Raw genomic sequence first — 55,892 nt, forward strand, 5'->3', positions numbered from 1 at the left:
CGAGGGCCTCCTCGACGCTCGCCTCCTCGTAGATCACTGCCTCCAGGCCGTCCAGGAACGCCGCCGCGTTCTCGCGCTGCCAGACGTTCCGGCCGACCGCCAGCCCCACTGCGCCCGCGTCGACGGCGCCTTTCACCTGCGTGAGGAACTCGCGGTCGCTCGTCTTCGACCCGCCCGACATCACGACCCGCGTCCGGCCGGCCATGTCCACCGCGAACTCCATGTCCTCGGTGCTGCCCGGGTACTTCACCTTCGCGACGTCGGCGCCGAGCTCCAGCGCCTGCCGGGCCGCGTACGCGATGGTCGACGGCTTCCGGTCGTTCTTCAGTCCCTGGCCGCGCGGGTACGACCACAGCACCACGGGCAGGTCGTGGTCGCGGGCGGCCTCCTGGGCGTCCCGGAACTCCTCGGCCATCTCGATCTCGTTGTTCGACCCGCCGTACAGCGTGAATCCGACGGCGTCCGCGCCGACCTCCGCGGCGTAGTCGACCGACCAGTTCACGGCCGAGTCCGGCTCGCCCATCCAGAGGTTCGACGTGCCGTTCAGCTTCGCGAGGAGGTTCACGTCGTCCTCGTAGGACGGGTAGTACGCCTCCGCGATTCCCTTCTGGACCGCCATCGCGGAGACCGCGTCGTGAGTCGCGATGTCCCACACGACCTCGGGGTCCATCGTCTCCGGCACCGGGTCGAAGTCGACCGGGCCGTGCTCGAGGCCGTGGTCGTAGGCGAGAATCAGTACCTTCCCGTCGCGCGCGATCGGTGAGTCCTGGAAGGGTCGCATCACGAGAACGTGCGGCGACGACACATAAGTGTCTAACTGTCCACGAGCGGCGCCGAGGCCGCCGAATACGGGAATTTGAGTACAGTCCGAGTAACTACTCGCCGCGCTCGCGGGCGGCCCGCTTCCACGCCGCGACCGCGTCCTCGGGGACCCCCAGCGAGTCCGCGACGTGCTCGACGTGCGCCGTCGCGAGGCTCCGAACGGACGTCACGCCGGCGCGCGCCAGGAGCGCCGCGTCCGCCTCGTCGACCGCGTCGAGTTCGGTCACCGGCGTCGGCGTGGACCGCTCGCGCCACTCGCGCTCGCCGCGCTCCGGGTCCGCGTCCGCGTCGTCGCCGTTCGGCCACGACCGGTCGCGCCACGCGGACTCGGCGTCCTCGTCGCCCCCACCGTCCGCGGAGTCAGCCCCGGGCGCCGCGCTCGGCTGGTCGCGCCACGCGGCCTCCTCGGCGGTCGCGTCCCCGCTCCCGTCGGCCGTCGCGTCGTCCTCGCCGTAGCTCGCGGCCACCCACGCGCGCTCGTCGTCCTGCAGGCCGCGTACCTGCTCGGCGCGCCGGTCGAGGTCCTCGCCGCCCTCGAAGGACCACTGCAGCGAGTGCTCGCGGCGGATGCGCGCCGCCACCCCGGGGTTGACGCCGTACTCCACGAGCTGGGCGTGGGAGACGGCCTTCGCCGCGACGTCGTCGGCGTCGACGCCGGCGGCCGCCAGAACGTCGGCCGTCGCCGGACCGACGAACCGCAGCGACAGCAACGCATCCCGCGTGTCCTCGGGTGGCACGGTTGCTGGAGTGAAGTCCCTCCGGGTGCTTCAGTGTTTCCACGTTCCGGCACCCTTAGGTACTCGCCCGTCGCAGCCCCGGACATGCGAGACCTCGGAGACATCCAGACCGTCGGCGTCGTCGGCGCCGGCACCATGGGCGCCGGCATCGCGCAGGTCGCCGCGACGGCGGGCTACGACGTCGTGATGCGCGACGTCGAAACGGAGTTCGTCGAGGACGGCTTCGACCGCATCGAGGACTCCCTGGACCGCCTCGCGAGCAGGGACGAACTCGCGGACGACCCCGACGCAGTCGTCGACCGGATCACCGGCACCACCGAACTCGCGGACCTCGCGGCCGCCGACTTCGTCGTGGAGGCGGCCGTCGAGGACATGGCCGTCAAGCGGGACGTCTTCGCGGACCTCGACGACGCGGTGCCGGACGACGTCGCGCTGGCGACGAACACGTCGACGCTCTCGATCACGACCATCGCGGCGGCGACCGACCGCGAGGACCGCGTGGTCGGCCTCCACTTCATGAACCCCGTCCCCGTGATGAAGGGCGTGGAGGTCGTCGTCGGCGAGAAGACCAGCGAGGACGCCGTGGGGCTCGCCCACGACTTCGCCGCGGACCTCGGGAAGGAGACCTGGGAGTCCGACGACAAGCCGGGGTTCGTGACGAACCGCATCCTGATGCCGTGGATCAACGAGGGCGTCCGCGCGTACGACGAGGGCGTCGCGTCGAAGGCGGACGTCGACAAGGGGATGAAACTCGGCACGAACGTCCCCATGGGCCCCCTGGAGCTCGCCGACCACATCGGCCTCGACGTCTGCCTGGACGCCAGCGAGACGCTCCACGAGGAACTCGGCGACCGGTACAAGCCCGCGTACCTCCTCCGGCGGAAGGTCGACGCCGGCGACCTCGGGAAGAAGACCGGCGAGGGCTTCTACGAGTACGAGTAGCGCGCTCGCTGCCGCCGTGGGTCGACGACGGGTGGCGTGCAGGCGGCGGACCGCTCCCGGTGCGCGCTGCCGCCGTTCCGCGTCCGAGCGCACCGGGCGACTGCTAGGTCACGCGCCGCGTTGGTCCCGGCTTCCTACTTGAATCTACGCAGGCGAAGGCGCGTCTGCAAACCGAGACACCGACAGCCAGCATCCGCGGCCTGAGCGGTTCGACAGAACCCGAAGGCCGCGGTTCAGCGCGCGAACGCAGTGAGCGCGGGCGCGAGGACGACCGCAGGGAGGACGACGCGCTTCTGGCCGAGCGTTTACCGAGCGAGCGGCGCGGAGCGCCGCGAGCGCAGCGTAAAAGGCCGCTTAGAAGGAGTTCTTCAGTTTCTCGAAGAAGCCCTGGTCGACGTCGATGTCCTCGCCGCCGGCGTCGGCGAACTGTTCGAGGGCTTCGCGCTGTTCGTCGTTGAGCGACTCGGGCGTGACGACCTGGACGGTGACGTAGAGGTCGCCGCGGCCGCTCCGTCGGAGGCGCGGCATGCCCTTGCCCTTGAGGCGGAAGGTCTCGCCGCTCTGGGTTCCGGCGTCGAGGTCGAAGGTGGCGCCGCCGTCGAGCGTGGGGACTTCGACCTCGTCGCCGAAGACGGCCTGCGGGAAGGAGATGGCGTGGCGGTGGTGGAGGTCGGCGCCGTCGCGTTCGAAGTCCGGGTGGTCCTCGACCTCGACCTCGACGAGGAGGTCGCCGTTCCGGGCGCCGCGGTCGCCGGGCGCGCCCTCGCCGTCCATGCGGAGCGTCTGGCCGGACTGGATGCCGGCGGGGACGTCGACGGTGAGCGTGGCGCGTTCCCGGACCTGGCCCTGGCCGCTGCACGTCGAGCACGTCTCGGAGTGGAGTTCGCCGTCGCCGCCGCACCGCGAGCACTCCTGGGTCTGCTGGACGCGGCCCAGTGGGGTCTGGCGGACCTGGGTCACCTGCCCCTGGCCGTCGCACTGCGGGCACGTGCGGACGTCGGCGTCCTCGGGGTAGCCGGCGCCGTCGCAGTCCGGACAGCGCTCGGGGCGGCGGACGGCCACCTGTTTCTGGACGCCGTCGTGGGCTTCCTGCAGCGAGACGGAGAGGCGGGTGCGGAGGTCGCGGCCCTGCTGGGGGCCCTGGCGGCCGCGGCCGCCGCCGAAGAACTCCTCGAAGATGTCGCCCATGCTGCCGGCGCCGCCGCCCCCGAAGGGGTTGCCGCCCATCCCGCCGGCGCCGCCGCCAGCGCCCTCGGCGCCGCGCTTCTCGGCCTCCGTGTACCGCTCGTGGCCGAGCTGGTCGTAGCGCTGGCGCTGCTCCTCGTCGGTGAGGACGTCCTTGGCCTTCTGTATCTTCTTGAACTTCTGTTCGGCGTCGTCCTCGTCGCTGACGTCCGGGTGGTACTCCGAGACCTTCTCGCGGTACGCCCGCTTGATCTCGTCCTCGGAGGCGTCCCGGGAGACGCCGAGTACGTCGTAGAAGTCCTCGCTCATTCGTTGTGCGTACGTAACTCCGTTGAGCCACTTGAAACGACCGCTTGCGTCCGTTCCGGCGTCGACGCGGGGGAACTCCCGCCGTTCGGGACGACCGGTGGCCTACTCGCCGTCGCGGTCGACGAGTTCCCCGTGGTCGACGGCGTAGATCGTGACCGCGTCGTTCCGGTAGACCTCGTCGACGCCGGGGTCGTCGTCGAGCGCCGCGACCTCGTACTCCTCGCGCTCGAGCGGGCCGACCCAGACGTACTGGACGTCGTGCTTCCGGAGGAGGGCCGCCCGCGAGCGGTCGTCCTCGGTCTGGTAGACGATTTCGGCGTCGCTGACGCGCTGGTAGTAGGGGTCGTCGCCGCGGTAGCCGGTCTCGTGGAACCAGCCGGCGACCGTGGGGAGCCCCGACAGCGTCGAGACGGGGTTCTGCCAGCCGCGGCTCAGCCCGGGCTTCTCGAGGAACGTCGGGTTGCCGGTCTGGCGCTCCATCCAGAGGACGGACTGGCTGCCGCTCACTTCGTCCTCGAACCACCGGATCGCGGCGGTCTGTTCGGGGTGGGCCTCGCGGTGGCCCTCGTAGCCGTCCAGCGTGGGGTCCGCGCCGTCCTGGTAGGGTTCGACGACGTCCGTCGCGACGACGAGCGGCGCGAACATCGAGGACGCGGCGAGCACGACCGCGAACGCGACGGCCGCGAGCGTCGTCGCGGCGACCGGACCCGGAGTCCTGCGGAGCGAGGACAGCGAGAGCGAGCCGACGGCGTCCCGGAGGTCCGCGGCGAGGACGGCGGCGATGGGGCCGGCGGCGAGCCCGCAGAACACCCACGCCTGGATGGCGACTTTCAGCGTGGTGTTCCAGCGGTCGAGCTCGAAGGGGTGGACTCTGGCGTGCACGAGCTCCATCGAGAGGACGAGGCCGACGCCGGCGACGACGAGCGTCGTCTCGAAGCCGGCGTTCTCGCGCGTCCGCATCGCGACCCAGGCGGCGGCGACCACGGGCGACAGCACCGCGATGCCGCCGAGGTCGCCGAGCAGGACGGCGACGGCGAGCGCCGCGGCGAGCCCCAGCACGGCGAGCGCGACGCCGCGGCGGTCAGCGTCCTCGAGGGCGGTGTGCCGCGTGAACAGGTAGGTGACGAACAGCGCGAGCAGGCTGCCGTAGACGAGCAGCACGCCGACAGCCGTGGTGCGCGGCGGGAACAGCCCGACGCCCTCGTTCGGCGGGACGCTCGCGAGCAGGAACGGCGACGCCAGGAGGTAGCCGACGGCGCCGACGCCGACCGCGGCGACTGCCGCGAGGACGGTCCGCCAGGCCTCCGCGAGCGCCCGGGCCACCGGTGAGCGGTCGGGCGAGGGGGCGACGCCGCGGACGCGCTCGCCGAGCGAGTCGGGCAGCAGCGTCGCCGGGTGGGCGTCCGCGTACACGCAGCCGAGCCACGCCATGCCGACGGCGCTGGGCATCGACCACGTGTTCGTCACGCCGAAGTAGCCGGCGACCGCCGCCAGCCCCCCGAACAGCAGGCCGAGGCGGCGCGTCCGCTCGCCGGCGGGCGTCTGCACGTACGAGTACGCGAGCGCCGCCGAGAGCACGAGGAAGCCCGTGGTGACCGTGTGGCCGTGCATGTCGGCTTTCACGAACGAGTACAGCGGGAACTCCTGGAGCGTGCCCTCGACGACGTACCGCGTGTCCCACCACCCCCACGTCCGGAGCGTCGACTGCTCGAACAGCACCTGCGGATAGTCCGCGCGGTTCACGTTGAACGCCGCGCGCCCGTACTCGACCGCGAGGTCCCGCGGGAGCGCGCCGAGAGCGAACCGCACGAGCGTCACCGTGTTCCCGGCGAGCGCGACGAAGAACACGCCGAGGGCGCCGCCGAGCCGCCGCGAGTACCCGCGGTCGGCCGTGAGCCAGCCGGCCAGCGAGTACGAGGCGACGACGAGCGTCCCGAAGTAGCCGGCGAGCGCGACGTTGTGCACGTACTCGACGGACGTGTCCGTCAGCAGCGCGCCGACCGCGTTGAACACCGGGAGGCCGTAGTAGTACCGCACCGGTTCCCCCGCGTACCACATGTCCTCGGGCGGCAGCGCGCCCGCGCGGAGGACGGCGTTCAGCAGGCCCGTGTGCAGGAACTTCTCGCCGCCCCAGCCGCTCATCACGGGGTTCATCGCGCGGAACGACAGCACGAACAGGAACCCGGCCGCGAACACGCCGAAGACGCCCGCGACGCGGCGCCACTCGTAGTCGGCGAGGCCGCGCTCGCGCGCAGCGAGGTGGGCGGCGCCGCCCATCGCGGCGAGCGCGGCGACGCTCGCGAGCGCGGTCCACGGCCCGAACGAGAGCTGTCCGACGTAGAACGCGACCATCGTCACCACCACGGTCGCGACCGGGAGCGCGAACCCCGCGCCGTCGTCCGGCGCGGCCGGGAACAGCAGCCGGGCGACCGGCAGTCCGGCGACCAGGAGGCCGCCGTAGAAGACCAGCCAGCGGACGACGACGGCTGCGTCTGCCATGTCGCATTGGCGGGCGACGCCGCGCATAAGCCTTCTGCCATCGTCTCGCGGCGCCGCCGCGCCGCGATTCCGGGGCTACCCCGTCACCGCGAACAGAGCGGGGCCGGCCGTTCGTCGCCCGCGCTGGGGAAGGCGGCGAGTCGCGTTACTCGTCCTCGTCGCTGTCGTCCACGTCTTCGAAGTCGGCGTCGACGAACTCCTCGTCGTCGACGTCCGCACCGGCGGCGCCCGCGCCGGCGCCGCCCATGCCGCCCATGCCGCCAGCGCCTGCGCCGCCGGCGCCCGCCGCGCCGGCCTGCGCCTGCTGCTGGTAGGCCTGCTTGCCGATCTCCTGGAGGGTCTTGCTCAGGGACTCGGTCGCTCCCTCGAGTTCCTCCGGGTCGACGTCGTCCTCGTCGAGCAGCTCCTGGACGTGCTCGATCTCCTCGTTCACGTCGGCTTCGAGGTCGTCGTCGACGAGCTCCTCGTTCTCCTCGAGGAGGTTCTCGGCGCGCTGGATGGCGGTCTCGGCGTCGTTGCGCGCCTCGATGCGCTCGCGGCGCTGCTCGTCCTCCTCGGCGTGCTGTTCGGCCTCCTCCTGCATCTGCTCGATCTCCTCGTCGCTGAGGCCGACGCCGCCCTCGATGGTGATGGACTCGGCGTTCCCGGAGCCCTTGTCCTCGGCCTCGACGTTCACGATGCCGTCGGCGTCGATCTCGAAGGTCACCTCGATCTCGGGCGTCCCGGCGGGCGCCGGCGGGATGCCGGTGAGGTGGAAGTCGCCGAGCAGCTCGTTCTCCTCGGCGATCTCGCGCTCGCCCTGGAAGACGCGGATCTGGACGCTCGTCTGGTTGTCCGCGGCGGTCGTGAACACCTTCGACGCCGTGGTCGGGATGGCGGTGTTCTTCTCGATGAGGCGCTCGAAGAGCCCGCCCTTCACCTCGATGCCGAGGCTCAGGGGCGTGACGTCCACGAGCACGATGTCGTCGACCTCGCCGCTGAGCACGCCGCCCTGGACGGCGGCGCCGAGCGCGACGGCCTCGTCCGGGTTGACGTTCTTCTTCGGCTCCTGGCCGACGAGCTCCTCGACTTTCTCCTGGACCTGGGGCATGCGCGTGGAGCCGCCGACGAGGATGACCTCGTCGATGTCGTCCTCGCCGAGGCCGGCGTCCTCGAGGGCCTGCTCGGTCGGTCCGACCGTGCGCTCGATGAGGTCCTCGGTGAGGTTCTCGAACGTCGCGCGCGTGATGTCCTGTTCGAGGTGGACGGGCCCGGAGTCGGTCGCCGTGACGAACGGGAGGTTGACCGTCGTCTCCTTCCGACTGGACAGCTCGATCTTCGCCTCCTCGGCGGCCTCGGTGAGGCGCTGGAGCGCCTGCCGGTCGTCGCGGAGGTCGATGCCGTGCTCGTCCTCGAAGTTGTCCGCGAGGTAGTCGATGATTGCCTCGTCCCAGTCGTCGCCGCCGAGGTCGTTGTCGCCGTTCGTCGCGACGACCTCGTAGACGCCGGCGCCGAGGTCGAGGATGGAGACGTCGAACGTGCCGCCGCCGAGGTCGTAGACGAGCACCGTCTGGTCGCGGTCCTCGTCGAGGCCGTACGCCATCGACGCGGCCGTCGGCTCGTTGACGATGCGCTCGACCTCGAAGCCCGCGATCTCGCCGGCGTCCTTGGTCGCCTGCCGCTGCTTGTCGTTGAAGTACGCCGGGACCGTGATGACGGCCTTCTCGACGTCCTGGCCGAGGTACTCCTCGGCGTCCCGCTTGATCTTCTGGAGGATCATCGCCGAGACCTGCTCGGGCGTGTACTCCTCCCCGTCGAGTTCGACCGTGTAGTCCTCGCCCATGTGGCGCTTGATGGACTCGACGGTCTGGTCGGGGTTCTGGACGGCCTGGTTCTTCGCGGGTTTGCCGATGAGGCGCTCGCCGTCGTCGAACGCGACCACGGAGGGCGTGGTGCGGTCCCCCTCGCTGTTGACGATGATTTCGGGGTCGCCGCCCTCCATCACCGCGAACGCGCTGTTCGTGGTGCCGAGGTCGATGCCCAGAATCTTCTCGCTTGCCATCTTACCCGACTGTTAGCGTCGTTTTCCGTTTAAGCCTTGCTAGTGCGACCGACTGGCACGAATCCGGGGGTCGCCGCAGTCCTGCGGTTTCCCACATCGGGGCCCGGACGGGTCGGCGGATTTATGACGAACCGTCGTTCAGTCGCCGCGCCGGTCGCGGGTCGCCGTCGCCGCGTCGGGCGGTCGCGCGGACCCGAGAACGAGTAACCGCGCCGACGAGTCCGCCGGTCCGCTGGGAACAGCGCCGGCGAGTCCTCAGCGCTCGCCGTCCCCGTTCCCCTCGCTGACGGTGACCTGGGCGGCGCGCAACACCTTCCCGCCCATCTCGTAGCCCGACCGGTAGACCGCCGCGACCGTGCCCTCGGGCTGGTCGCTGTCCACGCGCATCATCACCTCGTGGCGCTGGGCGTCCACCTCGGCGCCGGGCTCCGGCGAGATCTCCGAGACGCCCTCGGCGTCGAGCACGCGGTCGAACTCCTTGCGCGTGAGCTTCACGCCCTCGCGGAGGCTGTCCACGTCGCCGGCGTCCTCGTCGAGCGCGCGGTCGAGGTTGTCCCGGACGTCCAGGAGGCGCTCGACGAGGTCCTCGGTGGCGCGCGCCTTGATGTCCTCCTGGCGCTGCTTCGCGCGCTGCTTGTAGTTCTGGAAGTCCGCCTGCTTGGCCTGCAGGCGCTCGGTGAGGTCCGCGACCTCCTCGCGGGCGTCCGCGAGTTCCCCCTCCAGTTCCGCGACGCGCTCCTCGAGGGCGGCGACCTCGTCGCCGAGGGCCTCGTCGTGGTCGCGCACGCGCTCCGCCAGCGGCTCCGCGTCCCCGGGGGCGTCCGCGGTCGTCGACTGCTCGGCCGTCTCCGCCTCGCCGGCCGTCGATTCGGCGTCGGCGCGCTCGTCCGCGTCCGCCGTCTGCTCGGCGTCGTTGCTCATGTGCGTGGGAAACGGGTACTCGCGTTTACGGATTTCGGGACGGCGCGCCGGCGAGACATGAGACATACGCGTCCGCTCGCTGTCGGCTTCGCCGAATGTCGGAACGCCAAGCCGACTTCGAGTTCAGTCCCGCCGGCCTCGGCCTGTCGGTGGCGCTGGCGGTGAGCGCCGCTCAGACCGACGACTAATTAGCGACGGGTCCGTACCCCGTGGCGTGACAGTCCGGCTGGCGTACGAGGACGGCACGCTCCGCGTCACGCACGACGGCGACGGCCCGCCCACGGACGGCGTCGCGAGCCTGCCGCACGTCGAGCGCGACGACCGGACGGACGCGGGCCGCGCGCCCGCGATGGCGTACGCCGCGCTCGCGGCGTACCTCGACTACCGCGAGATCCCCTACGAGGACGACGTCCTCCGCGCCGACGACCTCGCGGTGTCGTCGGCGTACGACCTCCGGGACTACCAGCAGGACGCCCTCGACGCGTGGCTCGCCGGGGACCGCGTCGACGGCGGCGCCGCCGGCCCGGAGCGCGAGCGCTGGCGCGTCTCCGGGAGCGAGGCGGCCGCGGGCTCGCAGCGGCAGCGGCGGTGGGGCGTCCTCGAACTCCCCACGGGCTCCGGGAAGACGGTCATCGGCCTGAAGGCCATCGAGGCGGTCGGGCGGAGCGCGCTCGTCGTCGTCCCGACCATCGACCTGCTGACCCAGTGGAAGCGCGAGCTCGGCCGCGAGTTCGACCGCGAGGTCGGCCAGCTCGGCGGCGGCGAGCAGGTCGTCCGCCCGGTCACGGTCGCCACGTACGACTCGGCGTACCTGCGCGCCGACGACCTCGGCGACCGGTTCGGGCTCGTCGTCTTCGACGAGGTCCACCACCTCGGCGGGGAGGGGTTCCGCGACGTCGCGCGCATGTTCGCCGCGCCCGCCCGCATGGGCCTCACGGCGACGTTCGAGCGCCCGGACAACGCCCACGAGGTCGTCGCGGAGCTGGTCGGCGGCGTCGCGTACCGGCTGTCCGCGGACGACCTCGCGGGCGACCACCTCGCGGACTACGACGTGAAGCGCGTCGAGGTGCCGCTCACGGCCGAGGAACGCGATCGATACGAGGACGCCCAGGGGACGTTCACCGACTACCTCCGGCAGTCGAGCGTCCAGTTGCGCTCGGGCAGCGACTACCAGGAGCTGGTGAAGCGCTCCGGGACGGACCCCCGGGCGAGAGAGGCGCTGCTCGCGAAGCAGCGCGCGCGCCGCATCGTCCGGGAGAGCGACGCGAAGGTCGACCGCCTCGAGGAGATCCTGGACCGCCACCGCCGCGACCGCGTCATCGTGTTCACGGCGTCGACGGACCTCGTCTACCGGCTCTCCGAGCGGTTCCTGCTGCCGGCCGTCACCCACGAGACGGCGGCGAGCGAGCGCCGCGAGGTCCTCGAGCGGTTCCGGCGCGGCGACTACTCCCGGGTGGTGACGGCGAACGTCCTCGACGAGGGCGTCGACGTGCCGGACGCGAACGTCGCGGTGGTGTTCGCGGGCAGCGGCAGCGAGCGCGAGTTCACGCAGCGACTCGGGCGCGTCCTCCGGCCGAAGGCCGACGGGGGGCGCGCGCTGCTGTACGAGCTCGTGAGCGCGGACACCGCCGAGGAGCGCGTCGCCGACAGGCGTCGATAACGCGAATACTGCCCGGGAGCGCGTCGCCGACAGGCGTCGATAACGCGAATACTGCCCGGGAGCGCGTCGCCGACAGGCGTCGATAACGCGAATACTGCCCGGGAGCGCGTCGCAGGCGGGCGCGGACGGGCGGTGGCGCGACCGGCAGTCAGTCCTCGGTGAGGTCGGTGTCGTAGCTGAACCCGGAGACGTTCTCGTAGGCGACGTCGTACTCGACGGTGACCACGGTCGTCGAGTGCGCGTCGAGTTCGACCTCGCGGACGCGAACGAACGACTCGTCGTTCAGCTCGCTGTTCACGTACAGCGTCCCGGACGCCGCGCGCTCGGAGGGGTTGCTGACGGTGACGACCACCGTGAGGTTGCCGGCCTCGTTCTCCTCGAAGTTCGAGTCGGCGACGGTGAGGACGTCCTCGTCGCCGCCGCGTCGCAGGCAGCCCGCGAGCGCGAGCGTCCCGCCCGCGGCGGCCGTCCGTCGGAGCAGCGTCCGCCGGTCCATACGTCTGGGTTCCGGGCGACCGGCAAGAATCTTCTGTATCCTTTTGTGACCGCGCCGCGTACGGCGGGTCGTGCTGACGAAGGACCTCCTGCGGGTGTCGCGGGCGGGCGGCGGCTACCAACCCCAGTTCGCGGACGGGGGCGACGAGCCGCTGGCGGCGCGCGTGCTCGGGACGTTCCAGGGGCACGTCGGCGAGGAGCGGTCGGCGCTCCGCGAGTCCCTGACGGACCTCGAGCGGGAGGCCGAGGACTTCAAGCTCGTCAGGGGCTTGGCGCACCTCGTGGAGCGCGACGCCGAGTTCGCCGTGGAGGCGGCCGTCGACCCCGAGTCCGCGCGCCGCGTCGCGTTCGCCGCCGCGGAGGACGTCGGCGTCGTCCACGGCGGCGAGCGCGAGCGCGCGCTCTCGCTGGCGGCCGAGCGCTTCCCGGGCGACGTCGGCGTCGACGACGTCGAGGCGTCGCTGTACGCGGACCGCGAGTCCCGGGAGGTCCTGCAGGCGGTCGCCGCGCGGTGGACGCCCGAGTCGCTGGTCGCGCAGTACAACCTCTCGCTCGCGCAGACCGCGCTGTTCGACGCCACGGAGATGCGCGTGCGGTCCTCGGACCCGAGGGGGCTCGTGTCGGCGGTGAAACGCCTCGGCCTGCTGTACGAGGTGGTCCCCCTCGATGACGGCGGCCGCGAGGTCGTGCTGACGGGCCCGGACGCGCTGTTCCGGCACACGCGCCGGTACGGCACGCGGTTCGCGCGCGTGCTGCGGACGGTCGCCGCGTCCGACGACTGGCGCGTCGAGGCCACGGTCGACGACCGCGGCACCGAGCGCCTGCTGGAACTCGGGCCGGCGGACGTGTCGGTTCCGGACGCCGACCCCGTCACGGAGGTCGACTTCGACAGCGGCGTCGAGCGGGAGTTCGCCGCGCGCTTCCAGTCGCTGGACCTCGACTGGACGCTGTCGCGGGAGCCGGACGTGCTCGCGGCGGGCGACCGCCTGATGGTGCCCGACTTCGCGTTCGACTACGACTACGGGAGCGAGCGCGTCTACTTCGAGATCGTGGGGTTCTGGACGCCCGAGTACGTCGAGAAGAAGCTCGCCCAGCTGGACGCGACCGACGAGGTGCTGCTCGTGGCGGTGGACCGCGACCTCGGCGTCGGCGAGGACGTCGCGGCGCGGGACCACCGCGTCGTTGAGTACGCCGGGAGCGTCCGCGTGAAGGACGTCGTGGACGCGCTCCGCGACCTCGAGGCGGACCTCGTCGCCGAGTCCGCCGCGGCCCTCCCGGACGAACTCGCGCCCGAGGCGGACGCCGTCACGCTCGAAGCGCTCGCCGAACGACGCGGCGTCAGCGAGGACGCCGTCGAGGCCGTCAGCTTCCCCGAGCACGAGGTCGTGGGCCGGACGCTCGTCCGGCCGGCCGTGCTGGACGCCATCGACGCGGACCTCGAAGCCGGGCTGTCGCGGTCCGAGGCCGAGGCGGTCGTCGCCGAGCACGGCGTCGGCGACGCGAGCGCGGTGTTCTCGCGGCTCGGCTACCGCGTCGAGTGGGACGGCCTCAGCGGCGGGACGCTCCGCGAGAAAGCCGAGTAGTGCTGCGGGCGCAGTCGCGGCCGGTCAGAGGTCGCGCTGGCGGCCCTTCGGCACCATCGACGTGAGGTCGCCGTACGTGTAGAGGCCGACGCCGATGGGTTCGACGCCGCCCGCGAGCTCGTGCGCGACGACGAGGTAGCCCCAGTCGCCGTCCCACTCGACCGGTTGGTCCTCGCCGGCGAGGAACCGCTTGGCGCGCTCGTCGTCCAGCACGAGCACGTTCCGCTCGGCCTCGCGCCCGAAGCGCTGGACGGCGTCCGTGGTGGGCTTCCAGTGCTCCTGTCGCGTGCGCAGGAGCTTCAGGCCGAGCGCCTCCACTGGCACCGGTCCCTGCAGGTCGTACGGGAGCGCCCAGACCTTCCCCTTGCCCTTCTCCCAGAGCGTGTAGCCGTCGAAGGTGTCCTCGGGGACGCCGAACCGGTCGACCCACCAGTCGACGACCGCTTCCCTGGAGGGGCGGCCGGCGACCTCGCGGTCGGCGTCCGTCTCCGGGAGGCGGGCGAACTGGCCGCTGACGTTCGCGCGGAGGTCGGGGTCGCCGCCGCCGTCACCGCGGTCGCCGCTCATGCGGTCACCTCCAGTTTCGCGGCGAAGAAGCCGCCGGTGTCGTTGTGGTGGGGGTAGTAGCGCCGCGCCTTCACGAGCGAGTCGTCGTAGGACTCGCCGTTCCACGCCGTGACGCCCGGCGCAGACTCGAGGCCGGTGTCGAACTCGACGAGCCGACAGCCGCCGTCCGCGAGCACGCCGTCGACGACGCCCTCGTTCTCCTCGGGCGCGAACGTGCACGTCGAGTAGACGACGGTGCCGCCCTCGCGGGTGAGTTCGACGGCGCGCGCGAGGATGTCCGACTGCAGCGCCGCGAGGTTGCGGCTGGCGGCCGCGCCCGCGCCCTCCAGGGCGTCCGGGTTCTTGCGAATCGTTCCCTCGCAGGTGCAGGGCGCGTCGACGAGCGCGCGGTCGAACGCGTCGACGTTCGGGACGGCGTCGAGGGTGGCGCGCCGGGCGTCCTCGTTCGTGACGGCCGCCGAGGTGACGCCGAGGCGGTCGCAGTTCCCGCGGAGCGCCGACAGGCGGCCGAGGTTGTCGTCGTTCGCGACGACGAGTCCGCGGTCGTCCAGTCCGCCGGCGAGCTGGGCGGTCTTCCCCCCGGGTGCGGCGCAGGCGTCCCACACCACATCGCCGGGCTGTGGGTCGAGGACGGCCGGCGGCACGACCGAGACCTCCTCCTGGCCGTGGATCCAGCCGTGGACGTACGGCCACGTGTTCCCGGGTTTGTCCGCGTCGACCTCGAGGACGCCGTCGTGCCAGTCGCGTCGCTCGACGCCGACGCCCTCGGCCTCCAGCGCCTCGACCGCCCGGTCCGGCGTCGCCTTGATGGGGTTGACGCGGACCGTCGTGGGCAGCGGGCGCTCGCAGGCGGCGAGGAAGGCGTCGAAGTCGTCGACGAGCGGTTCGTATCGCGAGAGCGCGTCCATTGCCGCGTCGTAGGCCGGACGGCCGCTTGTGGGTTACGCTCGCCGGCCGGGCCGGGCGCGGCGACGCCCCGGCCAAGGTTTATTGGTTGTACAGTGGAATTGGCGTCCGTGTTACCAATGGTAATCGAAGCCGCGTCGCGGAGGGAGCGATGACCGCCGACCGGTTCCGCGTCGCCGGGCAGACGGCGATCGTCACCGGCGCGTCCAGCGGCATCGGGCGCGCCATCGCCGAACAGTTCGCGTCCGAGGGCGCGGACGTCGTCGTCTGCTCGCGCGAACAGGACAACGTCGACCCCGTCGCGGCGGGCGTCAACGACGAGAGCGGCGGCGGCCGCGCGCTCGCCGTGGAGTGCGACGTCACCGACCGCGACGCCGTCGACGCGCTCGTGGAAGCGACCGTCGAGGAGTTCGGCGGCGTGGACTGCCTCGTGAACAACGCGGGCGCGTCGTTCATGGCGTCGTTCGACGACATCAGCGAGAACGGCTGGCAGACCGTCGTCGACATCAACCTCACCGGCACCTACCACTGCACGCAGGCGGCCGGCGAACACCTCAAGGACGGCGGCGGGACCGTCGTCAATCTCGCGAGCGTCGCCGGCCAGCAGGGCGCGCCGTACATGAGCCACTACGGCGCGGCGAAGGCCGCCGTCGTGAACCTCACGACGACGCTCGCCTACGAGTGGGCGAGCGAGGGCGTGCGCGTGAACTGCATCGCGCCCGGGTTCGTCGCGACGCCCGGCGTCGAAGCCCAGATGGGCGTCACCGCCGACGACGTCGACCGCGGCGAGGTCGAGCGGCGCGTCGGCACCAGCGAGGAGATCGCCGACCTCGCGCAGTTCCTCGCCAGCCCCGCGAGCTCGTACGTCGTCGGGGAGACCGTGACCGCCGCCGGCGTCCCGGACGTCCTGGAGTCCCCGGACGTATGAGCTTCAAGCTGACCGACGAGCAGCGCGCGATCAAGCGCGCCGTCCGGGAGTTCGGCGAGCACGAGATCGAGCCCGTCGCGCGCGAGCACGACGAGACCAGGGAGTACCCCAGCGACGTCGTCGCGGCCGCGGCGGACCTGGACCTCGTCGCGCCGACCATCCCCACGGAGTACGGCGGCGCGGGCATGGACGCCCTCGAGATGGCGCTCGTCACGGAGGAGCTGTGGCGCGCGGACCCCGGCATCGGCTCCGCGGTGAGCAGCCGCGGGTTCGGCGCGGAGCTGCTCCGCGAGTACGGCGACGAGTGGATGCGCGAGGCGTGGCTGCCGCGGATCGCGAGCGGCGAGTCGGCGTGCTGTAGCTGCATCTCGGAGCCGGCGCACGGGTCCGACGTGGCGGGCATCGAGACGCGCGCCGAACGCGAGGGCGACGAGTACGTCCTCGACGGCGACAAGATGTGGATCACGAACGGCACCGTCGCCGACGTCGCGGTGGTGCTGGCGAAGACCGACCCGGACGCCGACCCGCCGCACCGCGGCATCACGGCGTTCCTCGTGCCGACCGACACCGAGGGGTTCCGGCCGACGAAGATCGACAACAAGCTCGGCATCCACGCCTCCGACCTCGCGGAGGTCAAACTCGACGGCGTGCGCGTCCCCGCCGAGAACGTGATCGGGGCGGTCGGCGAGGGGTTCTACCAGCTGATGGACTTCTTCGCGACGGGGCGCGTGAGCGTCGCCGCGCAGGCGGTCGGCACCGCGCAGGCCGCCCTCGACGCCGCCGTCGAGTACGCGAACGAGCGCGAGCAGGGCGGCCGGCGCATCGAGGACTACCAGGCCGTCGCGCACATGATAGCGGAGATGGCGACCGCCGTGGAGGCCGCGCGCTCGCTGACGTACCGCGCGGCCACGCACGTCGAGGACGGCGACGACGACCTCGCGGCGACGTTCGCGAGCATGGCGAAGCTGTTCGCGAGCGAGCGCGCGGTCGAGGTCGCCGACGACGCCGTCCAGGTCCACGGCGGCGCCGGCTTCGTCACCGACCACCCCGTGGAGCGCTACTACCGGGACGCCCGCATCACGAAGATCTACGAGGGCACCAGCGAAATCCAGAAGAACATCGTCGCCGACCGCGTGCTCTGAGCGGTCGCGGGTGCGTTCAGTTCCCGTACTCGTAGAACCCCTCGCCGGCGTCCGCGCCGGTCTTCCCGTCCGCCACGAGCGAGACGAGGTAGTCGGCGGGCGCGAAGCGGTCGCTGCCCGTCGCTTCGCGGCAGTCGCGCAGCTTCTCGAGAACCCGGTCGAGGCCGAGTTCGTCGCCGCGCGCGCACGGCCCCTCGGGGAAGCCGGTGCCCAGACGCATTCCGGTGTCGACTTCCTCGGGGGTCGCCACGTCGCCGCCGACGAGCTCCGCGGCCTCGCTGACCATCCGGGCTTCGACGCGGAGCCAGTCGAAGCCCTCGCCGTCGCCCTCCTCGTAGGTCGCGCCGTCGCCGTTCTCGTAGTCGTAGTAGCCCGTCCCGGTCTTCCGGCCGAGGTCGCCGGCCTCGACCTGCTCGGCCATCGCGGGCGGAATCGGCAGGCCGGCCTCGTCGCGGACGTGGTACGCGACGTCGATGCCCGTGAGGTCCGAGAGCTCGAACGGGCCCATCGGGTAGCCGCGCTCGTGGACCATCGCCGCGTCCGCCTGCTCGACGGTCGCGTCCCCGTCGGAGACCATCCACGCCGGTTCCTCGACGTACGGGCCGAGCACGGAGTTCACGACGAAGCCGCGGACGTCCTTCCGGACGTGAATCGGCGTCTTCCCGAGCGACTCCGCGAACGCGTACGTCCGGTCGGCGGTCTCCTCGCTCGTCGCGTCGCCGTGCACCACCTCGACGAGGTCCATGCGGACGGGCGGATTGAAGAAGTGCAGGCCGACCACGCGCTCGGGCGCGCCGGTCGCCGCCGCGATCTCCGTGACCGACAGCGAGGACGTGTTCGTCGCGAGGACCGCGTCCTCGTCGGCCAGGTCGGCGAGGTCCGCGAAGAGCTCGCGTTTCAGGTCCAGTCGCTCGGGCGCCGCCTCGACGACCAGGTCCGCGTCCGCGACCGCGGCCCCGAGGTCTGTCGTCGTCTCGACGCGGTCCACGACGGCGTCGGGGTCGGCGTTCACCTCGCCCCTCTCGACGAGCTTCCGCACGCTCCACGCGAGCCGCTCGCGGCCGTCGGCGAGCGCGTCCGCGTCGACGTCCTGGAGCGCGACGGGGTAGCCCGCGAGCGCCGCCGCCTCCGCGATGCCGTGGCCCATGTTGCCCGCGCCGAGCACCGCGACGCGGTCGACTTCGTGGTCCATGCGCTCAGCGTCGGCGCGCACCCCCATCAAACCACGGACGCCGCGAAACGATGGAAACCGGAGGCGGCCCGATAACAGCAGCCGTAAATTCTACAGGGGCTCGTCGCCGTCGATGATGCGGCCGGCGCGCTCGGCGAGCGCCGGGACGCGGTCCTCCATCAGGGGGTACATCGGGTCGTCGGCGTTCCCCTCGAGGTGGCGCCGGAAGAACATCTCGCCGAGCGCCGCGAGCTTGTAGACGGCGAGCGACCGGTAGAACCGGTCGTCGGTGTACACGATGCCCGTCGCGGCCTCGTACCGCTCGACGAGGTCACGGCGGGAGGGGTAGCCGTCCCGTTCCACGAACCGGTTCGCGAGGTCCTCGACGACCGGGTCCGGGTCTTTCGGGTCGCGCCAGTAGCTCAGCATCCAGCCGAGGTCCGCGCGCGGGTCGCCCAGCGTCGCCATCTCCCAGTCGAGGACCGCCGCGAGTTCGGGCGGCGTCCCGGGCGCGAACACGACGTTGTCGAGCTTGTAGTCGCCGTGGACGAGCGTCTCCGGGTGCGTCTGGGGGACGTTGGCGGCGAGCCAGTCGCCGACGCGGTCGAGTTCGGGGACCTCGCGCTCGTCGCTCGTGACCTCGAACGCCCACTCGAGCTGCTGGCGCCACCGGTCGACCTGGCGCTGCGTGTACCCCTGCGGCCGCCCGAACTCCCCGAGGCCGACCGCCTCGTAGTCGAGGTCGTGGACGGCGGCGAGCGTGTCGACGAGCTCCTCGCCGACGCGCTCGCGGGCGCCGGGGTCGGCGAACCGCTCGGGCTCGTCGTCGCGGAGGACGTCGCCCGGGACGCGCGCCATCACGTAGAAGTCGCTGCCGACGACGTCGTGGTCCTCGCAGGCCGCCAGCGTCTCCGGCACCGGGACGGCCGTGTCCTGGAGGGCGTGCATCACACGGTACTCGCGGAGCACGTCGTGGGCGGTGTCGGCGGTCTCGCCGGGCGGCGGCCGGCGCACGACGAGGTCGCGGTCCCCCCACTCGACGAACAGCGTCTCGTTGGAGTGGCCCTCGCCGTGGCGTTCGACGGCGAACGAGTCGGCGGGCCCGAGTTCGGCTTCGAGGTACGCGCGCAGCGCGGCTTCGTCCACGAGTCGGTCGACGTACTCGTCGGCGCGGTCGGTCATGCAGTCGCGTTCGCGGTCGCCCTACGAAAAGGTATGGACGGAACTTACCGATGGTCGACGGTCGGCGCCGTTCGGTTTACAGTTCCGGTTCGAATCGCCGTGCCGGCCCCCTCACTCGCCGGGCGCCTGCTTCCGGACGCGCTTGCGGAGGCTGTCGTCGACGTACTCCTCGACCAGCGTCACCTTCGAGAACTTCCCCGTCGAGCCCTTCGGGATCTCGTCGATGAACCGGACCGCGTCCGGCGACCACCAGTCGGGGTACTCCTCGGTGACGTGCTCGCGGAGGGACGCGCGGAGCGCGTCCTCGTCCGCGTCGTCGTCCTCGGGGACGACGAACGCGGCGGGGCGCTCGTCCCACGTGGGGTGGTCGACCGGCACCACGGCGGCCTCGGCGACGTCCTCGTGGCCCATGATGCGGTTCTCCACCTCGACGCTGGAGATCCACTCGCCGCCGCTTTTCACGAGGTCGTCGACGCGGTCGACGACGTCCACGTAGCCGTCCTCGTCGACGCGGACGATGTCGCCCGTCCGCAGCCAGCCGTCCGGCGTCACGGACGCCTCGGTCTTCTCGGGCGCGTCGAAGTACTCCTGGGTGACCCACGGGCCCCGCATCAGGAGTTCGCCGAGCGACTCGCCGTCCCAGTCGACGTCCTCGCCGTCGTCGCCGACGACGCGCATCTCCACGCCGGGCGCGGGCAGGCCGGCGTGCGCGCGCAGGCCCACGAGGTCCTCGCCCTCGTATTCCCGGGTGTGGGGCTTGTGCTCGGCGACGTGGGTCACGGGCGTCGTCTCGGTCATGCCGTAGCCGCTGGCGATCTCGACGCCGAGTTCGTCGCGGTACGCGCGGATCAGTCCCTTCGGCGTCGCCGCGCCGCCCGAGAGCGCGAACTCCAGGGAGGACAGGTCGGGGTCTGCCTCGCGGGCGTACTGCAGCAGGCCGCGCCAGACCGTGGGGACGCCGGCGCTCTTCGTCACGCCCTCGTTCTCGATGAGCGCCGCGAGGTCCGCCGGCTCGGGGTTCGGTCCCGGCAGGACAGTCTTCGCGCCGGATGCGATGGTCGCGAACGGCCGCCCCCAGCCGGAGACGTGGAACATCGGCACGACGGTGAGTTCGACGTCCGCGTTCTTCAGGCCGAGTTCGCCCGTCAGCAGCGACATCGTGTGCGCCCAGTACATCTTGTGCGTGTACTCGACGCCCTTCGGGAGCCCCGTCGTCCCCGAGGTGTAGCACATGCCGGCCGGCTGGTCCTCGTCGACGTCCGGGAACTCGAAGTCGGGGTCGCCGGACGCGACGAACGACTCGTAGTCCGTGATGGGTTCGAGGCTCGTGTCGGGGACGTCCTCGCCCATCACGACGAACTGCTCGACGCTCTCGAAGGCCTCGGCGTCGTAGGCGGCCTCTAGCTTCTCGACCATCGTCGCGTCCACGAACACCAGTCTGTCCTCGGCGTCCGAGACGAGGTGCTGGACGTGCTTGTCCGGCAGCAGGATGTTGATCATGTGGAGCTGTGCGCCCAGGCACGGCACGCCGTAGTACGTCTCCAGGTGCCAGTGGTGGTTCCACGCGAACGTCGCGACGCGGTCGCCTCGCTCGACGCCGAACTCGTCGAGCGCGCTCGCGAGCCGACGCACGCGGTCGGCGTACTCGTCGTACGTGTACCGCTCGACGCCGCGGTGGGTCCGCGAGACCACCTCTCGGTCGCCGAAGACGTTCTCCGCGCGCCACAGGAACTGGTCGAGGGTCATGTCGGCTCCGCCTGGCATGGGTACACGTACCTTAACGAACGACAAGTAACTTCGCCCCGGCGCGACCGCTGGAAGCGGACAGTCGGCGACGACTACCAGCGCCGACGCTGGAACCGGGAACGGCCGAACACTGGAATCGCGCCGACCGAAACTACCACCACAGCGGCCGCGCAACACGGAGCCATGCCAGACACCCCCTCGTGGACGTTCAAGGAACGCGACGTCGTCATCCTGCAGGAACTCGCCGAGGACCCCCAGCGGTCCTCGCGGGACCTCGCGGAGATCCTCGAGCGCGACTACGGCATCGACGTCTCCCACGTCACCGTCAGCGAGAGCATCCGGAAGATGCGCGAGGACGACGTCTTCCGGGAGGCCATCGTCCCCAACGAGGAGTACTTCATGTTCAGCCTCCTGGAGTTCAAGTTCAACCCCGAGTACTTCGCCGACGAGTGGCGGGCCGCCATGGAGTACATCCGCGACAGCCGACACACGCTGTTCTACTTCCTCTCGGACGGCGAGTACCAGTGGAAGTCCGTGATGATGTTCCGGGGCCGCCGCCAGGAGTCGAAGTGGATCCACGACTTCTACAAGCACCACGGCCGCGTCGTCTCGAACGTCCGCAACTCCGTCGTCCACAACGTCCTGAAGTTCCGCACCGACCCCGAGCTGCTCGGCGAGCTCGCCGACGACCCCGGCGAGTAATCGCCGCTTACCCGGGCGGCCGCCCGGCCGACTCGACGGACGCCCCTATTTTTAAGCGCGCTCCGGCCGAGGTGGACGGTATGGCACGCGTCCGCTCCGTCGCCGAACCGGACCTCGACTCGCCCGTCCTCGTCGAAGGCCTCCCGGGCGTCGGCCTCGTCGGGAAGATCACCACCGACCACCTCGTCGACACCTTCGAGATGGAGTACGTCGCCAGCATCGAGTGCGACGGCGTCCCGCGCGTCGCCATCTACGACGCCGACGACCACGACGTCCTCCCGCCCGTCCGCCTGTACGCCGACGAGTCCCGGGACCTCCTCGCGCTCCAGTCCGACGTCCCCGTCACCAGGCAGGCCAGCGTCGACTTCTCGGCGTGCTTCACGGAGTGGCTCGCCAGCCAGAACGCCACCCCGCTCTACCTCTCCGGCCTCCCCGTCGAGGACCACGACCCGGAGACCCTCCCGGACGTCTTCGGCGTCGCCACAAGCGACACGGCCGCCGAACGCCTCCGCGACCACGACATCCCCACGCCCCCGGAGCGCGGCCTCATCGGCGGTCCCACCGGCGCGCTCGTCAACCGCGCCGCCGAGAACGGCGTCGACGCCACCGGCCTCGTCGTCGAATCCGACCCCCAGTTCCCCGACCCGGCCGCCGCCAAACGCCTCATCGACGCCGCCGTCGAACCGCTCGCCGACGTCGACGTCCCCACCGACGAGCTCGTCGACCGCGCCGAGGAGATCCGCGACCAGAAAGAGCGCCTCGCGAAACGCATGCAGGAGGCCAGCCAGGAGGAGTCCACGCAGGCGCGGCCGATGCGGATGTTCCAGTAGTCCCGTTTTTGCGCTCGGGTTTCCCCGCCCGCCGGGGGTCTCTCAGACCGCTCGGCCGCTGATGCTCGCTCGCCGGCCGTCAGAGTTCTCTCTCGTAGACGACGGTCGGGTAGGCGTCGCCGTCGAGTTCGAACTCGGTCTCGTGGACCCGGCGGAACCCCCGGGACTCGTAGAAGCCGGCGGCGACGTCGTTGTCGGCGAGCATCTCCAGGCGGACGGCGTCGACGGACTCCGGGGCCTCCGCGAGCGCGCGGTCGAGCAGCCGGGAGCCGACGCCCTCGCCCCAGTCGTCGGGGTGGACGTAGATCTCCTTCAGGCCGGCCGCGGTGTCCCCGACGAACTCCTTCGTGTCGTCGCCCCAGCGGACGTACACGTAGCCGCGGACCTCGCCGGCGTCGTCCTCGGCGACGAGGAAACACCCCGTCGCGTCGCGGAGTCGGTCGTACTGCTCGCGGGCCTCGACCAGCGGGAGGTCGGCGTCGCGGCCGTCGAGAACGTCCGCTGGGAGGATGCCGTCGTAGGCGGCGCGCCACGCGAGCACGTTCACGCGGTTGACGCCCTGCAGGTCGCGCGGGGACTCGATTGGGCGGACGTCCATACCGGATAGTTGTTCCGGCGTGACATAAACGCTGGCGCAGCCGCGCCGCCGGGCCAACGGGAGCGGCGGCCGGGGCGGCCCGCGGGAGTAGAATTATCACGTCCCGCGTCCCCGTGAGTCGTATGACGGAGTTCTCCGAGCGCGTCGAAGCGGTCTCCATCAGCGGCATCCGCGAAGTGTTCGAGGCGGCGGGCGAGGACGCCATCAACCTCGGCCTCGGCCAACCCGACTTCCCGACGCCCGAGCACGCGCGGCGGGCCGCCGTCGACGCCATCGAGGCCGGCGACGCGGACGCCTACACCTCCAACCGCGGCACGCCCGGGCTCGTCGACGCCATCGTCGAGAAGCACGCGCGGGACAACGACCTCGAGGTCGACCCGAACGGCGTCATCGCGACGGCGGGCGGCAGCGAGGCCCTCCACCTCGCGATGGAGGCCCACGTCGATCCCGGCGAGGAGGTGCTGTTCCCCGACCCCGGCTTCGTCTCCTACGACGCGCTCACGCGGATCGCGGGCGGCGAGCCCGTCCCGCTGCCGCTGCGCGAGGACCTCACGCTCGACCCGGCGACCGTCGAGGAGCACATCACGGAGGACACCGCGGCGTTCGTCGTGAACTCGCCGGCGAACCCGACCGGAGCGGTCCAGGACCCCGAGGACGTCCGCGAGTTCGCGCGCATCGCGGACGAACACGACGTGCTCTGCGTCAGCGACGAGGTCTACGAGCACATCGTCTTCGACGGCGAGCACCGCTCGCCGATGGAGTTCGCGGACACCGACAACGTCGTCGTGGTGAACGCGTGCTCGAAGACGTACTCGATGACGGGCTGGCGGCTCGGCTGGGTCGCTGCGAGCGAGCGCCGCGCCGAGCGCATGCTGCGCGTCCACCAGTACGTCCAGGCGTGCGCCAGCGCGCCCGCCCAGTACGCCGCCGAGGCCGCGCTCACCGGTCCGCAGGACGTGGTCGGCGAGATGGTGCAGGCGTTCGAGCGACGCCGCGACGTCCTCCTCGACGAGCTCGCGGACATGGGCCTCGACGTGCCGACGCCACGGGGCGCGTTCTACGCGATGCCGAAGGTCCCGGACGGCTGGGTCGAGGAGGTCGTCGACCGCGGCGTCGTCGTGGTCCCCGGCGAGGCGTTCGGCGAGCGCGGCGAGGGGTACGCGCGCATCTCGTACGCCACCGACCTCGAGGAGCTCCGCGAGGCGCTCGAGATCATGCGCGAGGCGACGGCCGCCGTCCGGTAGCGCGACCGCGGACCGCCGCGGCCGGCGGAGCTTACGTCCCGACTAACTGTTTACGCGGCCCGCGAAGGGGTTCGGGTGCGCCTGGTCCAGTTCGCGCTCCCCGACGGCGACCGCGAGGCGGTCCTCGACGCGCTCGACGCCGAAGGCGTCGACTACGTCCTGCTCGGCGGCGAGGCCGAGACCGTCGTCCAGTTCCCGCTGCCCGCGCAGGCCGTCGAGGACGTACTCGGCGAGCTCCGCGAGGCCGGCCTCGACGACCGCTACGTCGTGGTGACGGCGGCGGAGAGCGCGGTCACCGAGCACTTCGACGAACTCGAGTCGCGGTTCGTCGCGGGCAGCGAGTCCGACGAGTCCATCGACCCCACGGAGCTCGCGGCGACCGCCCGCGACATGACGCCGAACGCGGCGACGTACTACTCGATGACGCTGCTGTCCGCGCTCGTCGCGGTCGCCGGCCTCCTGCTGGACTCGCCCGCGCTGGTCGTCGGGTCGATGGTCATCGCGCCGCAGGTCGGCTCCGCGCTCACGACCGCCGTCGGCGTCGTGCGCGCCGACCGGGAGATGGTGTGGACGGGCGTCCGCGCGCAGGTCGGCAGCCTGCTCGTGGCGGTCCTGGGCGCCGCGACCGTCGGCTGGCTGCTGCAGGCCGCGGCGTTCGTCCCGGCGACCCTGGACGTGACGACCGTCACGCAGATCAGCCAGCGCATCTCGCCGGGCGCGCTCTCGCTCGCGGTCGGGCTGGCGGCGGGGGCGGCCGGCGCGCTCGGCCTCGCGACCGCGCTCCCGGTGTCGCTCGTCGGCGTGATGGTCGCCGCGGCGCTGATTCCGGCGGCGGCCACGGTGGGCGTCGGCGTCGCGTGGAACCTGCCCGTCGTCGCCGCCGGCGCGGCGCTCCTGCTGGCGTCGAACTTCGCGGCCATCAACGTCGCCGCGCCCGCGGCGCTCCTGCTGCTCGGCTACCGGCCGTCGGACTGGGGGGGGCGCGGACCGCCGCGACTACGCGCGGGTCGCCGCCGTGGTCGTCGTGCTCGCGGCGGCGTTCGCGGGCGCGACTGGAGTGACCGCCGACCAGATGGCCTACGAGCGGGACGCCAACCGCGCGGTGACGGACGTCCTCGCCGAGGACGAGTTCGGGTCGCTGACGCTCGTCGACGTGCGCACGACCGTCCCGGTGGTCGGCGACGGCTACGGCGTCACCGTCGTCGTGCAGCGGCCGGCCGACACCGCGTACCCGTCGCTCGCCGAGCGCCTCCGCGCCGAGGTGGCCGCCCACACCGGCCGGCAGGCGCCGGTGACGGTGCAGTTCGTCGAGCGAGCACGTGCGCCCCCTGACAGTTATGCGGGACGCGACCCTTGGTACGTGCATGCACGTCGCACGGCACGGTGACGGCGTCCGCGGCGCCGCGGCGGCGCTGGCCTCCCAGGTGCACCCCGTGTTCATGCTCCCGCCGCTGGCCGCGTCGGCGTTCGGGGCCGTGCTCGCCGGGGAGTTCTCGCTGCTCGTCGCCGCCGTCCACGTGGCCGCGATGTTCGCCGCCGTCTACACCGCGCACGTGAAAGACGGCTACGTCGACTTCCACGTGCGCGGCGAGGACGACGACCACCCGCTGACGCCGGCCGGCTGCCGGCTCGCCATCCGGGCCGCGACGGCCGCCTTCCTCGCGTCCGCGGCGGCCCTCTGGTGGCTCGTCGGCCCGTGGGCGGCCGCCCTCGCCGCGCCGGCGTGGCTCATCGCGTACCACCACGCCCCCCAGCTGGACACGAACCCGGTGACGACGACGACCGGCTACCCCACGGGCATCGCCGTCTCGCTCGTGGGCGGCTACTACGCGCAGACGCAGTCGCTGGCGGTGCGGCCCGTCGCGTTCGCCGGCGTGTTGCTCGTGTTGCTCTCGGGCGTGAAGGTCGTCGACGACGCCCAGGACTACGACTACGACCGCAGCATCGACAAGCGCAGCGTCGCCGTCGTGCTCGGGAAGCCCGGCGCGCGACGCCTCGCGTTCGGCCTGATGGCAGCGGCGATGGCCGCCGTCGTCGCGCTCGCCGCGCTCGCCGTCTTCCCGCCGACGTCGGTCGCCGCCGTGGCCGCGTTCGGCGTTGTCGCCGCGTTCGCCGCGCGCAGCGACCCCACGATTGCCACGATGCTGCTCGTCAGGGGCTGCTACGTCTTCCTCGCGGCGCTCGTCGCCGCGGTCTGGTTCCGGCCGCTCGCGTGACCGCGCGAGCGGTGGCCTCAAGGCGACACGGCCCGACACCCCCGACATGGCCGACTGGCAGGACGACGACGTGGTCGCCGAGCAGTACGCGGACGCGTCGAACCTCGCCGCCCGACAGGTCTTGCACGCTCGCTTCTCCGCGAGCGAGCAGTCCTTCCACGAGTGGCTGTTCGACCGCCTCGACCTCCCCGCGGACGCGTCGGTGCTGTCGCTGGGCGCCGGCAGCGGCACGTTCTGGGCGGCGAATGCCGACCGCGTGCCCGGCGGCTGGGACGTCACGGTCACGGACGCCGCCCAGGGGATGGTGATGGACGCGATGGAGGCCCTGGCGGACGAGCCCCACGAGTTCAACTTCGACGTCGTGGACGCCACCGACGTCCCCTACCCGGACGACGCGTTCGACGCAGTCACCGCGAACCACGTCCTCTACCACCTCGACGACGCGGACCGCGAGCGCGCGTTCGCCGAGATCCGGCGCGTGCTGGAGCCGGGTGGCGTGCTGCTGGCGTCGACGAACGGCGAGGACAACCTCGCGGAGCTGTTCGACGTCGCCGCCGAGTTCGGCGACGTCCCCGACGAGCTCGGGTTCAGCCTCCAGGACGGCGGCGACCAGCTCCGCGAGCACTTCGCGAGCGTCGAACGCCACCGCTTCGACACCGGCCTCCGCGTCACCACCCACGAGCCGCTGGTCGCGTACGTGCTCTCGCTGCCTGGCTTCGACGACGGCGACGCGTTCGCGCTCGCCGACGCGTTCCGGGAGCGGATGGACGACGGCGAACTCGCCGTCACGAAGGACGTCGGCGCGTTCGTCGCGCGCGCCGCCGACGAGTGAGGCGTCCGCCGGCTACTTCGCGGTGGAGACGATCTTGATCACGTCGCCCTCCTGGAGTTCGTAGCCCTCCCCGACCTCGCGGCTGGTCTTCGCGTTGACGGCGTGGAGGTAGCCGTCGCCGATGTCCGAGTGGACGGCGTACGCGAGGTCGACGGGCGTCGACCCGGCCTCGAGGAGGAACGCGTCCGGCAGCACGTTCCCCTGGGCGTCGGTCCACTTCGAGGCGTCCTGGACGGGGTACGCGGTCACCATGTCGAGGAGGTCGTAGACGGCGTAATCGAGGGCCTGCTGGACGCCCGTGCCGCCGTACTCGCGCATGGTCTCGCGGAGGTCGTTCAGGGCGTCCGCCTGGTCGGGGCTGACGTCGCCCGTGATCTCGAAGTCCTCGTCGCCCGGGTCGTAGTCGATAGAGCCCGCGTCGGCGCCCCGGCGGAGCGCGAGTTCGCCCTGCGCGGTCGCCGGCACCACGGGCTTCTCGAGGTCGAGGAGTCGCTGGACGTTCTCCTCGGGCGCGACGTCGACCTTGTTCGCGACGACGACGATGGGCTTCGTGCGCTCGCGGACGCCGCGCGCGAGCGCCTCGCGGTCCGCGTCGGTCCACTGCACGGGGTCGTCCGGGTACTCGATGTCCCGGAGGACCGCGGCGACGTCGTACTCGCTGGCGCCGAACCCGGTCATCAGGTCCGTCACGGCCTCCTCGGTGTCGAAGCCGGGGCTGCGGGACTGCCGCTCGACGGACTCCCAGTTCCGGTCGACGATGCCCGCCAGCCAGAGGTCCATCTCCGCCTCGACGAAGTTCACGTCCTCGACCGGGTCGTGGGTGCCGACCTCGACGGGTTCGCCCTCCTCGTCGGTCGCGCCGGAGGCGTCCACGACGTTCACGATGACGTCCGCGTTCGTGAGCTCGTCGAGGAACTGGTTGCCGAGGCCGCGGCCCTCGTGGGCGCCCGGGACGAGGCCGGCGACGTCCAGCAGCTCCACGGGGACGTAGCGCTTCCCGTCCCGGCAGTGCTCGTTCCCGCAGCGCTCCTCGCGCTCCAGGCACGGGCACTCGGTCCGGACGTGCGTGACGCCGCGGTTCGCGTCGATGGTGGTGAACGGATAGTTCGCGACGTCCACCTCCGAGCGCGTGGCCGCCGTGTAGAACGTCGACTTGCCGGCGTTCGGCTTCCCGGCAAGCGCGATAGACAGCATACCACGGGATAGCCGGACCGCGGAAGAAGGGTTTTCGGTTGGGCCGCGTTCGAGCGGTCCAGCGGCCGGCCGCGTCCGCCGCCCCGGCTAGGCGTCGTTCATCCGGGTGGTGGTGGTCGCGCCGCAGGTCCGGCACTCGGCGACGCGGTAGGGCTCCCGCGAGAAGGCGGCGTTCTCGCCGTCGTCGTCGCTCTCGGTGAGGAGCTCGATGGAGACGTCGTGAGAGCGCTCGCAGCCGCAGTCGCCGCACTCTTCGACGATGCCGTCGGTGTGTAGGTTCTTGCTCGCCATCGGACCCGACCTACCTCGGTGAACGGACGCCAGCCGTTTCCGTGGCGTGCCTAAACAGTTAGGTCCGGCGTGCCGTCGGGCGGCCCAGGCCCGGCCTCGCCACCACAAGGAATATTCGGGTGACGCGGGAACCGCTCCGACGATGAACACCGTCGAGGTCGCCGTCCGACTGGTCGCCGGCGTCGCGCTCATCCTCGCGAACGGCTTCTTCGTCGCCATCGAGTTCGCGCTGACCCGCGCCAGGCAGTTCACCGAGGAGGAGTTCGTCGGCGGGAACCCGGCCCTGGAGCGCGCCTGGGAGATGACCAACGACCTGGAGCTGTACCTCACCACCTGCCAGGTCGGCATCACCGCGTCCAGCATCGCGGTCGGCATCGTCGCCGAGCCCGCGCTCGCCGCCATCTTCGAACCCGTCTTCCAGGACACCTTCCTGGCGTCCGTCGGCGGCGGCGCCGTGCTCGCGTTCCTCATCATCAACCTCGTCCACCTCACGCACGGCGAGCAGACGCCGACGTACCTCGGCGTCGAGCGCTCCCGGTTCGTCTCCAAGTGGGGCGCGGCGCCCCTCTACTGGTTCCACTTCGCCATCTCGCCCATCATCAAGCTCGGCGACGGCATCGCGAAGGCCACGCTGAAGCTGTTCGGCGTGGAGATGACGGGCGCGTGGCTGGAGACCGAGGAGGACGTCATCGAGTCCCGCGCGGACCTCCGGAACCGCCTCGGCTCCGTGCTCGGCGAGGCCGACCTCTCCGAGGAGCGCCGCGAGGAGGTCATGGGCGCCCTCGACATCGACCAGATGCCGCTGCGGAGCGTCATGGTCGACGCCGACGACGTCGTCGCGCTGTCGACGACCGTCGACCTGGAGACGAACCTCGAGCGGATGAGCGAGACGCCCCACGTCCGGTACCCCCTCGTCGGCGAGACGCTCGACGACTTCCGCGGCATCGTCTACCTGCCGGCGGTGTTCCGGGACCTCGAAGACCTCCGCGAGGGCGCGGACACCCTCGAGGACGTCGCCCAGCCGCCGATGACGCTGCCGGCGTCGCTGTCCGTCAGCGACGCCATCGACCGCTTCCAGGAGGAGAGCCAGGAGCTGGCGTTCGTCACCGACGACGACGGCGGCGTCGTCGGCCTCGTCACCGTCACGGACGCCCTGGAGGCCATCGCCGGCGAGGTCGAAGACCCCTTCGACGACGAGGCGTAGCCGCTCAGGCGTCCCGCACGCGGCGGGCGGCGGCCCCCGCGGCGGCGAACAGCAGGAACACGCCCACGAACAGGTACGCGAGGTCGCCGAGCAGCGTGAACAGCGTGTAGCCGCCGCTCCAGAGGTAGTCCGCGTCGAGGACGTACAGCCAGCCGTTCGCGCCCGCGAGGAACGCGAGGACGCCGACCGCGGCGAGGACGCTCTCGCGCCACAGCCGCAGGCCGGCCGCGAGCGGCGACTGCCACTCGACGCCCGGGTCGGTCCCTCGACTGGTCGGCTCGGTGCTCGGGGAGTCGTCGCTGGAGGGCTGGTCGGTCACGGGCGCCGCTTCGCGGCGCAGGGAGGAAACTATTCGGGGTCGCGGTCGGCGCGGGACTGCAGATGCATCTCGCCGCGGGCGCGGATGACGCCGTCGACGTCGGCGTCCGGGTGGACGTAGACGTCGTGCCCGGAGACGTCGCCGAGCACGACGGCGTCCGCGTCGACGCGCACGTCGCCGTTGCGCGTCGTCACGTCGCCGTGGATCTTCGTGCCCGAGCCGACGCTGACGTCGTCCTGCGCGCGCAGGCTGCCGAAGACGTTGTTCCCGCGGCCGACCTCGATGTCGGTCGCGCGGATGTTCCCGTGCAGCCGGCAGTCGTCGCCGATGACCGCGGGCGTGGAGACGCGCCACGCGTCGTCGGAGACGCTGCCCGAGCGCGGAATCGTCAGCGGCTGGGCGTCGCCGTCGGCCGCCAGCTCCTCGACGAGCTCCTCGGCCTCCTCCTCCTCGCCGATCCGGAGGAGGTGCGTGAGGTAGACGACGAAGAACGTGATGGTCGGCATCGGGTTCCGGATGACGATCCAGCCGGAGGCCTCGAACCCCTCCTCGATGTCGACGTCGTCGCCGATGTCGAGGTCGCCGCCGACCACGAGGCGGCCGGTGATGTGGACGCGCTCGCCGAGGTAGGCGTCCTCGCTGGCGAGTACGTTCCCGTCGACGTCACACCACATGTCCAGGCGGCAGTCGCCCTCCGCCTCGATGTCGCCGCCGAAGGTGACGCGCTCGCCGGCGACGACGCTGCGGCCGCGAACCCCGAGTTCGACCGTGGACTGCCCGCCGACGAGCACGTCGCCGTCCACCACGACGTCGTGTTCCTGGACGGTCGTGCCGTCGGGGATGGCGAGCCTGTCGATTGGATTCGGGCCGAGCACACCCCCTCCAAGACTGCGCACGCCAATAAACCCCGCGAGAGCGCACGACAGGCGTCGGACGCGGGGCTTTAGTCCGTTCGCCGCCTACGCGGCGGCATGACTACCCTCTCGTTCGAAGACGACGGCGTCGACATCGTCTACGAAGGCACCGAGTTCCGCATGGAGCGGGAACTCATCGAGGAGGCCACCCAGAAGACGTACTACGACGTCACCGACCACGAGGTCCTCCAGCTCGTCGAACCCGACCCCGCGCTGTCCGGCGAGCCGCGCCGCATCGGCGACATCGTGTGAGCCGGTGGAGTAGTCGACCGCAGGCAGCCGACGCCGACTTTCAGGAGTCGGCCGCAGGCAGCCGAGGCGAACTTTTAGGAGCCGCCGCACGAACGTGACTGCATGAACGCTGCTCTCGAGGAGTTCGACCACCCGTCGTGGCTGACCGCCGCCGGGACGTTCGCGGGCTACGGGCTGTTGCTCGCCGCGATGACCGTCGTGCTGTTCCTCGTTCCCTACGGCCTCTTCCGCGCGCTCTGAGCCACGGCCCGGCCCGTCCCGCGCGCTCTGAGCCACGTCTCAGCACGTCCCGCGCACCGAGCGGGAGGCGGGAACTCAGTCGAGCGGCCAGTGGTCGCGGTGGGCGTCGACGGCGTCGTCGACAGCGCTGCGCGCGGACGCCGTGTCACCGGGCACGTACTCGAAGGGGTCGTCGACGCCGGTCTCGTAGTCGAGTGCGCCCTCCAGGACGCCGAGCGTGGCGTACGCGAGGTGGGTGACGTGGTAGCCGCCCTCCTGGACGAGCGCGAGGGCGCCCTCCGCGTGCTCGTCCGCGAGCCGTCGCGCGCTCGCGCCGAGGAACTCGAAGCCCGCCTTCGTGACCGCGTTCCGGCCGAGCGGGTCCATCGTCCCCGGGTCCTGGCCGGCGCTCACCAGGAGGGCGTCCGGCGCGTACGCCGCGAGCACGGGCTCGACGAGTTCGTCGACGGCGTACCGGTACCCGTCGTCGCCGGTCCCCGGCGGCAGCGGCACGTTCACGGTGTACCCCTCGCCGTCACCGACGCCCCGCTCGGTGAGGTCGCAGGCCTGGGGGTGGGTCTCGGCGCTCCAGGAGTCGTGGTCCTGGTGGAGGCTGACGACGAGCACGTCCTCGCGGTCGTAGAAGCACTCCTGGGTGCCGTTCGCGTGGTGGACGTCCCAGTCGAGGACGGCGACGCGGTCGGCGCGCCCGGACGCGAGCAGGTCCGCGGCGGCGACGGCGACGTTGTTGAAAAAGCAGAAGCCGTCGGCCCGGTCCGGCTGTGCGTGGTGGCCGCTCGGCCGCACCAGCGCGTACGGCACCTCCGGCAGGCCCGCATCGACAGCGCGGCGCGCTGCGGCGGTCGCGCCGCCCGCGGCGACGCGCGCGGCGCGGTACGTCTCCGCGTTCCCGCCGGTCTCGGTGGTGAGCCGGCCGCCGCCGCCGGCCGCCCAGTCCCGGACCTCGTCGACGTACGCGGCGTCGTGGACGCGCTCGAGTTGCGTCCGGGACGCCGGTTCCACGTCCGTCCACGTGGTGTGTCCACCGAGTTCGCTCCGGATCGCCGCGCGGACGTTCTCGACGCGCTCGCGGCGGTCGGGGTGGCGCTGGCGGACGGCGAGCCGGCCCGACCACGGGGCGTCGTACTCGCCGCTGGGGGCCACGTGCGCGAGCGCGGCGTCGTCGTCGTAGACGCGGAGGCGCCTCATCTCGCTACCACCAGCGGTGTTCGTCGATGCGGTCGACGGCCTCCCGGATGGTGGACTCGTCCCGGGAGAACGTGAACCGCACCCAGTCCGCGTCGCGGTCCGGGTCGGTGTAGAAGCTGCTGCCGGGGACGACCGCGACGCCGGCCTCGCGGACGAGCCGGTAGCTGAACTCGACGTCGGACTCCGCGGTCGGGTACCGCGCCATCACGTAGTACGCGCCGTCAGGCACGACCGGGTCGAGGCCCGCGTCCGCGAGGCCCTCGCAGAGCACGTCGCGGCGCCGCTCGTAGGAGTCCGCGAGGTCCTCGTAGTAGGAGTCGGGCAGCGAGAGTGCCTCGACGCCGGCGCGCTGGAACGGCGTCGGCGCGCAGATGGTGGTGTAGTCGTGGACCTTCCGGAGCTCCCGGGAGAGGTACTCCGGCGCCAGACAGAAGCCGACGCGCCAGCCGGTGACGCTGAACGTCTTCGACATCCCCGTGCAGACGACCGTTCGGTCGGCGAGCTCGCCGACCGAGACGGGGCTGACGTAGTCGTCGCTGTACGCGATGTGCTCGTAGATCTCGTCGGTGAGCACGAGCAGGTCGTGCTCGAAGACGACCTCCTCGATGGCCTCGAGTTCCTCGCGCGTGAACACCTTCCCGGTGGGGTTCATTGGCGTGTTCAACACGAGGAGGCTCGCGGTCTCTGCGGCGTCCGCGAGCGCCTCGACGTCCAGGTCGAGGTCGTCGGTCATGTCGATCGGCACCGGTTCGGCGCCCGCGAACCGCGACGCCGGGATGTAGCTCTCGTAGACCGGTTCGAAGTAGATGACCTCGTCGCCGTCCTGGGCGAGCGCCAGCATCGTGGACACCAGCGCCTCGCTCGTCCCGGTCGTGATCGTGACCTCCGTCTCGGGGTCGTACTCGACGCCCTTCCAGTCCGCGTACCGCTCGCTGACCTTCTCGCGGAGGTCCGGCAGCCCCCACGTGATGGTGTACTGGCTCTCCGCGTCGATGGCGTCCTTGGCCGCCTGCTTGATCGCCTCGGGCGCCTCGTCGACGTCCGGGATGCCCTGCGAGAGGTTGATGGCGTCGTGCGCGTGAGCCTCCCGGGTCATCTCGCGGATGACCGACTCCGAGACCGCGCCGAGGCGGTCGGTGCCGACGTCGCGGTCGGGTCGCCGCACGTCCTTCATCGCTGCCACCCGGTGTCCGCGGTCGCCGTGTGTCCCTGCATGGTCACCGCGCGAACTTCTGTTCGAGCAGGCGCACGAGCAGGTAGGCCGCGAGGCGTTCGGTGCCCTCGGTCTGGTCGTAGCGCGGCGCCACCTCCATCATGTCGACGGCGCCGACGGCGTCGTGGTCGCCGAGGATGGTCATGGCGTCCAGCGCCTGGTGGGGCGTGAGGCCGGCCGGCGTCGGCGTCCCGGTGCCCGGCGCGAACCCGGGGTCGACGGCGTCGATGTCGAAGGTGACGTAGACGGCGTCCGTGTCCTCGGCGGCGGCCGCGACGGCGTCCTCGACGACGGCCGCGATGCCGCGGTCCTCGACGGCCGCCATCGTGTAGAGGTTGAGACCGGTCTCGTCGGCGAACTCGAAGAAGTCCGGGCTCTCGTAGCCGCGGATGCCGACCATGCTGACGTCCGCGTACTCGACGTTCGGGAGGTCGGCGATGCGCGCGGTGCTCGAGCCGTGGAAGTCCGTCCCGAAGACCGGGCTCTCGGCGACCGTGTCGGTGTGGGCGTCGATCTGGACGAACCCGACGCGGTCGTGGCCGCTGCCCTCGACGAACCCCCGGAACGAGGGGAACGTGCAGTAGTGGTCGCCGCCGAGCATCACGGGGAACGTCTGGTCGGCGACGGTCGCCGCGTGCGCGGTGATGCTCTCGGCGGTGCGCTCGTGGTCCATCGGGAAGAGGGGGGCGTCGCCGACGTCCGCCACGGAGAGGTCGTCGAAGTCCACCTGGTCGCCCGTGCGCATGTTCGTGAGCGCGCCCTTGTAGTCCGAGAGGTACGCCCACCACGCGCTCGCTCGCCGGACGGCGCCGGGGCCGTAGCGCGCGCCCGGCCGGTTCGAGACGGCGCCGTCGTACGGCACGCCGAACACCGCGGCGTCGACGTCCGCGACGTCGCCGACGTCCCGGGCCTCGCCCTTCATGAAGGTGTCGCGGCCGGCGTACGCGAGTTCGACGTCCGCGCCGGGGTTGGCGTCGCGGAACTCGTCGGCCGGCGTGTCGCCGCTCATGCCGCGGCCCCCCTCGCGTCCCGGGGGGTCCTGGCGGCGTCGTCGTCCGGGCGGCCGGCTCCGATCGGCTGTGACTCGTGTAGTGACATGAGTTGACAGGGTGGCAACGGTGTGCCATCGTGAATCTGGCAGCGCGGACTATAAACGTTACCTGCACCGGCACCGCCTGCGGCCAGCGCCGGCGACCGCGGGAACCCAAAGCTTGGTGTTGCCCGTCGGCGTACCGGGTGCGTAGCATGGACACGGACCTCGACCGGCGGACGTACGACCTCCTCCGGCTGGTCGACGAACACGGCCCCATCGGGAGCATCCAGCTGGTCGAGCTGATGCAGCTCCGGGGGTACGACATCAAGGACCGGACGATCCGCCTGAAGCTCTCGGAACTCGACGGCCTCGGCCTCACCGAGAAGGTCCCGGGGAAGGGGCGGCGGCTCACGGAGCAGGGGCGGATGGAGCTCAAGCAGGGCGACGTCGACGGCCGGCTCGAGCACATCCGCGCGCGCATCGCGACGCTCACCAGCCGCGTGAGCTACGACCCCATCGAGGACGCCGGCGTCCTCGTCGCGTCGGCTGCCTACCTCGACGCGGCCGCCGTCGACGACGCCCTCGACGTCGTCGAGCGGCTCGACGCGCTCCCGCTCGGCCCGGTCCCGGTCTCCCTGGAGCGCTCCGCGGACAACGAGCCCGGCGACCACCGGCTGCTGGCGGCCTCGAGCATCACCCTCGACGGCGTGTTGCTCGCCCACGGCGTCAACGCCGACCTCGCGACCGCCGGCGTCCTCGAGTACGAGCTCCCCGAGGACGGCGACGCGTCGACCGGCGTCGAGCGCGGCGGCCGCATCACGCGCTACGTCGACGTCATCAACGGCGAGGGGTCGTCCATCGACGTCATCACCCTGCTCGTGGAGGCCGGTCGCAGCGACGTCTCCAGCCTCCTCGACGGCGGGAGCGGCGGCCTGCTCATCGGCGACGACCGGGACTTCCCGATGAACCGCTTCGAGGAGGCCCGCGACCTCACCGCCGCCACGCGGGACGCCCTCGGCGGCGTCTTCGACTTCCAGCGCCCCCGCGAGAAGGACGGCACGTCGGCCGGCAGCTCCGCGTGGGCGTTCGGCTCGGTGACGTACGTCGGCACCGGCGAACTCGTCCTCTCCGCGCTCGCAGAACGGGACCTCACCGACCACTGGGAGACGCTGTACGGCACCGTCGAACGCAACCGCCTGGGCGCGGTCGAAGCCTCGCGCGCCCTGCCGAGCGACGACTGACGCGCCTGGCGGCGACCGGCTCGCCGGCCTACGACGTGTCGTAGACGTCCGGCCGGCGGTCCGCGAGCACGTCGTCGCGCTCGGTCAGCGCCTTCTCGCGCGCCCGACCGAGGTCGCAGTCCGCCGCGACCGCGTGCTCGCCGCTGTCCGGCGTCGGCCCCGCGACGGGAATGCCGTCCGGGTCGACGACCGCGCTCTGGCCCTCGAAGGTGACGCCGCGCTCGGTGCCGGCGCGGTCGGCGCACGCGACGAACAGCCGCGTGCCGTTCGCGCTCGCGACCGCGTGGTGGACGCCCATCGTCCAGCCGGCCGGCCGGTCGGCGGGCTCGGGCACCCAGTTCGTCGGCACCGCGACGACGTCCACACCCGACTGTGCCTGTGTGATCGCCAGCTCCGGGAACCAGAGGTCGTTGCAGATCTGGACGCCGAGCCGCCCGAACGGCGCGTCGAAGACCGGGAGGTCGTCGCCGGCCTCGAACCACCGCTTCTCCTCGTTCCAGAGGTGGACCTTCCGGTAGACGCCCTCGACGCCGTCCGGCGACGCGACGAGCGCGCTGTTGTAGCGGTCGTCGCCGTCCGCCTCGGGGAAGCCGCCGACGACCCACGTGTCGGTCGCCGCGGCGACCTCGGTCCACGCCGCGGCAGTCGGGCCGTCGGCGGGCTCGGCGGCCGCGTCGACCTCCTCGTGGGACTCGAAGACGTAGCCGCTCGTCGCGAGCTCCGGCAGCACGACGAGGTCCGCGTCGGCGTGCTCGCGCACCGCGTCGACGGTGCGCTCGCGGTTCGCGTCGACGGCCCCGAACTCGGGGACCGTCTGCACCACCGCGATCCGGGCGTCGCCGGCCGCGGTCACTCCCAGATCCCCCCGGACAGCCGGTCGATGGCCGTCATCACCACGACGGTGAGCAGGATGAACACCGTACTCGCCGCCGCGATGGTCGGCGGGTAGGAGTACCGCAGCTGGTTGAAGATGACGATGGGGATGGTGTCCACGAGGAACAGCGACAGCAGCCACGCGATGATGTACTCGTTCAGCGAGAGGATGAACGCGAACAGCGCGCCCGAGATCACGTTCGTCCGCAACAGCGGGTACGTGACGGTGCGGATGGTCCGCACCGGGGACGCGCCGAGGTTCATCGCGGCCTCCTCGTACGTGCGGTCGATCTCGCCGAGCCCCTGGGTCACGAGGATGAACGGGAACGGCGCGTAGAAGATGCCGTGCGCGACCACGATGGCCAGCGGGTTCCCCGCGAGGCCGAGCTGCAGGAAGAACACGAGGAACGCCACGGCGATGATGACCGGCGGAATCAGGATCGGGAGCACGCCGAACGTCGCGAGCGCGCGGTCGAACCGGTAGTCGAAGCGGTCCAGCGCGAACGCGAGCAGGCCGCCGATCGACGTCGCCAGCAGCGCCGCCGCGGCGGCGATGGAGAGGCTGTTCACCAGCGCCATCGTCCACGACGTGTCCGTGAAGAACTCCACGTACCACCGCAGCGAGACGCCGCCCGGCGGGAACGTCAGGAACTCCGCGGGCGTGAACGACACGGCCACGATGATGGCCAGCGGCGCCGCGACGAACAGCATCACGGCGAAGACGTACGCGCGGAACACCGCCCGCGTGACCGCCTCGCGCGTGTTCGCGTCGACGGTCGACGCGGCGTCGCCGACCGCGCCAGCGACGCCGCGCGCGGCGCTCGTGAGGCCGACCGCGGCGGCGGCGGTCTTGACAGCTCCCAGCGCGCGGGAGGCGACCGTCTGGGAGCCCGGCGTGTACCCGGCGTCGTCCTCGTCGACTACGTCCTCGGCGCCGCCGAGGCTGCCCGTGGACACGTTCGTCAGGCGGAGCAGCAGCCAGAGGAACACCAGCACGACGAACACGAGCCCGATGCTCATCGCCGCGCCGAACGGGTAGTTGCTCTCGCTCATGATCTGCTGCTCGATGAGCACGGGCAGCGTGCGCTGGCCGGTGCTGCCGAGCAGCCGCGGCAGCACGTACGCGCCCAGCGCGAGGATGAACACGAGCGCGGTGCCGCTGGCGACGCCGTTCCGCGACAGCGGGAGCGTGACGCGGCGGAACGTCCGCGCCGGCCCCGCGCCGAGGTTCTTCGACGCCTCCAGGAGCTCGCCGTCGATGTTCCGCAGACTGGAGTACAGCGTCAGCACCATGAACGGCAGGAAGACGTACACCATGCCGACGACCAGCCCCCAGTAGCCGGGGTAAAACGACTGGTGCTCGGCGAGGAGCCCGGTGGCGACGCCGAGCGAACTCACGACGCCGCGGGAGGCGAGGATGACCTGCCAGGCGTACGCCCGGATGACGTACGTGATCCACAGCGAGGAGACGATGGTGACCAGCAGGACGCTGCGCAGCCACGCGCGCTCCATGCGCGCGAGGAAGTACGCGAGCGGGTAACCGAGGAACAGCGACCCGACGGCCGTCACGAGCGCCAGCTCGATGGTCAGCCAGAGCTGTTCGAGGTACAGCGTGGTCGTGAGGAACCGCCGGTAGTTCTCCAGGGTGAACCCCATCTCGTAGGTGCCGCCCGGGACGTTCACCCAGAAGCTGAACACGACCAGCAGCCCGAGCGGGATGAGGAACACCAGGACAAGCCACGCCAGCGGGTACGTCAGCACGTACCACCGGGCGTTCTGCTTCAGGCCCGCGCGCCCCGACTCGTCGGCGTCGTCGGTTGACGTTTCGGTCGCCATCTATCTGTTCACGAGCCGGCAGTCGTCGGGCGCGACCGACACCGCCACGCGGTCGTCTGGCCTGCGGTCCTCGCTGCCGCTGCGGCGCACGACGACGAGTTCGCGGCCCGTCGACGTCTCCAGGCGGAACTCGACGCTGCTGCCGAGGTGGCGCCGGAACGTGATCTCGCCGTCGAAGGCGTTCTCGGCGTCGCCCCCGTCGGCCGACGCGTCCGCGAACGTGAACCGCTCCGGGCGCACGATCACGGAGACGCGGTCGCCGACGTCGACGTCGAACCGCGAGACGGTCCGCATCGTGGCGTCGCCGACGTCGACGGAGACGTAGTCGCCGTCCACGTCGGCGACGTCCCCGTCGAAGATGTTGGCGGTGCCGAGGAAGTCCGCGACGAACCGCGTGTCCGGGTCGTCGTAGACGTCGCCCGGCGGCCCGACCTGCTCGAACCGCCCGTCGTTCATCACGGCGAGCCGGTCGGACATCGTCAGCGCCTCCTCCTGGTTGTGCGTGACGAAGACGGTGGTGATGCCGATCTCCTGCTGGATGCGTCGGAGCTCGACCTGCATCTGCTCGCGGAGCTTCTTGTCGAGGCTCGCGAGCGGTTCGTCCAGCAGGAGCGCGTCGGGCTTCGGGGCGAGCGCCCGCGCGAGCGCGATGCGTTGCTGCTGGCCGCCGGAGAGCTGGTCCGGGTAGCGGTCGCCGACCTCGGGGAGTTCGACGAGCTCGAGCATCTCCGCGACGCGGGCGTCGATCTCCTCGTCGGTGTAGCCGCCGTCCGCCTCCATGCCGTAGGCCACGTTGTCGTGGACGGTCATGTGCGGGAACAGCGCGAAGTCCTGGAACACCATGCCGGTGTTCCGCTCGTACGGCGGCGCGTCCGTGACGTCCTCGCCGCCGATGCGGATCGTCCCCGACGTCGGCTGCTCGAAGCCCGCGATGGTGCGGAGCGTGGTCGTCTTCCCGCAGCCGGAGGGACCGACGAGCGTGACGAACTCGCCGCTCTCGATGTCGAGGTCCACGCCGTCGACGGCCAGCACGTCGCTGCCGTACCGCTTCGTGATCCCGTCGAGTGAGATGCCGCTCATCAATTATCGACGATGAACTCGTTCCACCGCTCGTTGACCCAGTCCTGTTCTTCGACGTACAGCTCGTACTTCGGCACGATGGCCTCGGAGGGTCCGGGGCCGGCGATCGTCTCGTAGGTCTCGTCGTCGAGTTCGGAGTGCTGGCGCTCGATGGTCGGACTCGTGTAGAGGTTCTCCGCGACCTTGTCCTGGATGTCCGGCTGGCTCGCGAAGTCGATGAACTCGCGGGCCTCGTCCTTGAGGTTCGAGGAGTCGAGGACGACCCAGTGCCCGGAGTCCAGGATCGACCCCTCCTGGACGAAGTTCGACTGCACCGGCGCGTCCTCGTCCTGCATGACGAGCGTGACGTCGTTGTACAGCATGCCGGCGGGCACCTGGCCGTCGCGGAGGCGCTGCTGGAACTCCGCCTCGTTGGCGTACCAGAAGTTCGCCTGCGGCTTGGCCTCCTCGAGCTTCTCGAGGACGTCGCGGATGCCGTCCCGGCTGTCGAGGATGTCCTTCCCGTCGAAGTGGACGGTCGCGGTGACCTCCAGCAGGAAGGAGTTCGACGCGTAGGTCAGCAGCCCGAGCTGGTCCTCGTACTCGGAGTCCCAGAGGGCCTCCCAGGTGTCGACCGGCTCCTCGATGACGTCCGTGTTCTGGACGAGGTTGATGTACCACGACAGCGCGCCGATGCTGGCGACGCCGCCGTCGGCCTCGCGGATGAGCGAGTCCTGGATGTACTGGGTGTTGTCGAAGTCCCCGCCCTCCCAGATGTGCCAGAGGTCGGAGTTCAGCCCCTGGAGGACGCCCGTGTTCGCCATGATGGCGACGTCGACGGGCGCCTCGTCCGCGGAGACGGCGTTCTCGTACTGCGTGAGCGCCTCCTCGGAGGTCGGCTGGGCCTCCGACTCGACCTCGTAGTCGACCTCTTCGCGGAACGGGTCGAACAGCTGTTCCTCCATCACCTCCTGGAAGACGCCGCCGTAGACGGCGACGTTCAGCGGGCCGCTGGGGCCGCCGCCGCCCCCGAGGATGCTCGCGCACCCCGCGAGGCCGGTGAGGCCCACCGCGCCCGCGCCCGCTGCTGTCGTCCGAAGGAACTCCCGACGTCCGTGTGTATCCTTACCTGGCATGTGATTGCCACCCTGTGGAGGCAATAGCAGTTCCCGCACATAAGTGTTCCCACCCACCGGATATTCACGCCCCGTTCCAGCGGCGCGTCCGGGCTCGGAAACGACGTCCGGGACTGCCCACCACCGACGAGAGGAAGGTCGACTCTGTCGGACGCAGAGCGAGAAGGTGACGAGGCCGAACGCGGAGGGTCAGGTGACGCGGCCGAACCAGGATGCCCGAATCACGCGCGACGCCCCCACACACCGACGCGCGACGCCCCCACCTAGCGAAGCCGCCGCGAGCAACCGCTCACGCGACCGTCGACAGCGAGGACCGCGGCGCGAGCCCGGCGAGGGTCTCCCAGTCGCCGGCGACGCCGGCCTCCACGCACCGCGCGATGACGACCTCCGCGGCGCCCGCGTACGTCAGCGACGCGAACGTCCAGCCGGGCTCGCCCCACGGGAACGGGCCTTCCTCGCGGGGCCGCCGGAGGTCCAGGACGCCGCCGAGGCGGTCGCGAGTCGCGGCCGCGAGGGCCCGCGCGGCGTCGAACCGCGCCAGGGGGACCTCGCGGTTGTCCGCGACCAGCAGGCCCGTCTCGCCGGCGAGCGCGCGCTCGACGTCCGTGCGGCCGGCGTCGATGAGCAGCGACACCAGGTCCAGGGTCGCGCGTTCGTCGCCGATGACGTCGGTGAACCGCCGGATAGCGCCGCCGTGTGTCGCCGGCTCGGGGTCGTCGTACGGCAGCGACGCCGGGTCCGGGTCCGCGTGGTACTCGACGAGGCCGAGCGTGTCGGGGTGGCTGTCGATGCCGTGCGAGAGCAACACGCCGTCGACGGTCACGCTCGAGGGCACGGTCACGGTGAGGTCGCCGCCCCCGTCCGCCTCGACGGCCGCGACCACTGGCCCGAGCGGCGACTCGTGCACCGCGGCGAGCACCGACTCGAGCGCCTCGCGGTCCGCCGCCGACACCTCGACCCGGCCGACCACGAGGTCGCCCTCGTCGGCGTCGGGGTCGTAGGTCACGCGGCTCGTCAGGTCGGCGAGGCGCTCGCGGACGTGCTCGACGCGGCCGCTGACGCCGCCGCGCTCCAGTTCGGCGCGACCGGCCGGCGTCAGCCGCCGCCCCTTCCCGCCGGCCTTCTCCGTGTACCCCTCCTCGTCGAGGTCCGAGAGGATGAGCCGGACGGTGCGCTCGGTCAGCGAGTACCCGCGCTCGCGGAGGTGCTCGGTCAGGTGGACGCTGCCGACCGGTTCGTGGGCCGCCAGCAGGCGGAGGATGTCGTACGTCCGCTGGTCGGGGTCGGAGGCCATGTGCGCTCAGTCCTGGGCCGCCGCCAAATGCGTGGCGAGTTCCGCGAACGCGTCGACGTGCTCGTCGACGTCCGCCGCCGTGTGCTGGACGCTGACCGTCCACTGCTGGGACGCGTCGTGGGGGTGCGGAATCACGCCGCGGTTCACCATCCCGACCCAGTACGCCTCGTGGAACTGCTCGTCGACGTGCTCCCAGTCCCGGAACGTCGTGATCTGCTCGTCGGTGAAGTGCACCATCCCCTGTGAGCCGGCGGTCTTGACGTGGGCGTCGAGGCCTGCGTCCGCGACCACGTCGCGGTAGCCGCCCGCGAGCCGCTCGTTCAGGGCTTCGACGTGGTCGTAGGCGTCCTCGGTGAGCACGTCGCGCAGGGTCTTGCCGACCGCGCGCAGCGCGAGCGGGTTCCCGTTGTACGTGCCGTAGTGGGCGGCGCCCGTCGCCACGCCCTCCTGGAGGTCCGCGGCGACCAGCTCCATGACGTCCCGGCGGCCGCCGAACGCGCCGACGGGGTAGCCGCCGCCGATGGCCTTCGCGAGCGCGACGAGGTCCGGCTGGACGCCGTAGTACTCCGCGCCGCCGCCGGGCGCGAGCTTCACACCCGTCTTCACCTCGTCGAAGACCAGCAGGACGTTGTACTCGTCGGCGAGCTCGCGGAGGCGCTCGAGGAAGCCGTCCGCCGGCTCGACGAGCCCGAGGTTCAGGCACGCCGGCTCGACGAGGATGGCGGCGACGTCGGCGGCGTGCTCGCGGAGCAGCGCCTCGACGCTGTCGGCGTCGTTGTACTGCGCGAGCAGCACGTCCTCGGGGACGGCGTCCGGGATGCCCTGGGACTCCTTCACCGGGGTCGGGTCGCCGGCGGGGCCGGCGCGCTCGAGCGGCGGCATCTTGCTGACGAGCGCGGGGTCGTGCGCGCCGTGGTAGGCGCCCTCCATGCGGATCAGCTTCTCGCGGCCGGTGTACGCGCGAGCGAGCCGCGTCGCGTGCATCACGGCCTCCGTGCCGCTGTTCGTGAACCGCACCTGCTCGACGGCGTCCCAGCGGTCGACGAGCGGCTCCGCCGCGTACGCGACGAGCTCGGAGGGGCGCGTGTACAGGGTGCCGTCCCGGATCTGGTCGATGGCCGCCTCGGAGAGGTCGGGGTGGGCGTGGCCGACCAGCTGGGTGCCGTTGTTCAGCGCGAAGTCGAGGTACTCGTTGCCGTCCACGTCGTAGAGTTTCGCGCCCTCGGCGCGCTCGGCGTGGACCGGGTGGGGGTCGTACGCGCGGAACGTGCTGCAGACGCCGGCCGGCACGACCTCCCGGAGGTCGTCGGCCATCGCCGCGGACGTCGGCGTGCGCTCGCGGTAGCGTTCGCGCTCGTACTCGAGCAGTTCCTCGCTGGACAGTGCCTCGGCGTCGTCCGCGTCGTTCCCCGTCATACCGGAAGTCTACTTCCGTATTCTAGCGGGCGCCGTGATAAATCTATGCCCGGAAATGGTGGAGAAGCGCCTCGAAGAGACACCTGTACGGATAGAGCGTCTCGAGCGGCCCCCCAACGGACGGAACAGTGTTTCCGGTACGTCCGGGCTCCGGACCGACCGCTGGACGACGACGTACTCGCACACCTCACCGGACGACGACGTACTCGCACGGCTCGTCGGTCGGCTTCGCGAGGAGAGAACGGCGGAGAGAAGACCGGCGAGTCTACGCGAACGTCCGCGTCGGCTCGGCGGACGCCTCGGCGTCCTGTTCGAGCTTCTCCCGGGCGGCCTCGAAGTCCGCCATCGTGATCTGCTCGCGGTCGTCGCGGATGGCGAACATCCCGGCCTCCGTGCAGATGGCGGCGACGTCCGCGCCGGACTTGCCGCCCGTCTCGGTGGCGAGCGCCTCGAAGTCGACGTCGCCGGCGAGGTTCATGTTCCGCGTGTGGATGCGGAAGATCTTCTCGCGGCCGGCGTCGTCCGGGTTCGGCACCTCGATGAGGCGGTCGAAGCGGCCCGGCCGCAGGATGGCGCGGTCGAGCATGTCGAAGCGGTTGGTGGCGGCGATGATGCGGATCTCGCCGCGCTCGTCGAAGCCGTCCATCTCCGAGAGCAGCTGCATCATCGTCCGCTGGACCTCCGCGTCCCCGCTGGTCTTCGAGTCCGTGCGCTTCGACGCGATGGCGTCGATCTCGTCGATGAACACGACGGCGGGCTCGTGGTCGCGGGCGACCTGGAAGAGGTCGCGGACGAGCTTCGCGCCCTCGCCGATGAACTTGTGGACGAGCTCGCTGCCGGCCATCTTGATGAACGTCGCGTCCGTCTGGTTCGCGACCGCCTTCGCCATCAGCGTCTTCCCGGTGCCGGGCGGCCCGTGCAGGAGCACGCCGCTCGGCGGGTCGATGCCGACGGTGTCGAACAGCTCCGGCTCCTTCATCGGGAGTTCGACGGTCTCGCGGACCTCGCGGAGCTGCTCGTCGAGGCCGCCGATGTCCTCGTAGCCGACGTCCGGCGACTGGTCGACCTCCATCACGCGAGCGCGGACGTCGGCCTCGTCGTCGAGGCGCTCGACGATGGACAGCGAGTTGTTGACGGCGACGCGGGCGCCCGGCTCGAGGCCCTCACGGAGCTCGTCGGTGACCTCGGTGAGCGCCTCCTGGTTGTTGCCGTGCTGTTTGATGATGGCGCCCTCGTCGTTGAGCTCCTGGACGGTGGCGACGAACAGCGGCGACTGCTTGAGCTTCTTGTTCTCGTGGGAGAGGCGTTCGAGCTTCTGCTGGTACTTGTTGTTCTCGGCGTTCGCGTCGAGGAGGCGGTCGCGCATCTCCTCGTTCTCGTCCTCGAGGGCGTCGAGTTGCTCCTGGAGCGCCTCGATTTTCTCCTGGAGGGAGGCGCTCTCGTCGTAGGGCAGATCGGCGTCCTCCGCGGTCTCGGTCATCACGCACCGGTAAGGGAGTAGTTCATAAGAGGCTTCGGGTGGTCGGACCCCTCGCCGATGGGATAACTAATGTGCATTTTCGATAGCGAAACCATTATCTAACTGCATCCAAAAGGAGCGGGTATGAGCGCCACCGCACTCGACGGCGACACGGTCGAAGCACTCGAAGACCTGCCACCCAGCGCCAAGCTGGTCGCGAAAGTACTGGAGTACAACGACTCCCTCACCCAGAGCGAGCTCGCCGAGGAGACGCTGCTGCCCGCCCGCACGGTGCGGTACGCGCTCACCCGCCTCGAGGAACAGGGCGTCGTCCAGAGCCGGTTCTCGTTCTCGGACGCCCGCAAGCGCATCTACACGCTCGCCTAGAGCCGCGACGTCCTCCGCACTCGGCGTCTGTCCCACTGCTGCGCCGCTCCCCGCCCCCACTTCTTCCCACACTGCTGCACCGCTTCCCACCTGCGCCTTCCCCCACTGCTGCACCGCTCCCCGACTGCCTCTGTCCCACTACCGCGCCAATCCCCACCCCGACTTCTCCTTCACTGCCGCGACGGCCTCCGCTCCCGGTGGCCCCCTCGCCCCGGCCTCCGCCCCGACGACGGGGCGGGGGAGCGCCGAACCTTTATCCGGCGTACCGCTACACTCTCCCAGTAATGGTTCGCGTCATCCACACGGGGGACACCCACCTCGGCTACCGCCAGTACCACTCCCCCGAGCGCCGCGAGGACTTCCTCGACGCCTTCCGGTCGGTCGTCGAGGACGCCGTCGCGGAGGACGTCGACGCCGTCGTGCACGCGGGCGACCTCTACCACGACCGGCGACCGGGCCTCCGCGACATCCTCGGCACCATCTCCGTGCTGCGACCGCTCCGCGAGCACGACATCCCCCTCCTCGCCATCGTCGGCAACCACGAGGGCACCCGGGACGCCCAGTGGCTGGACCTCTTCGAGACCCTGGGGCTCGCGGAACGCCTCGACGACCAGGGGCGCGTCGTCGGCGACACCGCCTTCTACGGCCTCGACTACGTCCCCGAGTCCAGGCGCGACGACCTCGACTACCAGTTCGAGCCACGTGACGCCGACCACGCCGCGCTCGTCTCCCACGGCCTGTTCACGCCGTTCGCGCACGCGAACTGGGACCTCGACGAGGTCCTCCGGCGGGCGAACGTCGACTTCGACGCGGTGCTGCTCGGGGACAACCACGAGGCCCAGACCGCCCAGGTCGAGGACACCTGGGTGACGTACTGCGGGTCGACCGAGCGCGCGAGCGCCAGCGAGCGCGACCCCAGGGGGTACAACGTCGTCGAGTTCGCCGACGGCGACGCCGCCATCTCGCGGAAGGGCCTGGACACCAGGGAGTTCGTGTTCGTCGACGTCGAACTCGGCCCCGAGGACGGCACCGAGTACGTCCGCGAGCGCGTCCGCGAGCGCGACGTCGAGGACGCCGTGGTCGTCGTCACCGTCGAGGGCGACGGCGAGACGGTGACGCCGGCGGACGTCGAGCGCTTCGGCGACGAGCGGGGCGCGCTCCTGACGCGCGTCAACGACCGCCGCGAGGTCGAGGCCGAGGACGACGTCGAGGTGTCGTTCGCGGACCCGGACGACGCCGTCCGCGAGCGCGTCCGCGAGATGGGCCTCGGCGAGCCGGCGCTGGACGTCGACGACACCGTCCGGGACGGCGACGTAGCGGACTCGAACGTCCGCGAGCGCGTGAAACGGCGCGTCGAGGCCGTGCTGGACGGCGACGACGCAGGGACCGGGCGTGACGAATCTGCCGGCGCGGACGACGAACCAGCCGACTCGGACGACGAATCTGCCGGCGCGGACGACGAACCAGCCGACTCGGACGACGAATCTGCCGGCGCGGACGGCGGATCGGTCGACGCGAACGGCGAACCAGCGGACTCGGACGGCGGGTCCGACGGTACGGGCGCGGAGTCGAGCGACCAGGTGCAGGCGACCACGATGGAGGACTTCTCGTGAGGTTCACCAGAGTCTCCCTGCGGAACTTCAAGTGCTACGAGGACGCGGACGTCCGCCTCGACCGCGGCGTCACCGTCATCCACGGCCTGAACGGCAGCGGGAAGTCCAGCCTCCTCGAGGCGTGTTTCTTCGCGCTGTACGGCGCGAACGCCCTGGACAAGACCCTCGACGAGGTCGTGACTATCGGCGCGGAGGAGGCCGAGATCGACCTCTGGTTCAGGCACGCCGGCAGCGACTACCACGTCCACCGCCGCATCCGGTTCACGGGCGACCGCGCGACCACCGCGGACTGCGTGCTCGAGACGCCGTCGGGGAGCATCGACGGCGTCACCGACGTCGAGGCGTACGTCGCGGACCTCCTGCGGATGGACGCGGAGGCGTTCGTGAACTGCGCGTACGTCCGGCAGGGCGAGGTGAACAAGCTCATCAACGCGTCGCCGAGCACGCGCCAGGACATGCTCGACGACCTCCTCCAGCTCGGCAAGCTCGAGGACTACCGGCAGCGAGCGGGGGACGCGCGCCTCGGCGTCGAGGACGTCAAGAGCAACGTCGAGGGCCGACTCGAGGGGCTCGACGAGCAGATCGAGGCCAAGGAGGAACAGAACCCCCACGACCGGCTCGCCGCGCTGAAGTCCGAGCTCGAGGACGTCGCCGAGGCCATCGAGAACTACGAGTCCCAGCGCGACGCCGCCCGGGAGACGCTCGGCGACGCGGAGGACGTGCTGGAGCGATTCGAGGAGAAGCGCGCGGAACTCGAGGACGTCGAGGAGACTATCGGCGAGGTCCGCGAGGCCATCGCGGAGACCGAACAGGAGCGCGACGACCTCCAGGAGCGAGCGAGCGACCTCCGAGCGCGCGCGAGCGACCTCGAAGCGGAGGCCGAGGAGCTGGCGTCGGCGACCGAACTGGACGAGGTGACGGTCGACGCGGCCGAGGCGCTGCGCGACGACCTCGCCGACGACCGCGAGGACGTCACCGAAGAGGTCTCCCAGGTCGCACCGGACGTCTCGCGCCTGCGGGAGCAGGCCGAGAACGCCGTCGAGCGCGCCGACGACCTCGAGGAGCGCGCCGAGGCGCTGCGCGAGGAAGCCGAGTCGCTGACCGAGGACGCCGAGGACGCCGAGGCCGACCGCGAGGACGCCGAGGACCGAATCGCGGAACTGGACGACGAAATCGAGTCCGCGACGGCGGCGTTCGAGGACGCGCCCGTCGAGTTCGGCGAGGCGGACGACCACCTCGAGTCACTGGAGGCGGACCTCGCGGACCTCCGGGAGCGCCGCGAGTCCGTGCGCGCGGACCTGCAGTCCGCGGAGGACCGCGTCGCCGAGGCCGAGGAACTGCTGGACGCCGGGAAGTGTCCCGAGTGCGGCCAGCCAGTCGACGGGTCGCCGCACGTCGAGGGCGTCGACGAGTACCGCGAGCGCGTCGGCGACCTCGAAGCCGAACTGGAGACGATCGAGGCGGACGTCGACGACGTGCGGGCGCGCATCGACCGCGCCGAGGACCTCGCGGACCGCGAGCGCGAGGTCGCCGAACTGGAGCGCGACCGCGAACTCGCGGCGGAGCGCCGCGACGACCGCGCGGAGGCGGCCGAGCAAGCCCGGGAGGCCGCCGAGCAGAAGCGCCAGCAGGCCGCCGACCTGGAAGCGGAGGCCGGAGAAGCCCGCGAGGAGGCCGAGACCAGGCGCGAGCAGGCCGACGCGAAGCGGGAGGAGCTCGCCCAGCTGAACGCCGAGCAGAGCGACCTGAAAGAGCGCGTCGAGCGCCTCGACGAGGCCGCGGAGCTGCTGGCGGACGCGGCCGAGCACCGCGGCGAAGCCGACCGGCTCGCGGAGAAGCGCAGCGACCTCGCGGACCGCAACGAGGAGCGCCGCGACCGGCTCGCGGACCTCCGCGAGCGCAAGCAGACCCTCGAGGCCGAGTTCGACGACGACCGCGTCGAGCAGGCCCGGGAGGACAGGCAGCGCGCGGAGGACTACCTCGAGCGGGTGGAGCCGAAACTCGAGGAGCTCCGCGAGCAGCGCGACGACCTCCAGGCGGAGGTCGGCGCCGCGGAGAACGCCATCGAGGAACTGGAGGCGCTGCGCGACCAGCGCGAGGCGGTCGCCGACCGCCTCGAGGCGCTCGAGGCCATCCACGGGGAGGTCTCCGAGCTGGAGTCGATGTACGGGGACCTCCGCGCGGAGCTCCGCCAGCAGAACGTCGCGAAACTACAGCGCCTGCTGAACGAGACCTTCGATCTGGTCTACCAGAACGACTCGTACGCGCGCATCGAGCTCTCCGGGGACTACGAGCTCACCGTCTACCAGAAGGACGGCGAGCCCCTGGACCCCGAGCAGCTCTCCGGGGGCGAGCGCGCGCTGTTCAACCTCAGCCTGCGGTGTGCGATCTACCGGCTGCTCGCGGAGGGCATCGAGGGGGAGGCGCCGATGCCGCCGCTCATCCTCGACGAGCCGACGGTGTTCCTCGACTCGGGTCACGTCAGCCAGCTCGTGGAGCTCGTGGAGTCGATGCGCCGCATGGGCGTCGAGCAGATCGTCGTGGTGAGCCACGACGACGAGCTCGTGGACGCCGCCGACGACGTGGTGCGCGTGGAGAAGGACGCGACGTCGAACCGCTCGCGCGTCGTGCGTGACGCCGAGGAGGCGCTCGCGGACTAGCGCGCCCGCAGGACAGCGCGCTCGCGGACTAGTCGTCCCGGAGGGCGTCGACGCCGCGCTCGCCGAGTTCGGTGAGCCGGTAGCCGCGTTCGCCGCCGACAGTGGTCTCCGCGACGAGGCCGGCGGCGCGGAACTCCGCGAGGACGCCGACGAGGTCGCTCTCGCAGGCGTCGGCGGCGGCGAGCAGCGTTCTGGCGGCGAGCGGTCCGCGGTCGGCGAGGAGGACGAGCACGCCGAGGTGCCAGTCGGCGCGGACGGCGGTGGCGACGCGGCGCCGTGGGTCCGGGACGGCCGCGGCGAGCGCGGCGAGCGGCGACTCGCCGCCCGCGGGTTCGAGGTCGGCGTTCGGGACGTGGCGCTCGTCGCCGGTCTCGGGGTCGCGGACGAGGCTGCTGTCCCCGCTCTCCTTGAGGAGGACGTAGACGTCGCCGTCGGCGTCGCGGACCGTGCGCATACGTGGACGGAGTAGTCGTGAGGCGTTAGGCGTTCCGGGAGTGGTTAGTCGTGAGGCGTTAGACGTTCCGGAAGTAGTCGTCGGTCGCGTCGACGGCTTACTCGGCGTCGTTTCCGGCGTCGTCGCCGGCGTAGCGGCGGTACCGGTAGTAGCCGTACGCGAAGAGGACGGCGCCGGCGGCGACCAGGCTGGTCCCGGTGTCGTACTGCGCGCGGAAGGCGACGAGCATCGCGCCGACGCTGGCCGCCATGAGCGCGACGTTGAACACGACGACGAGCAGCCAGAAGCGGCGGCGGAGCTCGGGGCTGGCGTCGGTCTCCTCGGGGACGTCGACCGAGGGCGCGAGTTCGCGCTCGGCGTCGGACTGCTCGTTCGGGACCAGGTCGTCCAGCACTGTCGGAGAAGGGGGGCGTCGGGAGAAAAGCGTTGCCTCTCAGAGGACGTCGCCCAGCGACGTGGCGTTCGTCGCTTTGAGCCACGCGAGCGGATTCTCCGCGTCGTAGAGTACGACGCCGTCCTCGGTGTCGTAGGACTCCACGTTCTCTCGGCCGTCCTGGCCGTCCGGCAACTGCGGGACGTCGTTGTGGCGATGCGCGTCGCCCGCTGCGTGGTCAGTCACGTCTGTCACCTCGGAACGTGGTAAGGAGTAGCATACTATAAGCCTTCCCCCGGTGGCCGATGTCGCCGCGCGGAAGGGCGAGTTTTTAGGCGGCAGGGGAGAACTACCACGCAATGGAAGACACGGACCTCTCCGAGTTCATGCACGAGGGGAGCGGCGCGTCCGGCGACGCGGACGCGCCCGACGAGGACGTGGTGCGCGCGGAGGCCGAGGTGGTCGCCGGGGACGCCGACCCCGTGGTGAACGAGATCGTGAACGCGGAGGCGGACGCGCTCCCGGACGCCGACGGCAGCGTCGAACTGATGGTGACGCAGGTCGACTACACCGTCGAGGGCGAGGGCGACCGCGAGCGCCCCGTCCTGCACGTGTTCGGGCGGACCGCGGACAACACCGCCGAGCACGTCCGCGTCCACGGGTTCCGGCCGTACTTCTACGCGCCCACCGAGAGCCTCGACGAGGACGACCTCGCCGACGACGTCATCACGGGCTCCGAGGAGACCGACGACGACGGCGAGCCCTACGAGTCGATCCGCGGCGAGCGGCTGACGAAGATCTTCGGCCGGACGCCGCGGGACGTCGGGAACGTCCGGGACCGCTTCGACCACTACGAGGCGGACATCCTCTTCCCGAACCGCCTGCTCATCGACAAGGACGTCACCAGCGGCGTGCGCGTCCCCGAGCGCCGGGCGGACGACGGCGCCGTCTACGTCCACCACGACGAGATCGAGACCTGCGAGGTGAACGCGGACGTGCGCGTGAACACCTTCGACATCGAGGTCGACGACCGCTCGGGCTTCCCGGAGGACGGCGAGGAGCCGATCGTCTGCCTGACGAGCCACGACTCCTACCGCGACGAGTACGTCGCGTGGCTCTACGAGGCGCCGGACGCGACCGCGCCGTCGCCGGACGAGGTCGCCGACCACGACCTCCTCGACGAGGACGCCGAGGTCGAGGTCCGCGCGTTCGAGACCGAGGCGGCGATGCACGACGCGTTCCTCGCGTACCTCGAGGAGACCGACCCGGACGTGCTGACGGGCTGGAACTTCGACGACTTCGACGCCCCGTACTACATCGACCGGCTGGACGAACTCGACCCGCGCGCCGACGAGGACCTCGACGCGAACCGGCTCTCCCGGGTGAACGAGGTGTGGACGTCGGACTGGGGCGGCCCGAACGTGAAGGGCAGGGTCGTCTTCGACCTGCTGTACGGCTACCAGCGGATGCAGCGCTCGGAGCTGGACTCCTACCGGCTGGACGCGGTCGGCGAGCAGGAACTCGGCGCCGGGAAGGAGCGGTACACGGGCGACATCGGCGACCTCTGGGAGGACGACCCCGAGCGCCTACTGGAGTACAACGTCCGCGACGTCGAGCTCTGCGTGGAGATCGACCGCAAACAGAACATCGTGCCGTTCTGGAAGGAGGTCGCGGAGTTCGTCGGCTGCAAGCTCGAGGACGCGACGACGCCCGGCGACGCGGTCGACCTCTACATCCTCCACAAGGCCCACGGGCGGTTCGTGCTGCCGTCGAAGGGCCAGCAGGCCAGCGAGGACTACGAGGGCGGCGCCGTCTTCGACCCAATCACGGGCGTCCGCGAGAACGTCACTGTCCTCGACCTGAAGAGCCTGTACCCGATGTGCATGGTGACGACGAACGCGTCCCCCGAGACGAAGGTCGACCCCGACTCGTACGGCGGGGAGACGTACCGCGCGCCGAACGGCACGCACTTCCGGAAGGAGCCGGACGGCATCATCCGCGAGATCATCGACGAGACGCTCGCGGAGCGCGAACAGAAGAAGGCCGCGCGCAACGACCACGACCCCGACAGCGAGGCCTACCAGCGCTACGACCGCCAGCAGGCCGCGGTGAAGGTCATCATGAACAGCCTCTACGGCGTGCTGGGCTGGGAGCGCTTCCGCCTCTACGACAAGGAGATGGGCGCCGCCGTCACCGCGACCGGTCGGGAGGTCATCTCGTTCACCGAGCAGGCCGCCAACGAGATCGGTCACGAGGTGGCGTACGGGGACACCGACAGCGTCATGCTGGAACTCGGCGGCGAGGTCTCCACGGAGGAGGCAATCGAGGAGTCCTTCGGGATCGAGGACCACATCAACGCGGCCTACGACGAGTTCGCCAGCGAGGAGCTGAACGCCGACGAGCACCGCTTCGAGATCGAGTTCGAGAAGCTCTACCGGCGGTTCTTCCAGGCGGGCAAGAAGAAGCGGTACGCCGGCCACATCGTCTGGAAGGAGGGCAAGGACGTCGACGACGTCGACATCACGGGCTTCGAGTACCAGCGCTCGGACATCGCGCCCATCACGAAGCGCGTGCAGAAACGCGTCATCGAACTCATCGTCAAGGAGGGCGACGTGGACGCCGTCGAGGAGTACGTCCACGACGTCATCGAGGACTTCCAGGCGGGGAACGTCGACCTCGACGACGTCGGCATCCCGGGCGGCATCGGGAAGCGCCTGGACAACTACGACACGGACACCGCACAGGTCAGGGGCGCGAAGTACGCGAACCTCCTGCTCGGGACGAACTTCCAGCGCGGCTCGAAGCCCAAGCGCCTCTACCTGGAGAAGGTCCACCCGGACTTTTTCCGCGAGATCGAGGCCGAGGACCCGGACGTCCGCGACGACCCGCTGTACGTGGAGTTCAAGACCGACCACGACGTCATCTGCTACGAGTACGCCGACCAGATCCCCGACGAGTTCGAGGTGGACTACGAGAAGATGCTGGACAAGACGCTGAAGGGCCCCATCGAGCGCATCCTGGAGGCGCTGGACGTCTCCTGGGACGAGGTCAAGAGCGGCCAGACCCAGACCGGCCTCGGGAACTTCATGTGAGCGCGCGGCGGCGCCCGGAGCGCCCCGCGCGGTCGTCCGCGGCCGTCAGAAGTGCCCGAACTTGTCCCGGCGGTAGACGTCGATCTCGCTGAGCGTGGTCGGCGCGGTCTGCCGGGCGGCGAACGCGATGGCGTCGGCGACCTCCCCGGGTTCGGTGGCCTCGCCGGGGTCGAAGGCCTCCTCGAAGGCGTCGCCGTCCTCGCTGCCGAACTCGGTGCGGACCTCCGTGGGGTTGACGACGGTGACGGCGACGCCGTCGTCGCCGTGCCGGGCCTCGACGCTGTGTGCGAACCCACGCGTCCACCACTTGGTCGCGGCGTAGACGGGGTTCGCGGGACGCGGGTACTGGCCGGCGAAGCTCCCGACGAACACGAGGTTGCCGCCGGACTCCCGGAGGTGCGGGAGCGCGGCGCGCGTGGCGTAGAACATGCCGTCGCAGTTGACCGCCATCATCTGTCGGTACTGCTCGGTGGAGAGGCCCTCGACGCTGTCGCCGCGACCGAGGCCGGCGTTGTTGACGAGGACATCGAGGCCACCGAACTCGTCGACGGCCGCCTCGACGAGCGATTCGACGGCGGCCTCGTCCGTGACGTCCGTGGGGACGACGTGGGCGTCCCCGGGGCGGGCGTCGGTGACGTCGGCCGCGATGGATTCGAGGCGGTCGCGGCGGCGCGCGGCGAGGACGACGGTGGCGCCGTCGGCCGCGAGCGCGTGCGCCGTGGCTTCGCCGATGCCGCTGCTGGCACCGGTGACGATGGCTGTGTCGCCGTCGAGTGGGGTCGTCGCCATGGCGGAGCGCACGCGCTCCCCCCTCTTGACAGTTGGCTCGCGAACAGTTATGGCGGTCGCGAGCCAACAGGACGGTGGGTGTGTGCCCATGACTGGCAAGCAACTGCTGATGGTCGTCGGCGACTTCGGGGAGGACTACGAGATCATGGTGCCGTTCCAGGCGCTGCAGGCGGTCGGCCACGACGTCCACGCGGTGTGCCCGGAGAAGGACGCCGGGGACTCGGTGAAGACCGCGGTCCACGACTTCCGCGGCGACCAGACGTACCTCGAGGAGCGCGGCCACGACTTCGAGCTGAACGCGTCGCTGGCAGACGTCGACCCGGCCGACTACGACGGCCTCGTCGTGCCGGGCGGCCGCGCGCCGGAGTACCTCCGGACGTACGACGAGGTCCTGGAGGCGGTCCGGCACTTCTTCGAGGCGGAGAAGCCGGTGGCGGCGCTCTGCCACGGCCCCCAGATTCTTGCGGCGGCGGGCGTGCTCGACGGCTACGAGATGACGTCCTATCCGGCGGTGCGCGCGGAGTGCGAGGCCGCCGGCTGCTCGTGGGTGGACGAGGTGACGACGGACGGCAACCTCGTGACCGGCCAGGCGTGGCCGGACCACCCGGAGTGGCTCTCGCAGTTCCTCGACCTCCTGGGGACCGAGATCGAGCACGACGAGCGCGTCGCCGCCGACGACTGACCGGCGGACGGCAACCGCCAGCGCGGTCTAGGTTTTCCCAATCAAAAACTGTTTTTCGATAATCCGGAACCGGATACCGGGGATTCCGTAACCGTTATGCGTCCGAGAACCCTTCGTTCGGACGACTGAGGCAATGGCTACGCTCGAACTCAAAGACGTACACGCGGAAGTCGCAGAAGAGGGCGGTGAGAAGATTCTCAACGGGGTCGACCTCGAGGTGCCGTCGGGCGAGATCCACGCCCTGATGGGGCCGAACGGCTCCGGGAAGTCCACGACGTCGAAGATCGTCGCGGGCCACCCGGCCTACGACGTCACCGAGGGCGAGGTCCTCCTGCACCTCGAGGCGGACGACTTCGACGACGTCGAGGAGATCCCGGAGGACGCCCGCACGTGGGACCTCCTGGAACTGGAGCCGAACGAGC

At 71.2% G+C, this 55,892-nt stretch carries 51 protein-coding genes and 1 pseudogene (2 of these 52 cut by a window edge); 21 read left to right on the forward strand and 31 right to left on the reverse strand.

The window, feature by feature from the left end:
• Positions 1-781, reverse strand: partial view of a class I fructose-bisphosphate aldolase gene (locus tag U5911_RS10800; protein ID WP_336037049.1) — the 5' portion only. The gene continues 11 nt to the left of window position 1, outside the view; 781 of the gene's 792 nt are visible here — the first part of the coding sequence; the start codon lies at positions 779-781; its stop codon lies off the left edge, out of view.
• A gap of 94 nt (positions 782-875) precedes the next feature.
• Positions 876-1,559 carry a DUF7409 domain-containing protein gene (locus tag U5911_RS10805; protein WP_336037050.1) on the reverse strand — a complete coding sequence of 228 codons (684 nt, stop codon included), beginning with the start codon at positions 1,557-1,559 and terminating at the stop codon, positions 876-878.
• Between the two features lie 84 nt (positions 1,560-1,643).
• Between U5911_RS10805 and U5911_RS10810 the strand changes: the two genes are divergently transcribed.
• Positions 1,644-2,501, forward strand: coding sequence for a 3-hydroxyacyl-CoA dehydrogenase family protein (locus tag U5911_RS10810; protein ID WP_336037051.1), 858 nt, complete (start codon positions 1,644-1,646; stop codon positions 2,499-2,501).
• A 354-nt stretch (positions 2,502-2,855) separates the two neighbouring features.
• On the opposite strand, the gene dnaJ is transcribed toward U5911_RS10810, so the two are convergent.
• From dnaJ to U5911_RS10830, 4 genes are all read right to left on the reverse strand, one after another.
• On the reverse strand, positions 2,856-3,995 hold the full coding sequence (gene dnaJ, locus U5911_RS10815; RefSeq protein ID WP_336037052.1) for a molecular chaperone DnaJ: 1,140 nt from the start codon (positions 3,993-3,995) through the stop codon (positions 2,856-2,858).
• 102 nt (positions 3,996-4,097) lie between these two features.
• The gene (locus U5911_RS10820) at positions 4,098-6,494 is read right to left on the reverse strand and encodes a DUF2298 domain-containing protein (RefSeq protein WP_336037053.1); all 2,397 of its coding nucleotides are present in this window, start codon (positions 6,492-6,494) and stop codon (positions 4,098-4,100) included.
• Between the two features lie 145 nt (positions 6,495-6,639).
• Entirely contained in the window at positions 6,640-8,535 is a 1,896-nt protein-coding gene (gene dnaK, locus U5911_RS10825) for a molecular chaperone DnaK (RefSeq protein WP_336037054.1), read from the reverse strand.
• Positions 8,536-8,790: 255 nt separating this feature from the next.
• On the reverse strand, positions 8,791-9,456 hold the full coding sequence (locus U5911_RS10830) for a nucleotide exchange factor GrpE (protein WP_336037055.1): 666 nt from the start codon (positions 9,454-9,456) through the stop codon (positions 8,791-8,793).
• A 214-nt stretch (positions 9,457-9,670) separates the two neighbouring features.
• On the opposite strand from U5911_RS10830, the gene U5911_RS10835 reads away from it, so the two are divergent.
• The gene (locus tag U5911_RS10835; protein ID WP_336037056.1) at positions 9,671-11,116 is read left to right on the forward strand and encodes a DEAD/DEAH box helicase; all 1,446 of its coding nucleotides are present in this window, start codon (positions 9,671-9,673) and stop codon (positions 11,114-11,116) included.
• A 148-nt stretch (positions 11,117-11,264) separates the two neighbouring features.
• On the opposite strand, the gene U5911_RS10840 is transcribed toward U5911_RS10835, so the two are convergent.
• Positions 11,265-11,612 (reverse strand): hypothetical protein, encoded by a 348-nt coding sequence (locus U5911_RS10840; RefSeq protein WP_336037057.1) that lies wholly within the window; start codon positions 11,610-11,612, stop codon positions 11,265-11,267.
• A gap of 70 nt (positions 11,613-11,682) precedes the next feature.
• Here U5911_RS10840 and U5911_RS10845 point away from each other — a divergent pair, with 70 nt between their 5' ends.
• Positions 11,683-13,194 carry a DUF790 family protein gene (locus U5911_RS10845; RefSeq protein WP_336037058.1) on the forward strand — a complete coding sequence of 504 codons (1,512 nt, stop codon included), beginning with the start codon at positions 11,683-11,685 and terminating at the stop codon, positions 13,192-13,194.
• A 24-nt stretch (positions 13,195-13,218) separates the two neighbouring features.
• On the opposite strand, the gene U5911_RS10850 is transcribed toward U5911_RS10845, so the two are convergent.
• Together U5911_RS10850 and U5911_RS10855 are read right to left on the reverse strand one after the other, a co-directional pair.
• The gene (locus tag U5911_RS10850) at positions 13,219-13,761 is read right to left on the reverse strand and encodes a DUF7122 family protein (protein WP_336037059.1); all 543 of its coding nucleotides are present in this window, start codon (positions 13,759-13,761) and stop codon (positions 13,219-13,221) included.
• Positions 13,758-14,669: an RsmB/NOP family class I SAM-dependent RNA methyltransferase gene (locus U5911_RS10855; protein WP_336037060.1), complete on the reverse strand. Its 912-nt coding sequence runs from the start codon at positions 14,667-14,669 to the stop codon at positions 13,758-13,760. The genes U5911_RS10850 and U5911_RS10855 overlap by 4 nt, the downstream gene beginning before the upstream one ends.
• Positions 14,670-14,818: 149 nt before the next feature.
• On the opposite strand from U5911_RS10855, the gene U5911_RS10860 reads away from it, so the two are divergent.
• Both U5911_RS10860 and U5911_RS10865 read left to right on the forward strand, forming a co-directional pair.
• A complete protein-coding gene (locus tag U5911_RS10860) occupies positions 14,819-15,595 on the forward strand; it encodes an SDR family NAD(P)-dependent oxidoreductase (protein WP_336037061.1) in 777 nt (258 codons plus the stop codon).
• Complete coding sequence (locus tag U5911_RS10865; protein ID WP_336037062.1) at positions 15,592-16,737, forward strand: acyl-CoA dehydrogenase family protein; 1,146 nt, start codon at positions 15,592-15,594, stop codon at positions 16,735-16,737. Before U5911_RS10860 ends, U5911_RS10865 begins: the two co-directional genes overlap by 4 nt.
• Positions 16,738-16,756: 19 nt before the next feature.
• On the opposite strand, the pseudogene U5911_RS10870 reads toward U5911_RS10865, so the two are convergent.
• The 3 genes and pseudogenes from U5911_RS10870 to U5911_RS10880 all read right to left on the reverse strand — a co-directional run.
• Positions 16,757-17,956: pseudogene (locus tag U5911_RS10870) on the reverse strand (3-hydroxyacyl-CoA dehydrogenase); the annotation flags it as partial.
• 63 nt (positions 17,957-18,019) lie between these two features.
• Complete coding sequence (locus U5911_RS10875; protein WP_336037064.1) at positions 18,020-19,090, reverse strand: phosphotransferase family protein; 1,071 nt, start codon at positions 19,088-19,090, stop codon at positions 18,020-18,022.
• A gap of 111 nt (positions 19,091-19,201) precedes the next feature.
• Positions 19,202-20,854 carry a long-chain-fatty-acid--CoA ligase gene (locus tag U5911_RS10880; RefSeq protein WP_336037065.1) on the reverse strand — a complete coding sequence of 551 codons (1,653 nt, stop codon included), beginning with the start codon at positions 20,852-20,854 and terminating at the stop codon, positions 19,202-19,204.
• A gap of 165 nt (positions 20,855-21,019) precedes the next feature.
• Here U5911_RS10880 and U5911_RS10885 point away from each other — a divergent pair, with 165 nt between their 5' ends.
• Both U5911_RS10885 and U5911_RS10890 read left to right on the forward strand, forming a co-directional pair.
• Positions 21,020-21,538 (forward strand): winged helix-turn-helix domain-containing protein, encoded by a 519-nt coding sequence (locus U5911_RS10885; RefSeq protein WP_336037066.1) that lies wholly within the window; start codon positions 21,020-21,022, stop codon positions 21,536-21,538.
• An 80-nt stretch (positions 21,539-21,618) separates the two neighbouring features.
• Positions 21,619-22,368 (forward strand): proteasome assembly chaperone family protein, encoded by a 750-nt coding sequence (locus U5911_RS10890; RefSeq protein WP_336037067.1) that lies wholly within the window; start codon positions 21,619-21,621, stop codon positions 22,366-22,368.
• Between the two features lie 79 nt (positions 22,369-22,447).
• On the opposite strand, the gene U5911_RS10895 is transcribed toward U5911_RS10890, so the two are convergent.
• Complete coding sequence (locus U5911_RS10895; protein WP_336037068.1) at positions 22,448-22,966, reverse strand: GNAT family N-acetyltransferase; 519 nt, start codon at positions 22,964-22,966, stop codon at positions 22,448-22,450.
• Between the two features lie 122 nt (positions 22,967-23,088).
• Here U5911_RS10895 and U5911_RS10900 point away from each other — a divergent pair, with 122 nt between their 5' ends.
• The 4 genes from U5911_RS10900 to U5911_RS10915 all read left to right on the forward strand — a co-directional run bounded on the left by U5911_RS10900 (position 23,089) and on the right by U5911_RS10915 (position 27,258).
• Positions 23,089-24,210, forward strand: a complete 1,122-nt coding sequence (locus U5911_RS10900) for a pyridoxal phosphate-dependent aminotransferase (RefSeq protein ID WP_336037069.1) — start codon at positions 23,089-23,091, stop codon at positions 24,208-24,210.
• 75 nt (positions 24,211-24,285) lie between these two features.
• On the forward strand, positions 24,286-25,542 hold the full coding sequence (locus tag U5911_RS10905; RefSeq protein WP_336037070.1) for a DUF389 domain-containing protein: 1,257 nt from the start codon (positions 24,286-24,288) through the stop codon (positions 25,540-25,542).
• Between the two features lie 32 nt (positions 25,543-25,574).
• A complete protein-coding gene (locus U5911_RS10910; protein WP_336037071.1) occupies positions 25,575-26,426 on the forward strand; it encodes a UbiA family prenyltransferase in 852 nt (283 codons plus the stop codon).
• Between the two features lie 46 nt (positions 26,427-26,472).
• On the forward strand, positions 26,473-27,258 hold the full coding sequence (locus tag U5911_RS10915; RefSeq protein ID WP_336037072.1) for a class I SAM-dependent methyltransferase: 786 nt from the start codon (positions 26,473-26,475) through the stop codon (positions 27,256-27,258).
• 12 nt (positions 27,259-27,270) lie between these two features.
• Here the strand turns inward: U5911_RS10915 and U5911_RS10920 are convergent, their stop codons facing one another.
• Together U5911_RS10920 and U5911_RS10925 are read right to left on the reverse strand one after the other, a co-directional pair.
• Positions 27,271-28,452: a redox-regulated ATPase YchF gene (locus U5911_RS10920; RefSeq protein ID WP_336037073.1), complete on the reverse strand. Its 1,182-nt coding sequence runs from the start codon at positions 28,450-28,452 to the stop codon at positions 27,271-27,273.
• Between the two features lie 87 nt (positions 28,453-28,539).
• The gene (locus U5911_RS10925; protein ID WP_336037074.1) at positions 28,540-28,743 is read right to left on the reverse strand and encodes a DUF7835 family putative zinc beta-ribbon protein; all 204 of its coding nucleotides are present in this window, start codon (positions 28,741-28,743) and stop codon (positions 28,540-28,542) included.
• A gap of 142 nt (positions 28,744-28,885) precedes the next feature.
• Between U5911_RS10925 and U5911_RS10930 the strand changes: the two genes are divergently transcribed.
• Positions 28,886-29,947: a hemolysin family protein gene (locus U5911_RS10930; protein WP_336037075.1), complete on the forward strand. Its 1,062-nt coding sequence runs from the start codon at positions 28,886-28,888 to the stop codon at positions 29,945-29,947.
• Between the two features lie 4 nt (positions 29,948-29,951).
• Here the strand turns inward: U5911_RS10930 and U5911_RS10935 are convergent, their stop codons facing one another.
• Entirely contained in the window at positions 29,952-30,266 is a 315-nt protein-coding gene (locus U5911_RS10935) for a hypothetical protein (protein ID WP_336037076.1), read from the reverse strand.
• A gap of 29 nt (positions 30,267-30,295) precedes the next feature.
• Complete coding sequence (locus tag U5911_RS10940; protein WP_336037077.1) at positions 30,296-31,141, reverse strand: acyltransferase; 846 nt, start codon at positions 31,139-31,141, stop codon at positions 30,296-30,298.
• Positions 31,142-31,237: 96 nt separating this feature from the next.
• On the opposite strand from U5911_RS10940, the gene U5911_RS10945 reads away from it, so the two are divergent.
• Positions 31,238-31,432 (forward strand): DUF5800 family protein, encoded by a 195-nt coding sequence (locus U5911_RS10945; protein ID WP_336037078.1) that lies wholly within the window; start codon positions 31,238-31,240, stop codon positions 31,430-31,432.
• Between the two features lie 102 nt (positions 31,433-31,534).
• Positions 31,535-31,672 (forward strand): hypothetical protein, encoded by a 138-nt coding sequence (locus U5911_RS10950; RefSeq protein ID WP_336037079.1) that lies wholly within the window; start codon positions 31,535-31,537, stop codon positions 31,670-31,672.
• Between the two features lie 75 nt (positions 31,673-31,747).
• Here U5911_RS10950 and U5911_RS10955 read toward each other — a convergent pair whose 3' ends face one another.
• From U5911_RS10955 to U5911_RS10965, 3 genes are read right to left on the reverse strand one after another with little or no spacing between them, the layout of a single operon-like run.
• Entirely contained in the window at positions 31,748-32,860 is a 1,113-nt protein-coding gene (locus U5911_RS10955) for an arginase family protein (RefSeq protein WP_336037080.1), read from the reverse strand.
• A 4-nt stretch (positions 32,861-32,864) separates the two neighbouring features.
• Positions 32,865-34,034 (reverse strand): pyridoxal phosphate-dependent aminotransferase, encoded by a 1,170-nt coding sequence (locus U5911_RS10960; RefSeq protein ID WP_336037081.1) that lies wholly within the window; start codon positions 34,032-34,034, stop codon positions 32,865-32,867.
• Between the two features lie 43 nt (positions 34,035-34,077).
• On the reverse strand, positions 34,078-35,082 hold the full coding sequence (locus U5911_RS10965; RefSeq protein WP_336037082.1) for an agmatinase family protein: 1,005 nt from the start codon (positions 35,080-35,082) through the stop codon (positions 34,078-34,080).
• 236 nt (positions 35,083-35,318) lie between these two features.
• Between U5911_RS10965 and U5911_RS10970 the strand changes: the two genes are divergently transcribed.
• Entirely contained in the window at positions 35,319-36,347 is a 1,029-nt protein-coding gene (locus tag U5911_RS10970) for an NrpR regulatory domain-containing protein (protein ID WP_336037083.1), read from the forward strand.
• 28 nt (positions 36,348-36,375) lie between these two features.
• On the opposite strand, the gene U5911_RS10975 is transcribed toward U5911_RS10970, so the two are convergent.
• From U5911_RS10975 to pan1, 7 genes are all read right to left on the reverse strand, one after another.
• Positions 36,376-37,200, reverse strand: coding sequence for a nitrilase-related carbon-nitrogen hydrolase (locus tag U5911_RS10975; RefSeq protein WP_336037084.1), 825 nt, complete (start codon positions 37,198-37,200; stop codon positions 36,376-36,378).
• Positions 37,197-39,056 (reverse strand): ABC transporter permease subunit, encoded by a 1,860-nt coding sequence (locus tag U5911_RS10980; RefSeq protein ID WP_336037085.1) that lies wholly within the window; start codon positions 39,054-39,056, stop codon positions 37,197-37,199. Before U5911_RS10980 ends, U5911_RS10975 begins: the two co-directional genes overlap by 4 nt.
• Positions 39,057-40,136 (reverse strand): ABC transporter ATP-binding protein, encoded by a 1,080-nt coding sequence (locus U5911_RS10985; RefSeq protein ID WP_336037086.1) that lies wholly within the window; start codon positions 40,134-40,136, stop codon positions 39,057-39,059.
• Positions 40,136-41,251, reverse strand: a complete 1,116-nt coding sequence (locus tag U5911_RS10990) for an ABC transporter substrate-binding protein (RefSeq protein ID WP_336037087.1) — start codon at positions 41,249-41,251, stop codon at positions 40,136-40,138. The genes U5911_RS10985 and U5911_RS10990 overlap by 1 nt, the downstream gene beginning before the upstream one ends.
• A 289-nt stretch (positions 41,252-41,540) precedes the next feature.
• The gene (locus U5911_RS10995; protein ID WP_336037088.1) at positions 41,541-42,545 is read right to left on the reverse strand and encodes an NrpR regulatory domain-containing protein; all 1,005 of its coding nucleotides are present in this window, start codon (positions 42,543-42,545) and stop codon (positions 41,541-41,543) included.
• Positions 42,546-42,551: 6 nt separating this feature from the next.
• A complete protein-coding gene (locus tag U5911_RS11000) occupies positions 42,552-43,961 on the reverse strand; it encodes an aspartate aminotransferase family protein (protein ID WP_336037089.1) in 1,410 nt (469 codons plus the stop codon).
• Positions 43,962-44,226: 265 nt separating this feature from the next.
• On the reverse strand, positions 44,227-45,441 hold the full coding sequence (gene pan1 / locus U5911_RS11005) for a proteasome-activating nucleotidase Pan1 (RefSeq protein ID WP_336037090.1): 1,215 nt from the start codon (positions 45,439-45,441) through the stop codon (positions 44,227-44,229).
• Between the two features lie 123 nt (positions 45,442-45,564).
• Here pan1 and U5911_RS11010 point away from each other — a divergent pair, with 123 nt between their 5' ends.
• From U5911_RS11010 to rad50, 3 genes are all read left to right on the forward strand, one after another.
• Positions 45,565-45,807 carry a MarR family transcriptional regulator gene (locus U5911_RS11010; protein WP_336037091.1) on the forward strand — a complete coding sequence of 81 codons (243 nt, stop codon included), beginning with the start codon at positions 45,565-45,567 and terminating at the stop codon, positions 45,805-45,807.
• Between the two features lie 284 nt (positions 45,808-46,091).
• Positions 46,092-47,420, forward strand: coding sequence for a DNA double-strand break repair protein Mre11 (mre11, locus tag U5911_RS11015; RefSeq protein WP_336037092.1), 1,329 nt, complete (start codon positions 46,092-46,094; stop codon positions 47,418-47,420).
• Positions 47,417-50,080 carry a DNA double-strand break repair ATPase Rad50 gene (gene rad50 / locus U5911_RS11020; protein ID WP_336037093.1) on the forward strand — a complete coding sequence of 888 codons (2,664 nt, stop codon included), beginning with the start codon at positions 47,417-47,419 and terminating at the stop codon, positions 50,078-50,080. Before mre11 ends, rad50 begins: the two co-directional genes overlap by 4 nt.
• Positions 50,081-50,108: 28 nt before the next feature.
• Here rad50 and U5911_RS11025 read toward each other — a convergent pair whose 3' ends face one another.
• From U5911_RS11025 to U5911_RS11035, 3 genes are all read right to left on the reverse strand, one after another.
• Positions 50,109-50,534 carry a DUF7346 family protein gene (locus U5911_RS11025; RefSeq protein WP_336037094.1) on the reverse strand — a complete coding sequence of 142 codons (426 nt, stop codon included), beginning with the start codon at positions 50,532-50,534 and terminating at the stop codon, positions 50,109-50,111.
• Between the two features lie 97 nt (positions 50,535-50,631).
• Positions 50,632-50,928: a DUF7322 domain-containing protein gene (locus U5911_RS11030; RefSeq protein WP_336037095.1), complete on the reverse strand. Its 297-nt coding sequence runs from the start codon at positions 50,926-50,928 to the stop codon at positions 50,632-50,634.
• A 39-nt stretch (positions 50,929-50,967) separates the two neighbouring features.
• Positions 50,968-51,162, reverse strand: a complete 195-nt coding sequence (locus tag U5911_RS11035) for a DUF7331 family protein (protein WP_336037096.1) — start codon at positions 51,160-51,162, stop codon at positions 50,968-50,970.
• Between the two features lie 104 nt (positions 51,163-51,266).
• On the opposite strand from U5911_RS11035, the gene U5911_RS11040 reads away from it, so the two are divergent.
• A complete protein-coding gene (locus U5911_RS11040; protein ID WP_336037097.1) occupies positions 51,267-53,999 on the forward strand; it encodes a DNA-directed DNA polymerase in 2,733 nt (910 codons plus the stop codon).
• A gap of 45 nt (positions 54,000-54,044) precedes the next feature.
• On the opposite strand, the gene U5911_RS11045 is transcribed toward U5911_RS11040, so the two are convergent.
• On the reverse strand, positions 54,045-54,788 hold the full coding sequence (locus tag U5911_RS11045) for an SDR family oxidoreductase (protein ID WP_336037098.1): 744 nt from the start codon (positions 54,786-54,788) through the stop codon (positions 54,045-54,047).
• 88 nt (positions 54,789-54,876) lie between these two features.
• Between U5911_RS11045 and U5911_RS11050 the strand changes: the two genes are divergently transcribed.
• Both U5911_RS11050 and U5911_RS11055 read left to right on the forward strand, forming a co-directional pair.
• Positions 54,877-55,470: a DJ-1/PfpI family protein gene (locus U5911_RS11050; RefSeq protein ID WP_336037099.1), complete on the forward strand. Its 594-nt coding sequence runs from the start codon at positions 54,877-54,879 to the stop codon at positions 55,468-55,470.
• Between the two features lie 133 nt (positions 55,471-55,603).
• Positions 55,604-55,892 carry the beginning of an ABC transporter ATP-binding protein gene (locus tag U5911_RS11055; protein ID WP_336037100.1) on the forward strand. Its footprint extends 620 nt past the window's final position, so 289 of the gene's 909 nt are visible here — the first part of the coding sequence; its start codon is at positions 55,604-55,606; its stop codon lies off the right edge, out of view.

It is taken from the genome of Halobacterium yunchengense, assembly GCF_037031165.1.
GTDB classification, from domain to species: Archaea; Halobacteriota; Halobacteria; order Halobacteriales; family Halobacteriaceae; genus Halobacterium; species Halobacterium yunchengense.

Bases quoted from the DNA above. Each gene is read 5' to 3' on its own strand.
- U5911_RS10865 (WP_336037062.1), top strand. From the start codon at position 15,592: ATGAGCTTCAAGCTGACCGACGAGCAGCGCGCGATCAAGCGCGCCGTC.
- U5911_RS10955 (WP_336037080.1), bottom strand. From the start codon at position 32,860: ATGAGGCGCCTCCGCGTCTACGACGACGACGCCGCGCTCGCGCACGTG.
- U5911_RS10910 (WP_336037071.1), top strand. From the start codon at position 25,575: ATGCACGTCGCACGGCACGGTGACGGCGTCCGCGGCGCCGCGGCGGCG.
- U5911_RS11050 (WP_336037099.1), top strand. From the start codon at position 54,877: ATGACTGGCAAGCAACTGCTGATGGTCGTCGGCGACTTCGGGGAGGAC.
- dnaJ (WP_336037052.1), bottom strand. From the start codon at position 3,995: ATGAGCGAGGACTTCTACGACGTACTCGGCGTCTCCCGGGACGCCTCC.
- dnaK (WP_336037054.1), bottom strand. From the start codon at position 8,535: ATGGCAAGCGAGAAGATTCTGGGCATCGACCTCGGCACCACGAACAGC.
- U5911_RS10840 (WP_336037057.1), bottom strand. From the start codon at position 11,612: ATGGACCGGCGGACGCTGCTCCGACGGACGGCCGCCGCGGGCGGGACG.
- U5911_RS10930 (WP_336037075.1), top strand. From the start codon at position 28,886: ATGAACACCGTCGAGGTCGCCGTCCGACTGGTCGCCGGCGTCGCGCTC.
- U5911_RS11010 (WP_336037091.1), top strand. From the start codon at position 45,565: ATGAGCGCCACCGCACTCGACGGCGACACGGTCGAAGCACTCGAAGAC.
- U5911_RS10960 (WP_336037081.1), bottom strand. From the start codon at position 34,034: ATGAAGGACGTGCGGCGACCCGACCGCGACGTCGGCACCGACCGCCTC.
- U5911_RS10885 (WP_336037066.1), top strand. From the start codon at position 21,020: ATGCCAGACACCCCCTCGTGGACGTTCAAGGAACGCGACGTCGTCATC.
- U5911_RS10820 (WP_336037053.1), bottom strand. From the start codon at position 6,494: ATGGCAGACGCAGCCGTCGTCGTCCGCTGGCTGGTCTTCTACGGCGGC.
- U5911_RS10890 (WP_336037067.1), top strand. From the start codon at position 21,619: ATGGCACGCGTCCGCTCCGTCGCCGAACCGGACCTCGACTCGCCCGTC.
- U5911_RS10945 (WP_336037078.1), top strand. From the start codon at position 31,238: ATGACTACCCTCTCGTTCGAAGACGACGGCGTCGACATCGTCTACGAA.
- pan1 (WP_336037090.1), bottom strand. From the start codon at position 45,441: ATGACCGAGACCGCGGAGGACGCCGATCTGCCCTACGACGAGAGCGCC.
- U5911_RS10925 (WP_336037074.1), bottom strand. From the start codon at position 28,743: ATGGCGAGCAAGAACCTACACACCGACGGCATCGTCGAAGAGTGCGGC.
- U5911_RS10855 (WP_336037060.1), bottom strand. From the start codon at position 14,669: ATGGACGCGCTCTCGCGATACGAACCGCTCGTCGACGACTTCGACGCC.
- U5911_RS10980 (WP_336037085.1), bottom strand. From the start codon at position 39,056: ATGGCGACCGAAACGTCAACCGACGACGCCGACGAGTCGGGGCGCGCG.
- U5911_RS10970 (WP_336037083.1), top strand. From the start codon at position 35,319: ATGGACACGGACCTCGACCGGCGGACGTACGACCTCCTCCGGCTGGTC.
- U5911_RS10985 (WP_336037086.1), bottom strand. From the start codon at position 40,136: ATGAGCGGCATCTCACTCGACGGGATCACGAAGCGGTACGGCAGCGAC.
- U5911_RS10850 (WP_336037059.1), bottom strand. From the start codon at position 13,761: ATGAGCGGCGACCGCGGTGACGGCGGCGGCGACCCCGACCTCCGCGCG.
- U5911_RS10810 (WP_336037051.1), top strand. From the start codon at position 1,644: ATGCGAGACCTCGGAGACATCCAGACCGTCGGCGTCGTCGGCGCCGGC.
- U5911_RS10920 (WP_336037073.1), bottom strand. From the start codon at position 28,452: ATGCTGTCTATCGCGCTTGCCGGGAAGCCGAACGCCGGCAAGTCGACG.
- U5911_RS11000 (WP_336037089.1), bottom strand. From the start codon at position 43,961: ATGACGGGGAACGACGCGGACGACGCCGAGGCACTGTCCAGCGAGGAA.
- U5911_RS11025 (WP_336037094.1), bottom strand. From the start codon at position 50,534: ATGCGCACGGTCCGCGACGCCGACGGCGACGTCTACGTCCTCCTCAAG.
- U5911_RS10990 (WP_336037087.1), bottom strand. From the start codon at position 41,251: ATGCCAGGTAAGGATACACACGGACGTCGGGAGTTCCTTCGGACGACA.
- U5911_RS10900 (WP_336037069.1), top strand. From the start codon at position 23,089: ATGACGGAGTTCTCCGAGCGCGTCGAAGCGGTCTCCATCAGCGGCATC.
- U5911_RS10830 (WP_336037055.1), bottom strand. From the start codon at position 9,456: ATGAGCAACGACGCCGAGCAGACGGCGGACGCGGACGAGCGCGCCGAC.
- mre11 (WP_336037092.1), top strand. From the start codon at position 46,092: ATGGTTCGCGTCATCCACACGGGGGACACCCACCTCGGCTACCGCCAG.
- U5911_RS10895 (WP_336037068.1), bottom strand. From the start codon at position 22,966: ATGGACGTCCGCCCAATCGAGTCCCCGCGCGACCTGCAGGGCGTCAAC.
- U5911_RS11045 (WP_336037098.1), bottom strand. From the start codon at position 54,788: ATGGCGACGACCCCACTCGACGGCGACACAGCCATCGTCACCGGTGCC.
- U5911_RS11040 (WP_336037097.1), top strand. From the start codon at position 51,267: ATGGAAGACACGGACCTCTCCGAGTTCATGCACGAGGGGAGCGGCGCG.
- U5911_RS10995 (WP_336037088.1), bottom strand. From the start codon at position 42,545: ATGGCCTCCGACCCCGACCAGCGGACGTACGACATCCTCCGCCTGCTG.
- U5911_RS10880 (WP_336037065.1), bottom strand. From the start codon at position 20,854: ATGCCAGGCGGAGCCGACATGACCCTCGACCAGTTCCTGTGGCGCGCG.
- U5911_RS10965 (WP_336037082.1), bottom strand. From the start codon at position 35,082: ATGAGCGGCGACACGCCGGCCGACGAGTTCCGCGACGCCAACCCCGGC.
- U5911_RS10875 (WP_336037064.1), bottom strand. From the start codon at position 19,090: ATGACCGACCGCGCCGACGAGTACGTCGACCGACTCGTGGACGAAGCC.
- U5911_RS10860 (WP_336037061.1), top strand. From the start codon at position 14,819: ATGACCGCCGACCGGTTCCGCGTCGCCGGGCAGACGGCGATCGTCACC.
- U5911_RS10915 (WP_336037072.1), top strand. From the start codon at position 26,473: ATGGCCGACTGGCAGGACGACGACGTGGTCGCCGAGCAGTACGCGGAC.
- U5911_RS10950 (WP_336037079.1), top strand. From the start codon at position 31,535: ATGAACGCTGCTCTCGAGGAGTTCGACCACCCGTCGTGGCTGACCGCC.